The following is a 57,671-nucleotide window of genomic DNA, read 5'->3' as shown; positions in this document are numbered from 1 at the left end:
CCCCCCCCCCCCCCCCCCCCCCCCCCCCCCCCCCCCCCCCCCCCCCCCCCCCCCCCCCCCCCCCCCCCAAACCCAACCACAAGAGTAACCCGCTATTTAGTCACACAACTGCCCAATGCAATTGTCTCAAACTCAAAAATAAAAAACCAAACCGCCAAAAAGCGATTCGATCATTTACGCTTGCTTTTAACCATAAGGTCACGCAACGACATATGAGTCAAGTTAAAAAAGAGATATATTTACTATTCTCTTATAATTATTTGTTTCTTTTTCATTTATTTTAATAATAAATGAAATCTTATCTACATTGAATGTCATTAATTATCGGTTTCAATATATAATATATAACAAATATCTATATAAATATGCAATATTAAATAAAATTAAAGTATAAATAAATAATACAAATTTTATAATAAGCAATAAAATCAAAATTATATGATTAATATTTTATTTTATAAAATTATTTATTGGAATTTATGTTTTGAATTCCTAATCAAAGCATGCGATATCGTGCGCGAAAATGTGAGCGTTTCAATGGCGCTCCACGGTTGCATCAAGCGGTCGAAATCTGGCATAGTTTTCAAGCTATTTTATCATATTGTTGCCTGTGTCCATCATGCATGGCCATGGGCTTCTAAAACAAGAAAGTACAATTTCATGAAGCTCTTCATCTCTGCCGATATCGAAGGTGTCGCCGGTGTTGTTACAAGCCAGCAATGTACCCCGGGAAATACCGAATATGAACGCGCCCGGCGCTTGATGACTGAAGAGGTGAATGCCGCCATTCTCGGTGCATTTGAGGCTGGTGCAAGCGAGGTGGTCGTCAATGATTCCCATGGCCCCATGGTCAATCTTTTGCCCGAACTTTTGCACCCTGAAGCCGAATTGATCCTTGGTAAACCCAAACCACAAAATATGGCTGCGGGCTTGAATGAGGGGTTTGACCTCCTCTTCCTAACCGGCCATCATGGCGGGGCAAGCCTGAACGGTGTTCTTGCCCATACCACCAACGGGAAAGCTTTCCGCGCCATCTATCTTGGCGATCACCGTCTGGGCGAGCCGGGTATCTATGGGGCCTATGCAGGCGAGCTGGGAATTTCCGTTGGTCTTGTTACCGGTGATGACTGCACAAAAGAGCAAAACCTACCGCTTTTTCCGCAAGCGGAATTTGCTGTGGTCAAACACGCCTTGGGTAATCGCGCGGCACGTTCGCTTTCACCGATAAAAGCGCGAGAGCTCATTCAAAAAGCAGCTTTTCAGGCAGTTAAACGCCGTAGCGAGATCAAGCCCTTTGTCCTCACCACACCTTTTCTGGCACAATTTGTTGTTTCGATACCTGCACTGGCAGATCAGGCTATGCATTTGCCGCCTGCCAAACGCATTGATGCCGTCACTGTAGGGTTTGAATGTGAAACAGTCCGGGATGCAATTGGCTGGATGTCTGCACTTTCCGCACTTTCATTCTCGGTTTTATAGGATAGCAAAACGCTTTCCCGTTTTACCTTACAACATGAACAGCGAGCGACAAAACTTGTCGCTTGCAATCATATTCGGGAGCCTCTTTACGACAGCAAACATGGCTGAAAGGCTAGGGTCAGGACCTATTAATTTGACTGATATGGCACAATAACAGCAAAAAGATGCGCGAAGGAAAGCGAAAGCCAAGTTGTATGCTTAGGTATGAGCTTTTCTATCATGCAGATTGAAGCTGTTTTTGTGTCCCTTCGGAATATGGTCAATTTTGCTGATAATTTTGTCGAAGCCCCTTGAAAATATTCATATTTCCTGCGGCTCTTCTCCTCGTTCTCAACAAAATTTTCTCATACCATTTCGTTCAAATAAATAGGTCCTGACCCTAGGACAATTCCCGAAAAGTTTGACGCCGTTTTTCATCGGGTCATGGTTTCACTCTAATTCTGTGTTTTTTCGTCTTTTTCCTCACCTAAAAGTCTATCAGCTTCTGTTGGCAATGCTCTGACGAACCCTTTTTACATCCTATCAGGATTGGAACTGTTTTTCCCTTAAGGTAAAACACACTATTCGCTTTTGAAAATAGATTTCGTTCTCTAGAGCAGAGTCACTTGAGTGAGGTCATGGGTCTGCTCTCATCCATTGTTTTTACGCGGTTCTTATCCTAAAACCGGTTTCCACTTTTTGGGAACCGCTCGACTAGAGTAAACCTTCTTTTTTTGGGGGCATGGATTTGCTCCAGATTTTTTATTTGTCGCATTGTCCAACGAAAAAGCCGATTCAACTTTTTCTGGAAATGCTCTAGTGCCAAGTTCTGCAACGGTGGTGCTGTTATCCGTTTGCGCTCAGACATCAGTCGTATGAGCCTGTTGCTTGCAACGTGTTATTTTCTTTTTTTTGAAGGATAGTCACAACACGAAATAGCGGTTTCCGGGGGAAAAAAGCCATAGATACCCCCTACCCCATGGGGTCATCTCTTTTGAGACAACACACCATGAAGCAGGGGCATCCATAGCCATGGGACAAAACCCATAAGTCCCGTATCAAAAGGGGGACAAAGCCAGAGCGCCTTTCGGCTAACCCGTCCTCTGTTTCTGACAGCACCGGAGGACTTTCGATACCCGCGCTTGCAGTTTAACGTCAGCAGGGAGTTGCACCCTGTCACTGCGGGGATAGGCCATAAAGCATTTTACGCATTTTGTCAATAAATTTACGTAAAAAGCGTAATTCAATAGATCGCCGTATGGATTTCGCCGTCCTGCCCCATCCATGCACGGTACATACCTTCACTATTGAAAGGCAGGCAAACCTCACCTTTCGCATTGACCGCGATCAAGCCGCCGGAGCCGCCTATCTGTCCCAGTTCGACTACGACAGCTTCAGCGGCCTGTTTCAAGCCCTGCCCGCCCCAGCGGATACGCGCATCAATCTCGTGCGCCGCGGCATAACGGATAAAGTACTCGCCATGGCCTGTTGCCGACACAGCGCAGCTTGCATCGTCCGCCCATGTTCCCGCACCAATAACCGGGCTATCTCCTACCCGCCCCGGTGTCTTGGCGGTCATGCCACCCGTTGAGGTTGCTGCTGCAACATGTCCAAAGCAATCGCATGCGACGGCACCCACAGTGCCATGACGGCGTGCAGGATCATCATCAGCACCGCCATTTCGGCGACGCTCCAACTCTTTGTCCAGTGCATCAAGGCGCCGTTGTGTTGCAAACCATTCTGCCGGCTTGATTTCCAAACCTGCAGCGGCGCAAAAGGCAGCTGCACCCGCACCGGTCAGCATGACGTGCTCTGTCTGCTCCATCACTGCACGCGCGGCCAAGACCGGATGGCGGGGGCCAAAGATACCGGCAACCGCGCCGGCCCGCCTGTCGAGCCCATCCATGATGGCGGCATCCATTTCCTGTGTGCGATCAGATGTATAAACAGCACCGCGGCCGGCATTGAAAAGGGGATCATCCTCCAAAGCCATCACTGAAGCGGTAACCGCATCAAGTGCTGTCCCGTTGGCAAGAAGAACGGCCTTGCCGGCTTCAAGTGCCTGAGCGAGTCCGTGGTGATAATCTTTTTCAATGTCAGCGGTCATGTCGCTGGCACGGATTGTCCCCGCACCACCATGAATGGCAATAACCGGTTTTGTGGTGACATGTTGCGGCATCGGGTATCCTTTCAGATAATTCTTTTTCATTTCAATTGACGATACGCTATCGCCTATAGCGAAATGCAGTGATCGGTTTTCGTGGTAAAACAGAGGGTTAATGCGTGTTGTCTGAATTCAATTCAATGCGACACGCATCAGGTGATTTTTAAGATTTCAACTTCGGATCCAAAGCATCGCGCAAACCGTCGCCAAAAACGTTGAAAGCCAGAACAGTCACGAAAATAGCAATGCCGGGAAAAAGCGTCAGGTGGTCTGCAACACCCATATAGCTGCGTCCTGCTGAAAGCATCGCCCCCCATTCAGAACTTGGGGGTTGAGCACCAAGACCGATGAATGACAGACTGGCAGCCGTTAAAATCGACGTTCCAATACGCATGGAAAAATAGACAATGACATTCGGCAACGTGCCGGGGAGCAAATGGCGCAGCATGATCCAGCGATCGGACACACCGATGGCGCGGGCAGCATCGACATAGACTGCCGTTTTCATGGAAAGCGTTGTACCGCGTGCCAAACGCGCGAATACGGGAATGGAAAACACCGCCACGGCATAGATGACATTGTCAATGCCCGGCCCCAATATAGCGATGACAGCGATTGCCAGAAGTATACCGGGAAACGCAAAAAGCACATCGCTGATGCGCATGATGAGCGAGTCCAGAAAACCGCCGTAATAGCCCGCAAGAATACCCAGAACCACACCAATCACCCCGCCAAGCGATACGGATAAGAAACCGACAGCAAGCGATATGCGGCCGCCATAGATGATGCGGGTAAAAATATCGCGCCCATATTCGTCTGTGCCAGCCCAATGTAGAGACGAAGGCCCCTGCAAAATCGCATTATAATCGGCACTGGTTGGATCAAGTGTTAAAAAGAACGGTGCAAAGACCGCCGAACCAATAAGCAGGAGAAGAAAAACAAGCGCTACAATGGCGGCTTTTTGACGGATAAACCGACGCAGAAATTCTCCAAGCGGCTTGCGTGTTGCCTCGGCGACAATCGTTTCATTTGAGGTAAGGTCGCTCATGAATAACGGATCTCCGGATTTGCGAAAGCATAAAGAACATCGACAAGAAGATTGATCAGAATGAACTCAAGCGAGAACAAAAGAATAAGCGCCTGTAAAACAGGATAATCACGGTATGATACCGAGTCGATGAGAAGTCTGCCTAATCCCGGCCATGAAAACACGGTTTCAACCACGATCGAGCCGCCCAACAAAAATCCGAATTGTAAGCCCACCATGGTGATCACCGGTATCAATGCATTACGCAAGGTATGTTTCCATGTCACCAGCCGCTCCGGCACACCTTTGGCGCGCGCGGTACGCACATAGTCCTCACGCGAGATTTCAATAAATGCCGAGCGGGAAAAGCGCGCCATCACTGCAGCAACCCCTACTCCCAATGTGAAAGATGGCATGATAAAATGCGTCCAGCTGCCATAGCCGCCGGTCGGCAACCAGCCAAGCCTGACTGAAAACAGGTTGATCAACAGCAAGCCAAGCCAGAACACCGGGAAAGAAATGCCTGACACCGCAACGATCATACCGGTATAATCCTGCCATCGGCCGCGTCGGACAGCGGAAAATACACCAATCAACAGTCCCAATATTGTGGACCATAGCATTGCAAAAAGCGTGAGCCATACGGTCGGCATGAAGCGTTCGCCGATTTCGGAAGATACCGGTTTGCGGCTTTTGAGCGATTCACCGAAATCCCCCTGCACCGCATTGGTGACAAAGGTCACATATTGCGTCCACACCGGTTTATCCAGCCCCAGTTGCGTGCGCATGGCCTCGACAGTTTCGGCGTCGGCATCAATGCCTGCTGCCAGTCGTGCCGGATCCCCCGGCAACAGCCTAACGAAACCGAACACAATCAGTGATATGACAAAAATCACCGGCAGAATGGATATCAGACGTTTGGTAATATAAGCAAACATGGATTAATCCTGAATGATTGAAGGGCAATGGCGGCATCTGCGCCATTGCCTGCACAGCGATGAGAGCAAATCTTCTTCGTGCTGAACTATCGATCTGCTCTAACTCTTTATTTTGTCGCAATTCTTATCCGAAAACCGTTTCACACTTTTCGGGAATTGCTCTAGTCAGAAAACTTCGCGTCTTCCAGGACAAAACCACCATCGGGAAGCATGTAGACACCGCTCAGCGTTTTGCGCTTGGCCGACAGATTGTCTTTTTGGCCCAAGAATATCCATGGTGCCTGTTCAAAAACAATCTTCTGAACTTTTGCATAGAGTGCACCACGTTTGGCATCATCGGCAGTCTTCAAACCATCCGACAAAGCCTGATCGACCTCATCATTCTTATAGTAAGCCACATTGAACATATTGGGGGGAAAACTGCTGCTGGCCAAAAGCGGACGAAGGCCATAATCGCCATCGCCGGTCGAAGCCGACCAGCCGCCAAATTGCATTTGCACGGTTGAATCTGCCGGCGTTTTTGCGCCCCATACACGGTCGGCCTCAACCCCTGCCTCAAGCGGTGTCACCGAAACCTTGACGTTGACCTTGGCAAGTTCCTGCTGCATGAATTGCAAACCGCGAATGACCATCGTGCTGTTTTTGCCAAACATCTCTGTTTCGAAACCGTTTGGATAACCGGCTTCCTTCAAAAGTTGTTTGGCTTTTTCGGGGTTGTATTCATATTGCCCGACATTGGTGTAGAATTTCAACAAGGGCGGTATGGCCGATGTGGCCGGCTGGCAAAAGCCGTTCAAAACCACTTTACAGAATGCTTCCTTGTTTACCGCATAGTTCAACGCCTGGCGGACACGCACATCGTCAAACGGCTTTTTCATATTATTCATGGCAATATAATATTCGATGATGGATGGCTCGGTCACGACATCCAAGGTCGGCATTTTTTGTGCAATTGCCACGAGTTCAGACGGAAAATCGGGTACATACTGGATTTCATTGGCCTGCAACATGGCAAAACGCGCGGCGCTTTCCGGAACCGAGCGGATAACGACTCCGTCGACAGCAGGCCTTCCCTTCCAATAATCGTCATTACGCGTCACTTCCAGTGTATCACCACTCCAGCTTTTGAAAACAAAAGCTCCGGTACCAACAGGATGACGATCAATGTCCTTGCCGTATTTTTCCAGCGCGGCAGGCGAGATCATCATGGTGCCGGGATGGGCAAGCGAAGATGCAAAAGCGCCATAGGGTTCTTTCAAAACGGCCTTCACCGTATAATCATCGACAATCTCAACGTGATCAAGCATTGATACCAATACACGTCGCGATAGTTTGTTATCGGGATTGGCAAGACGTTCCAGATTGATTTTTACGGCTTCCGCATTAAAATCCGTACCATCGTGGAATTTGACGCCCTTGCGCAGATAGAAGGTAAATTCTTTTGCGTCCGCCGATGCCTCAAAGCGTTCGGCCAGAAGCGGCTGCACTTTGAGATCTTTGTCAAACCCCAAAAGTCCCTGATAAACCAGACGCAAAGACGTCATGGTCAAAGTGTCGTTGATATTGGTCGGGTCAAGCTTGGTTAAATTGACCGGTACACCGACCGTCAGTGTTTCTGCCCATGACAAAGCCGGCACCAGCATTGACGCCGACACAATACCCGCAGTCAGAAATTTCTTCAGTTTCGTCATCGTTCCACTCCTTTTTTCATTGTATCAATTCCGGCAGGGCAATCGTGCTGCTCTGCCATTATTCATCTGCAAATTTTGCATGTTCCAATACAAAACCACCATCAGGCAGCATATAGACGCCGCTCAACTTTTTATTGCTGACCGAGATGTTCTGCTTTTGGCCCAAGAATATCCAAGGCGCCTGTTCAAAAACAATCTTTTGCACTTTGGCGTAGAGTTCTGCCCGCTTGGCGTCGTCGGCTGTTTTCAAACCATCGGACAGCGCCTGATCAACTTCATCATTCTTGAAATAGGCGGTGTTATACATATTGGGCGGAAAGCTGGCACTTGCCAAAAGCGGACGAAGGCCATAATCGCCATCACCGGTGGAGGCTGACCAACCGCTATAAAGCATCTGGACGGTTGATTCTTCCGGCGTTTTGGCACCCCAAACGCGATCAGCTTCGACACCTGCCTCTAGTGGTGTTACCGTGACCTTGACATTAACCTTGGCCAATTCCTGCTGTAGAAACTGCATGCCACGAATGACAGTCGTACTATTGCGTGAGAATATCTCCGTTTCAAAGCCGTTTGGATATCCGGCTTCGGTCAAAAGCTGTTTGGCTTTTTCAGGATTATATTCATATTGCCCGACATTGGTGTAGAATTTCAGTAAAGGTGGAATGGGCGATGTTGCCACCTCGCAGAAACCATTCAATACAACCTTGCAATAGGCTTCCTTGTTGACGGCATAATTCAAAGCCTGACGCACACGGATGTCATCAAAAGGTTTCTTCATATTATTCAACGATGTATAATATTCATAGATAGATGGCGTAATAACCACATCGAGTGTTGGTATTTTCTGCGCTACCTGAACAAGCTCTGAAGGAAAATCCGGTACATATTGCAGCTCTCCCGCTTGCAACATGGCGAAGCGTGCACCGCTTTCAGGAACGGAGCGGATGACAATACCTTCAACAGCCGGCTTTTCGCCCCAATAGGCATCATTCCGTTTGACTTCCAGCGTATCGCCGCTCCAGCGCGTAAACACAAAGGGGCCTGTCCCCACCGGATGACGATCAATATCTTTGCCATATTTCTCAATCGCGGCAGGAGAAATCATCATCGTACCGGGATGCGCCAAGGAAGATGCAAAAGCACCATAAGGCTCTTTCAGGACCGCTTTAACTGTATAATCATCGATGACCTCGACATGATCGAGCATCGAGATAAGCACGCGGCGTGATAGTTTGTTATCCGGATTGGCCAAGCGTTCAAGATTATATTTTACCGCGGCTGCGTTGAAATCGCTTCCATCGTGAAATTTGACGCCCTTGCGCAGAAAAAAGGTAAACTCTTTGGCATCCGCAGATGCCTCGAACCGTTCCGCCAGCAGCGGCTGCACTTTGAGATCCTTATCAAAGCCCAAAAGCCCCTGATAGATGGTGCGCAGTGACGTCATTGTCAGCGTGTCGTTGATATTGGTCGGATCAAGCTTGGTCAGGTTGAATTCTACACCGACAGTCAAAGGCTTCGCATTTGCCCATAGCGGCATCAGAGCCGCCGCTGAGACCAGTCCCGCAGCCAAAAATTTTCTTAAACGCATGGTCTTCCCTCTCTTCAAGTTAATTAAAAATGCCGACCTTGTGGCGCGCGACGTAGTGGTCGGCTCCAACTGCGACAAGTGGTTCCACGACGGGCTCATCTCCTGGCACACGCACCGGACTGGGCACTTCACCCTCTATCAACGGCCGCTCCTTGAAACGTCTTTCAGGGTCTGCAATTGGCACAGCCGACAACAAACGCTTGGTATAAGGGTGTTGCGGATTGTTGAAGACAGATTGTCGGTCGCCAATCTCGACAATCTGGCCGAGATACATGACCGCGACACGATGGCTGATGCGTTCAACAACGGCCATATCATGGCTTATGAACAGATAGGACAGACCACGCTTTCGCTGCAAATCCATCAACAGATTGACGATTTGTGCCTGAATGGAAACATCCAGCGCCGCCACCGCTTCATCCGCGATCAACAATTCAGGCGCACATGCCAAGGCGCGCGCTATACAAAGGCGCTGACGCTGACCGCCGGAAAACTCATGAGGATAGCGGCGGGCAACGTTGCCGGGCATACCGACATCATGCAAAAGCTCACGAACCCGTTCATCGACCTTGTTTTCTGGAACGACTTTGTGGGTGATAAGTGGTTCTGCAATTGAAAATCCTACGGTCAAGCGCGGATCAAGGGATGCAAAGGGGTCTTGAAAAACATATTGGATTTTTTGGCGAATTTTCTGGCGCGCCTGCCGGTCCATTTGCAAAATATCCTGCCCATGCAAGCAAACCTTGCCGCCAAGCGGTGTCGCCAATTGCATGATGGTACGACCGACAGTCGATTTTCCGCATCCGCTTTCCCCGACCAATGCAAGGGTCTCTCCGGCCTTGAGCGCGAAACTGACCTGTTCGGCAGCGTGGACACGACCCGTTACCTTACCAAAGAAATTCTTTTTCACGTCATAGCGGGTCACAAGCTTATCGACGGCCAGCACCGGCGCACCTTCTTCAACGGTGTCCTGTTCTTCGGTTTTCTGGCTTTCCTCTCCGACGGCTTTTATCTCGAAGGGACGCGGCAATTTTTCGCCGGACAATGCCCCCAATTGCGGCACGGCCGCCAAGAGCGCCTGCGTGTAAGGCTGTTGCGGGTTTTTGAAAATATCGACCGCCTGACCTTCTTCGATCTTGTCGCCACGGCGCATCACCAAGACGCGGTCGGCAATCTCCGCCACGACACCCATATCGTGGGTGATGAAAACCACCCCCATATTCATCTCGTCCTGCAACATGCGTATCAAGCGCAAAATCTGTGCCTGTATCGTTACATCAAGCGCGGTCGTGGGTTCATCGGCGATCAAAAGCTGTGGGCGACACGCCAAAGCCATGGCAATCATCACCCGTTGCCGCATACCGCCAGAAAGTTGATGCGGATGACGATCCAGCAAACCCTTGGCATCGGGAATACGGACTTTTTCAAGCATCGCCAATGCTTCTGCCCTTACTTCCCTTCGGCTCCCCCCTTGGTGCAGCCTTATGGCTTCACCAATCTGGTCACCAATGGTGAAAACCGGATTAAGCGATGTCATCGGTTCCTGAAAAATCATCGCGATATCTTTGCCGCGAATGCTGTTCATTTCGGGCAGCGACAATTTTGTCAAATCGGTTATACCGGCCGGGCGGTTGAGCAGAACCTGACCATCGGCAATTTTGCCACCACCAAATTCAATCAACCGCATGATCGCAAGCGAGGTCACGGACTTTCCCGAACCACTTTCACCCACGATTGCTAGCGTTTCGCCTGCCCCTACTGTAAAATCAAGCGAATTGACCGCACGGAATGCGCCATCTTCGGTTTTGAAATCGACACTCAGGCCGGAGACCTGTAAAAGTGGTACAACCATATCAATGTCCCATTATTTTTATCATATGACGTCCGTTCCCGACGTTATTGTTCCGCGATAGAGGTGAGGCATAACATTCTGCGTATATCCCGTTTCATCAACAAAACCGGCTTTTTGGGAAAGAAGATAGGACGCGATCACTTCAAAGACTGCGACAATACCACATGTTGATGAATGGAGCACAGGGTGCTCTGTCGGTGCGTAGAAAGTCATGTCTGCCAAAGCTGCCAAAGGCGACGATGGTGCATCTGTGACGGCGACGACGCGGCTTCCAGCTTTCTTGAATTTCTCGGCAAGATCAAGCGTAAATTGGGTATAGCGGGGGACTGCTATTGCCAGCAAAGTATCATTTTCATTCAGATATTGGGTTCTACGGATCATCGTCTCCATACCGCCCTGCCCGTCCAGAATGATTTGGCTTGCACAAAAGGGAAAAAGAAGATGAGCAGAGATATTTGCATAAAAGGCGCTCATGCCGAAACCGGCAAAAAAGCATCGCCGCGACGAGCGGATAAGCGTTGCTGTCTCCTCCAGAAGATCGCTGTTTATGAAGCGTTTGCTGGCTTCAATATTGCCGATGACAGCGTCAAGTGTTCCATCTATCGAAATATGCGAAGCGTTGCCGGTTTCAAACTTTCCGAGGTTTTTTATCGGCGCCAAGAGATGCTGCAAGCCCTCAACGGCAAAACTTCGAAAATCACTATATCCCTCAAACCCCAGACTGCGGACAAAACGGTTGACAGTAGCAACCGAAACATGGGTCGCTGCGGCCAGTTCTTCTATTCCCATTGTGGCTGCGTAAATCGGGTTTTGCAGAATATAATCAGCAATCTGACAATTGGTTCGCGTCAAGCTTTTTCGATGCGCAAGCAGGATGGTTGTCAGTGATGATTTTTCCATCTATCTCCCCTTATTGATAAAAAACATATCAGTATTTTTTTAAAAAGAAATGTTTTTTTTCATCGCGCACGACATCGCTTCCAAAAAAAAGCCTATCAATGACGACACTGGCACCGCGAGCGTGTAAAAAACAGTTCCAATGGTCAGCGCACATGCTAGTGTCAGGTTTGATGGCTGTGGTTTGATCAGGCATAACGGGGAGGCAGAGTTATGAAAGCGATATATTACACGCAATTTGGTGCGCGACCGGAGATAAAAACTGTGCCGGATCCCGAACCCACACCCGATGGTGTTGTGATTGCGGTAAAAGCCACCGGCGTTTGCCGTAGCGATTGGCATGGCTGGATGGGGCATGATCCCGATATCAAACTCCCCCATGTTCCCGGACACGAATTTGCCGGCTCCGTTGTTGCCACCGGCAGGAACGTTCATCGGTTCCGCAAAGGCGAGCGTGTTACGGTACCCTTTGTTTCGGGTTGTGGCCATTGCAGCGAATGCCAATCCGGCAACCAGCAGGTTTGCCCCAACCAATTTCAACCGGGCTTCACCCATTGGGGATCATTCGCAGAATTTGTTGCTATCGATTATGCGGAAACCAACCTCGTTCATCTGCCTGACACCATTGAGTACACCACCGCAGCCAGTCTAGGCTGTCGGTTTGCAACCTCCTTCCGTGCGGTTGTGGATCAGGCGCGTGTCAAGCCGGGCGAATGGGTGGCAATCCATGGCTGTGGCGGCGTGGGCCTTTCTGCCATCATGATTGCGGCAGCCATGGGTGCATTGCCTATTGCCATAGATCTTGAAGATGACAAACTGGATTTTGCCCGCCAGTGTGGTGCCGTGGCCACAATCAACGGTCGCAAAACGCAAGATATCAGCCAAGCCGTAGGTGAAATAACCAAAGGTGGCGCACATGTATCGATTGACGCACTTGGCAACCCGACAACCTGTTTCAATTCGATCAAAAATCTCCGCCGCCGCGGCCGTCATGTGCAAGTGGGTTTGATGTTGGGTGAGCATTCCACACCGAAAATCCCCATGGCTCAGGTGATCGGTCATGAGCTGGAAATCTATGGCAGCCACGGCATGCAGGCATGGCGTTACGATGCGATGTTCGCCATGATTGAAGCGGGAAAGATTCATCCGGAAAAGCTCATCGGTGATAAAATTACTCTGGAACAGGGCATCGATGCCCTCGTCACCATGGATTCCGCCAAAACACTGGGCATGAGTGTGATTGACCGTTTTTGAAATCCATCGGATAACGGCAAGGTAGATGCCAGACAGTGATTGTGATCGGTTGGACACGGTACGATGCGATACCGCCCTCATGCGTGTCGCATTTTATCAAGTCCAGACGACACGCATTCAATCGTCATTTTATCGGGTATTTTAGAGCGGTTCCCGATTGCTGTGAATCATCAATCGGATAAGATACCGCGACAAATCAAAAGCTTGAGACGCGCCTGCCGGATAGCATCAGGTCGAAAAGCGCTCTAAACAGTCCTGCGGATACGGCTTGCAGTTTTCGCTATATGCTTCCATTCATAAGCGTATAAAGAGAGTCATAATGAGAAGCTTTCATCGTCTTGGCATCAACACCTGAAACGGCATCCGCCATCCATAATGAGCGTAGAATACTTTCTTCGGTCGCTTCAATGACAGCTTCAAACAGGGGCGATAGCTGTTCATCGGGGAAATGTGGCTTGTCGCCCAGGACATTTTGTTTTTCCAGAACCTCCCGCATGGCCTGTGCTGTGGTAAAGGCCAACGCATAATCACCTGAACCATGGCTCAGCGCGGCACCAGTACGCGCAAGCCCGCCAATGGCGCGGTTTGCAAGCCGTTTGAGCTGGCGTGCGCATAAAGGTGCATCGGTTGCAATGATCATGATGATCGAACCATCTTTATCGGCAACGCTGGTCAACCGATCCACTTCCCGGTTGGCTATGCGCAGATGCCCACCGAAATTCGACTGTACCAAAACACCGATTGTATAATTCCCGACAACGGTATCGACTTGGCGCGATGCTGTTCCAATACCGCCTTTCAGACCGAAAGCCACAGTGCCCGTTCCCGCGCCGACACCACCTTCGGCAAAAGCGCCGGTTTTCGCCGTCTGCAAAGCAATCCGCATCTCGTCAACGCTTGGACGTGCGCAACGAATATTGTTCAGGCGGGAGTCATTGGTTTCCCCGACAACAGCATTGATCGACGTGACCAAAGCGTTTCCCTCATCGTTGATAGTCCAACGGTTCAGCGCTTCTATTGCGCGCCCGGTTGCCAAAGTATTGGTCAGCAGGATGGGCGTTTCTATCACACCAAGCTCTTCAATCTGGGTAGAACCGACAAATTTCCCATATCCGTTGAAGACGCTGAAACCTGCTGGCACTTTGTTTTGATAGATATTATCACCATGCGGCAGGATGGCGGTAGCACCGGTACGAACATCCTTGCCTTCAATCAACGTCACATGCCCGACCTTGACGCCTTTAACGTCGGTTAGGGCATTGAGCGGGCCGGTCTTGTAGAGACGCGTAACATATTTTTCAGGCATAGCGTGCCGCATGATTTTAATCCCATATTCAATAGTCACGTATGAGAGCGTCGATCTGATTAGATCAGATTGACACTCTCATCCATTGTTCACACCGCGTTTTTATCCGATAGTAATGGGATAGGGCAACGATCCTGTGAAGCGTTTTCCCCGTGGATGCACTCCACACTTTTCGAAAAACGCTCCAAAATGCAAAACAAAACGGTGATTGTAAAACGGCAAAAGAGTTCGGGATGCGCACTATATCCGCAATCTTGGCGACATCCGTATGCAGTTGTCTGATTATGCATGGATAAGCTTCAACGCCATATCGTCGTAGACACCTTCAACTGCATCATCAGGCTTGCGGTCGCACACCAGATAATCAATGTCCTTCAAGGCAGCTACCGTAAATGTACCCTGTTTTTTGAATTTTGAATGATCGGCCAAAACTATGGTCTTTTCCGAATGTGTGATCATCGCCCGGGCGATTTCGGCCTCCTGCAAATCAAAATCACTGACGGTTCCATTGCTGACAGCGCCGACAGTCAACACAGCATAACGGGCATGGAATTTTCCGATCTGCTCGATCGTCAACATACCGACATTCTCATTATTGTCTCGATTGTAGCAGCCGCCCAACATAAACACCTCGTGGTGGGGATTGGCACTGACGATCTTGGCAATCGTATTGGAATTGGTGATGATGGTCAGTTTTGGCAAATCGGCCAGAACTTCGGCAAAAACAGTGGTGGTACTGCCGGTATCGATAAACAAAGTATCGCCGGGTTTGAAAATAGCGGCGGCCAAAGTGCAAAGCTTTCGCTTTTCCTGCACATTTTCACCCATACGGGCGGCAAAAGATCCCTCAATACCCGACTGATAGGGTGACAATTCTGCACGCGCACCACCGTGGAATTTCTTCACCAATCCCTGCTGGTCAAGATCAGACAGATCCCGCCGGATCGTTTCTTTCGAGACACCCAGCTTCTCAGCAAGATCATCAACACTGACTTCACCAGCTGCCCGAACGAGCACAACGATCTTTTCGTGTCTGTGATTACGTGCCAAGATCAATTTCCTTTATGTTACCCTTTCGCCATACCCCCAGACACACATGCTGACAAGTCCGATGGCAAATGGCAACCACGTTTCTTACATGTGTTTTACTCATGAAGCCCATTTTTCAACCCGACAAGACTTTACTTAACAAAAAAAAATATATACCGTTCAGTCATAAATTGACCGAATGGTAATTTCGGTACGGAGGTTTTTCAGATTATGTCGGCATATGACTTTGAAACGCGCGCCCATGCGGTGGACGTTGTTATTATAGGCGGCGGGGTTGTCGGATGCGCTGTCGCCCGCAAAATGACGCTTGCCGGAATGCGCACGGTTTTGATGGAAAAAGGCGCCGATATCCTTTCCGGCGCTTCAAAGGCCAATAGTGCGATCCTGCATACCGGCTTTGACGCGCCACCCGGAAGCCTTGAATTGGAATTGGTCAAGGCGGGTCGGCAGGAATATCTTGAAATCAAGGAAAGCCTGGATCTTTCGATCGTCAAAACCGGTGCATTGGTTTGCGCGTGGAACCAGCATGAAGCCGATAAATTGCCCGACATCTATAAAAAAGGCATTGAAAACGGCGTCAATGAGCTTGAACTGCTGGACGCAAAATCTGCCCGTGCGCTGCAACCCCACCTGTCAGAAAAACTTTGCGGCGCACTGCATGTCATCGGTGAAAACATTATTGACCCTTGGACAGCGCCGCTGGCTTATCTGACACAGGCTGTCAAAGCAGGTGCTAAATTTCTGCGCAACACCGAATTGCTCAATGGCACATACGACCAAGGGCTATGGAAGTTGGAAACCAACCAAGGCACCTATTATGCGCGTGCGGTAATCAACGCCGCCGGCCTTTACGGCGATATTGTCGATGAACGACTGGGGTTTGCCCGCGAATTTACGATCAAGCCGCGCAAGGGCCAGTTCATCGTTCTCGACAAAGCTGCGGCACAATTTGTAACCAGCGTTATTTTGCCGGTACCAACGGAAATTACCAAAGGTATTGTGGTTTGTCCCACTGCTTTCGGCAATGTGCTTGTCGGGCCGACAGCGGAAGAACAGGACGACCGCAACCGCGCAACTGTGGTGCATGACACATTGGAGATGCTCAAGCATAAGGGTGCCGAGATTGTACCGCAGCTTGCCAATATCGACATAACCGCGGTTTATGCCGGCTTGCGGCCTGGCAGCGATGACAAGGCCTATCGTGTTTTTGCGCGCCCCGAAAAGCCTTGCATTACCTTGGGCGGAATCCGCTCGACAGGATTAAGCGCATCACTGGGTTTGGCGCAGCACGCATTGAAATTGCTGACAGGCTTTGGCGGCTTTGAACAAAAACCCGTCGATGCGCCGACATTGAAAATGCCGAACCTGACAGAAGTTTATGAACGGGATTGGCAACGTGACAACCACGGTGAAATTGTCTGCCATTGTGAAATGGTGACCAAACGTGAAATAGAAGCCACCTTCAACACACCGGTACCACCGGGCGACTTTGGCGGCTTGAAGCGTCGCACCCGCGCCTGCATGGGGCGTTGCCAGAGTTTTTATTGCAATGCGCAAGTGGCCGACATTATCGGCGACCGCTTTGCCGCATCCTTGACCGTTTCTACCGGGGGCAAATCATGAGTGAAACAGCACAAAAAACAGTTGTTGGCGATGTTATCATCATCGGCGGCGGCCCGGCAGGAGTAGCGGCAGCTTTGGAGTTGCGCAAACGCGGCATTGAACATGTTATCCTGCTGGAACGTGAAAAAGAACTTGGTGGCGCGACACGCCATTGCAGCCATTCACCCTTTGGAATGCACGAGTTTAAACGCGTCTATTTCGGCGCGCAATATGGCAAAAAGCTTCAGCAGGAAGTTGACAAAAGTGGCATCGATGTGCGGTTTGGTCATTCCGTTGTTTCGCTGGGCGATGACGCAACCCTGAAGGTAAGCTCCCATAAGGGATTAGAGGATTTTGCGGCAAAACGCATTATCGTGGCGACGGGAAACCGCGAAACCCCGCGTTCGGCGCGCATGGTGACCGGTGACCGGCCAATCGGCATCCTTAACACCGGCGCTTTGCAATCCTATGTGGCTTTCTACCATGAAATGCCGTTTAAAAAGCCGCTGATTGTGGGAACAGAACTTGTTTCCTTCTCGGCTGTCCTTACCTGTATCAGCCATGGTGCGCGCCCGGTAGCAATGTTGGAGCGGTCGGCCTCTACGACAGCATGGGCGGCCTGCGGAGCATTTCCAAGGCTCGTTGGTGTGCCACTTTATCATCAGGCAGAAATTATCGACATCAAAGGCAAGCCGCGCGTGGAAACGGTGACGGTCGATATTGCCGGCGAGAAAAAACAATTCGATTGTGACGGCGTTTTATTCACTGGCGAATTCCGACCGGAATCATCCTTGTTTTTGCGCTCGCCCATGGGGATTGCGCAAGGCAGCCAAGGGCCCGTAACCGATCAGGATGGGCGCTGTCTCAACCCGCTTTATTTTGCAGCGGGCAATGTCCTGCGCGGTGTGGAAACTGGCGGCTGGGCCTTTCGGGAAGGCCGACAGATCGGGGCAAATGTTGCCGCAGACCTGAAATATGCGCCAAAAAATGCAGACCTTGTCAAAGTTGAATTCAGCGACCCGATCAAACTGGTCGTGCCTTCGGTTTTACGCCGCAATGTTGCTATGCAAGCGGACAATGCATTCCAATTGCGCTTTACCCGCCGCATAAAAGGCAGGCTTTCGCTGCTTGTCGATGGAAAATCCATGTGGAATAAAAGCGGCCAATGGCTGCCGGAGCGCAGAATCTTGTTGCCAATCGTGCCCGATGCCCTCAAGGCTTCGCGCATTCAATTGATTTTCGAGGAGGACGAAAAGTGAGGATAGCATCAATAGATCAAGGAACGACTTCCACCCGCTGTCTGGTGGTGGATGATGGCGGAGATTGGCACGTTGCCGGTGCTATCCGCCACAAACAGTATCTGCCGCAGCCGGGCTTTGTGGAACATGATGCTGAAGAGCTTCTAGCCAACATATGCAGCGTTTTGGAAAAAGCCGGCAAGGTCGATGCCATTGCATTGGCCAATCAGGGCGAAAGCTGCCTTGCATGGGATAGCCAGACCAAAGAGCCTTTAAGCCCGGTCATTGTCTGGCAGGACTCGCGAACATCGTCCTCTCTGGCGCGTCACGGACAAGATGCGATTGATGAATCGCTGCGTATTTGCGGCCTGCCGCTTGATCCTTATTTTTCGGCCAGCAAACTGGCATGGCTCATGCTGAATAACGATCGCGTTGCCGCTGCCTACAAAGCCGGCCGCTTAAGGCTCGGCACCACCGATGCCTTTTTCCTCGACAGGCTTTGCAACAATTTCGCAACCGATTGCGCCACCGCTTCACGCACCGGCTTGCTGGATCTGAAAACCCTTACATGGAGCGATGAATTATGCCGGTTCCATGGTGTTCCGATGGAATGTCTGCCTGCCATATGTTCTGTCGATGCAGGTTTTGGAACAATCAAATGCACCCCTTTGGCTGTTTCTATTGTTGACCAGCAGGCCGCACTCTACGGCCATAATTGTCGCAAGCCGGGAGATTGCAAAATAACCTTCGGCACCGGTGCATTCCTTCTCGCACTCACCGGCCATGAACGGCCGCAAACAGGAAAACTCCTGCCCACAGTGGCATGGCGCAAACGTGGCGAAGAAGCTCTGTTTGCCGTTGAAGGCGGTGTCTACGATGCTGGAGCGGCAATCGAATGGGCGCAGAAACTTGGCTTGTTCAGCGACACAAGCGAGCTTGACGGCTTTACCGGCCCTTCCGCAATCTCGCGCGGGCTTGGCTTTGTTCCCGCATTGTCCGGCCTTGCCGCTCCTTTTTGGGATCGTCAGGCCGGTGCGTTGTTCATCGGCATGGATCATGCCAGCGATAAACGCGACATGATACGTGCCATTTTGGAAGGAATTGCACTTTTAACGACAAAACTAGTTGAAGATACATCTAAAGTTGTGCCATTAAGCGACACAATATCAATCGATGGCGGCCTGTCGCAAAATGTCTACTTTGCACAGTTTCTCGCCTCGGCAAGCAACAGGACAATCGTCGTGCCCCCCATGCATGAATTAACAGCCTTCGGCCTGGCAGACCTCTGCGGCGTCACGATTTCCGATATTCGCGAAGAACCGGCCATTTATCGACCGGACGGGTCGGTCAGCATGGCAGACCATGCGCTGTTCAATTCTGCCATTGAACGCGCTGGCCATTGGCACAGCACGAAATAATAACACCGTTGAAATGGATAAGGGAACAAGACATGCAGGAAAAGAAGACCGAGAGCGCAGCCTCCCATCATGCAAGCGAGCATGATCACCTCAAACGCGACATTACGCCGTTTCAATCCTTTGCAGTAGCCTTTGGCTTTGTATCTATCGCCACAGGTATCTTCACCGCTTATGCCTCGATGCTGGCAAGTGCGGGGCCTGCCGGTATCTGGACATGGCCGGTGGTTGTTATCGGCCAATTGATGGTTGCCTTTATTCTGGGGTCGCTGGCGGCCCGAATTCCGGTTACCGGCTATGTTTATCAATGGGCTTCGCGTATTACCAATCCTGTTTTCGGCTGGGTTGCGGGCTGGATCAGCTTTATGTTTCTCGCCATTGTTTTATGTGCGGTAGACTATACGATTGCATCTGCCATTCTTCCCGTTCTCTTCAGCTATACCGGTACGCCGGTCAATGCTTGGGCAATCACCGCAGTGGTCATTATTCTGCAAGCGATTATGATTGCGTTCTCGACCCGCTTCACACAGCGCTTCAACGCCGTTGCCGTAACAATCCAGCTGGTGGGTATGATCGGCCTCATCATCCTCTTGTTTGCCGTCGGTTATGGCAAGAACGAGCTGGACTTTTCCATGCTGTTCAATAAGGGCGCGCTTGCCGAAGAAGGCTATTTCTCTTTTGGCGGCTTGACGCAGGTCGGCCCATGGATGATGGCAACATTGCTTGGTGCTTTCACTATTGTCGGCTTTGAATCCGCAGCAAATCTTGCTGAAGAAACCCGTGAACCTGCACGCGTTGTACCGAAAGCCATGTGGCAGGCTGTTCTCAGCCTCGGCATTATCGGCATGCTGTTTCTGATTGCCGTCACAGCTCTGCTTGGCAACCCGGCAGCCCTAGCCGGTTCTGATACACCGATCGCCGACGTTATTTCGCGGGTTCTCGGGCCGGTACTTGGAAAAGGCTTGCTGGTGCTGGTCGTTATTTCAATCTTCTCATGTGGCTTGGTCATCTTGCTCAGCGGTACGCGTCTTGTATGGGCAATGTCCCGCGACGAGCGTTTTCCCGGTTGGCAGATCTTTCACAAGATCAATCCTGTGCTGCATACGCCGCTCAATGCCACAATCTTTGTCGCCTTGCTGGGACAGATCATTCTGGCCATCTTCTCACAACAGACTGATGCTCTGTTTGCCTTGTTTTCGGCTGCCACATTGCTCCCTGCAATCATTTACGCCATCTCGGTCGGCATGTACGCTTTAAAGCGCAAGTCGATGCCGGAAAGCCAAGGTTTCACCTTGGGTAAATGGGAAACACCGGTTCTGGTTCTGGCCATCATCTGGCTGGTATTCGAACTGGCAATCTTCCGTGATGCCTCCTTTGCCAAACCTTGGGCCTATGTCGGTATCATGTTTGTCATCGGAATGATCTATCTTGCCTATCTGTTGATGACACGCGGTGCCAAAGGCCTGAAAATGCCTGAAATGATCGCCATTGATGCCATCCTTGACGAAGACAAGGGCGATACGATCGACACGCATTAAGCGTAAAAAAATTAGGCAACCTTTATGAATTTTTCATCGTGAAGGTTGCCGTCAACTATTTTTAAAATCGGCTTTGCGCTTTTCGACAAAGGCTGCCATGCCTTCTTTCTGATCGTGAAGGGCAAAAGCCGAATGGAACAGTCGGCGCTCAAACCTCAGCCCTTCCTGCATTGTCAACTCGTCGGCATGCAAAATGGCCTCCTTGACCATCATGGACACCGGAAGTGACATATCGGCGATAATGGCTGCTGTTTTCATTGCTTCATCCAAGAGCGTTTCAGCTGGAATAATCCGCGAAACCAGACCCGACCGTTCTGCTTCGGCAGCATCCATCAAACGGCCCGTCAGGCACATTTCCATGGCTTTCGCGCGGCCGACAAGTCTGGTTAAACGCTGTGATCCCCCCATACCGGGAATAACGCCGAGCTTGATCTCCGGTTGACCGAATTTTGCGGTTTCGTCGGCCAAAATGAAATCACACATCATCGCAAGCTCACAACCACCGCCCAAAGCATAACCCGATACGGCAGCCACCGTCGGCGTACGGATGGCGCTAAAACGTTGCCATTCAGCAAACCAATCGCTCATATACATCTCGATGAAGCTCTGGTTCTGCATTTCCTTGATATCAGCACCGGCAGCAAACGCTTTTTGCGAACCGGTGACAACAATGCAGCCAATGTCGATATTGCGATCAAATTCGTATGCAGCTGCAATAAGTTCCTGTGTCAGCTGCCGGTTGATCGCATTAAGCGCTTGCGGCCGGTTTAACTGGATAAGCCCGATTTTGCCGCGGGTTTCAACGAGAATTGTCTCATAACGCATTCGATTTTCCTTTCAGCCTATCCGGCTACCCCGTCACGCATACCATTGCGGAAAAATTTTATAATGGCAGAAAAATCTTCATGGCCAAAACCAAGTTTTTCAAACAGGTTGAAGAGCTGTGCCGCTTCAGCCCCCATCGGGGTTGCCGCTCCCGTGGCAAGCGCCGCCTGTTGTGCAAGCCGCAAGTCTTTGAGCATGAGCGACGTGGCAAATCCCGGCTGATAGTCTTTATTGGCAGGTGATGATGGAACCGGCCCCGGCACGGGACAATTTGTGGTGAGCGACCAGCATTGACCCGATGACGTCGAGGCAACATCGTAAAGCGCCTGATGCGAAAGACCGAGCTTTTCACCCAAGGCAAACGCCTCGCAGACACCTGCCATACTGATACCCAGAATCATATTATTACAGATTTTTGCGGCCTGCCCCGCACCGTCACCACCGCAATGGACAATGCGTTTTCCCATTGCTGCCAAAAGCGCTTGGCCTTTTTGAAAGGCCTGTTCTTCACCGCCCACCATAAAGGTTAGCGACGCATTGATTGCACCGATTGTACCGCCGGAAACCGGGGCATCAAGGCTCAAACAACCTTGTTTTTGTGCGCATTGATGCACATGGAGCGATGTATCAACATCGATTGTCGAGCAATCGATCAGTAACGTATCAGGCGTTATCACCGGCAGAATTTCCTGCCAGACAGCCAATACGTGTTGGCCAGCCGGCAACATGGTTATGACACATGATGCCCCGCTCACGGCATCCCGGTTGGATGGCGCTATTTCCACGCCATTTTTTTGTGCGTCGCAGCAGGACTGCTGCGAGAGATCCATGCCCTTGACATGATAGCCCGCTTTAGCCAGATTGGCAGCCATTGGCCCGCCCATATGCCCCAAACCGATAAATGCGATTGTTTCAGCCATAATCCTATCCTCCCTATAGATCGCGTGCGATAACCAGCCGCTGAATCTCGCTTGTGCCTTCATAAATCTGCGTTATGCGCACATCGCGGTAAATACGCTCAACCGGAAAATCTTTAAGGTATCCATAGCCGCCATGGATTTGGATAGCGTGGGAACACACCTTCTCGGCCATCTCGGAGGCGAACAATTTCGCCATCGAAGCCTGTGTCAGGCAAGGCAAACCCGCATCACGCAATTCAGCAGCGTGTAGCACCAAAAGCCGTGCCGCTTCGATTTGTGTTTTCATATCGGCCAGCATAAAATGAACCGCCTGATTTTTTATGATCGCTTCACCGAAAGCCTGCCTGTCCTGCGCATAGGCAAGGGCTGCTTCATAAGCAGCGCGCGCCATACCGACAGCTTGCGCGGCAATGCCGATACGCCCGCCTTCAAGATTAGATAGAGCGATCCGGTAGCCTTCACCCTCCTGCCCCAGCAGGTTTTCTGCCGGAATACGCATATTGGAAAAAGCCAATTGACAGGTGTCCGACGCATGCAGGCCCAATTTGTCTTCAACCCTCACAACTTCATAGCCCGGCGTTTCTGTCGGCACGATAAAGGCGGAAATGCCTTTTTTGCCCGCATTGCGATCGGTCACCGCAAAGACGATGATTATCTGGCCATTTTTCCCCGATGTGATGAATTGTTTGGCACCGTTGATTACATAGTCATTGCCTTGCTTCTCGGCGCGGCATTGCAGTGCCGATGCATCCGATCCTGCCTGTGGCTCCGTCAGTGCAAAGCCGCCAATCCATTCGCCGCTGGCCAATTTGGGAAGGAAAGCCGCTTTCTGCTCTGGCGTGCCGTAACGGACAATGGGCACACAGCCGACAGAAGAATGAACGCTCATAATGGTTGAACAAGCACCATCCCCTGCGGCGATCTCCTCCAGCGCCAAAGCATAAGGCAAAACACCCATTTGCGAACCGCCATAGATTTCAGGAACCAACATGCCAAGGAAACCCAGTTCACCCAATTTTTGTAGCTGTGCGCGCGGAAACTGGTGGCTTCGGTCGCGCTCGGCTGCGCCCGGCAACAACTGTTCGCGTGCAAATTGCCTCGCAACATCGCGAATTGCCAAACTTGTTTCGTCTAGGATCATATCGCCCTCCCTTGGCTTTTCTCAACCCAATCCAAACGTCAATCTACATACGTTCAAACGCCATGGCAGTCGCTTCGCCCCCACCGATGCATAACACTGCCATGCCTCTTTTCAGCTGGTATTGCTGCATGGCGGAAAGCAGGGATACGATAATCCGCGCGCCCGAAGCGCCAATCGGGTGTCCCAGTGCACAAGCCCCACCATGAACATTGACTTTATCATGTGGCAGATCGAGCACTTTCATTGCAGCCATAACGACAACGGCGAAGGCCTCGTTAATTTCAAAAAGGTCAACGCTTTCAAGCGGCCACCCCGACAATTGCGACAGCTGTTTCAGCGCGCCAATCGGTGCCGTTGGAAACAATGCCGGCCCATCGGCAAAGGTGGTGGTTGCACAAATGCGGGCAAGCGGTTGCATGCCGCGTTTTTCTGCCACCGATAATCGTGTCATCACCAATGCTGCTGCACCATCGGAAATCGAAGAGGAATTGGCCGCCGTGACCGTGCCATTGTCACGGAATGCCGGCTTCAACAGCGGTATCTTGTTGGGCTGCGCTTTAGGGGGCTGTTCGTCCGTGGTGACCGTTTGGGTTTCATTACGGATTTTGACATCAACCGGTGCTATTTCATTGGCAAACCGGCCTGCTTTTATGGCAGCATCGGCCCGCTCCAGCGAAGCAATGGCGTAAACATCCTGCGCCTGCCGGGTGAATGCAAATTGTTCTGCGCAATCTTCTGCATAAGTGCCCATGAGCCGCCCATGGTCATAGGCATCCTCCAACCCGTCAAGAAACATATGGTCAATCAACCGACCATGGCCCATGCGATAACCGCCACGGGCTTTGTCAAGAAGGTAGGGGGCTTTACTCATATTTTCCATGCCGCCCGCCACCATGAACGTATTGCTGCCCGCTACCAGCATATCATGGGCAAGCATTGCGGCTTTCATGCCAGAACCACACATCTTATTGACCGTGGTTGCACCGCACGACATTGGCAGTCCACCTGCAAAGCCGGCCTGACGTGCTGGTGCCTGCCCCTGACCGGCAGACAGGACACAGCCGAAAATGTTTTCATCAATCTCTGACGCTTTTACCTCGGCGCGCTCTAACGCTGCCGCTATGGCAACGCCACCCAGTTTGCTGGCAGCCATATCTCTAAAGGCACCTTGGAATGCCCCCATGGGTGTGCGGGCTGAACCGACAATCACAACAGGGTCTTTACTGGTCATCATATATTTCCTTGCCACACGTCTTGTCTCGTTCAAAGCGGGGGTTCCTGATAAGGACGCGATGGCTCATTTGGGTGCCATGCGCAGGGCGCCATCAAGCCGGATTGTTTCGCCATTCAACATCATGTTTTCGCAAATATGACGGACCAACGCGGCATATTCTTGCGGTTTACCCAAACGCGATGGAAAGGGGACGCTTGCACCCAGACTGTCTCTTACGGCCTCAGGCATGCCGGCCATCATCGGCGTTTCAAATATGCCCGGTGCAATGGCAACACACCTTATGCCGAAACGTGCCATCTCGCGTGCTATTGGCAGGGCCATACCCGCAACACCGGCTTTGGATGCCGCATAGGCGACTTGGCCAATCTGCCCATCAAAGGCCGAAATGGAAGAGGTCATGATAATAACACCGCGTTCACCATCAACGCCCGGTTCCTGCCTACTCATCACATCGGCACAAAGCCGCGTCATATTGAATGTGCCGATAAGATTGGTGGTGATTATTTTCGAAAAACGTTCCAGATCATGTGGCCCTTCGCGGCCAACGAGCTTTTCCGCCGGTGCAATACCGGCGCAATTGACAAGCACATCCAGCCTTCCAAATGCACGCTTTGCGCCGTCTACCGCATTGAGGCCGTCATGCTCATTTGTTACATCGGTTTTGATGAAAACCGCCCGTCCCTGGCTTTGCGCAATAAGGTCTTCTTCACCTTTTTTAAGGTCGGCCAGAACCACTTTTCCTCCCGCTGCAACCACCATTCGGCTGACCGCCGCTCCCAGCCCTGAACCAGCACCCGTGACGAGAAAAACACTGTCTTGCAACTTCATGCCGAAGCTCCTTTTTCCAATGCGCTTTGCCGCAACAAAAACCGCTGAATTTTGCCGCTTGGTGTTTTGGGCAGCTCTGAAACAAAGTCGATCAAGCGCGGATAGGCATGGGCTGAAAGGCGTTTGCGGACGTATTTTTGCAAGTCATCAAACAAAGCGTCCGAGGGCTTGAAGCCGTCGTTGAGAACAATGAAGGCTTTGACAATTTCGGTGCGCTCCGGATCCGGTATGCCCACGACCGCAGATTCCCGAACCGCAGCATGTTCCAGCAATGCGCTTTCAACCTCGAACGGGCCTATCCTATAGCCGGACGACGTAATGATATCATCATCGCGGCCGACAAAGCTATATTGGCCGGTTGCTTCCAATAACACCGTATCACCGGTGCGGTAGTAACCGTTGGCGATCGCCGGCGTTTCACGGTTGTGATAGCCTAAAAACCAGAACAATGGCGAGCGGCCAATATCAATGGCCAAAATACCTTGCTGGCCAGGCGGTAGCTCACGGTCATTCTCGTCCAGAACCGCAACGCGGTAACCAGGCATGGCAAAACCGGCAGACCCCGGCAAAAAATCATGGGCAAGCCGATGATGATTATTGACAAACATGCCAAGCTCCGTCTGTCCATAATGGTCATAGATCGGCACATGCAAATGCTCGTCAAACCAGCGAATGACTTCGGGATTAAGCGGTTCGCCCGCGCTTGATACCACACGCAAACGCCCTTTGATTGGCTCTGCCGCTTCAGCCCCCGCCGCAATCAGCAAACGGTAGGCTGTGGGCGCGCCGGCAAGATTGTTGATATCGTATCGGCGGATCATGTCATAGGTCGATCGGGCATTGAAATGCCCATCATAGAAAAGTGTCGTCGCCCCATGGGACAGCGGACCGGTTACCGCGTAATACAGACCGTAGGCCCAACCGGGATCAGCGATATTCCAAAATCGGTCATCTTGGCGCAAATCGATCGCATCACGCATATAAACGTAAAAAGCGTAGAGCGCGAAAAGCGGCACCGCAACGCCTTTGGACAACCCCGTTGTGCCGGATGTCGCCATCATCATGAAGAGATCGGAACCCTTGCGCAAGACCGGTTCAAAATCGGTCGATTGCCGCGCCATCACACGGCGCAGATCAATATCATCTGTATTGTCGATCGTCGTTCCTTCACCTGCATAAACAGCGATAGCAGGACAGTTTTCAACGTCGTTAAGCTTGGGGCGGTTTGCCGGATCGGTGACAATCAGCTTTGCCTGACTAATCGTCAAACGTTGCTGGATGGATTTTGACCCGAAAGCCGTAAACACTGGTTGATAGACACAGCCTGCGCGCCATGTGCCCAATATCACCATCAAAAGTTCAGGCCGCCGCGGTAACATACCCGAGACGACATCACCCGGCCGCAGGCCTAACGATGTCAATACGTTGGCAAACCGGGCAGATTCATCGCGCAGCTCTTCGAAACTATAGCGCGCTTTGTTGCCTCTTTCGTCTTCGAAAATCAGTGCCGTCTTGTGGCTGCCGACATGGCGGTCACAACATTCGATACAGGCATTGATGCCGCGTTCCATATCGCCATCAAAACAATCCGCTAGCGTATCGAGAGAGAAATTTTCCCAAATCTCGGCATAGTCGGCTTCTTCAGACCGCAAAAGCGCTCCACTTTGGCTCATATTATCCTCCCATTCAACCAAGCCCGTAAGCTTGGTGCCGTCTTTATGCTGCGGCTTTTTGATATATTTTTTTTGCCGCTTTTAATTTTCTTCCCTTGCTCAGTTATCGCAAAAGTGTAGCGCATATTTTCTGGCAATCTATAGTCAAAAAAGCTATAATGAATGAGCAGTTTTGCCATATTTTGACTGAAGCTTATGGAGGAAGTATGGAAGAGCGCGGCCTTATCTCAGAGAAATTTGTCTCAGATGCTTTGGCCTGTTTGCAAGCGCAAAATATCGCCCCTTTGGCAATATTGGCAAAAGTCGGATTTGATGCAATTCCAAATCAGCCGGTGAATGCCGAACAATATGGCGCCTTGTGGCTGGCTATGGCAGAAGCCATGAATGACGAGTTTTTCGGTCTTGGTGCGCGCGCCATGCGGCCCGGCAGCTTCACCCTTCTTGGGCATACAGTCTTACATACGCACCATCTTGAACACGCTATCCGACGCGCATTACGGTTTTTGAAAATCATCCTCGATTATCCATGTGGCACATTGCACCGCGAAAACGGCTTGGCCACAATCACATTGGATGACGGCGGCCCACCGCGCTCCGCTTTTGCCTATCGGGCATTCTGGATTCTTCTTCATGGCATCAGCTGTTTTTTGATTGGTCGGCGTATTCCAATCCAGTCGGTGGCCTTCCGGTGCAAACAGCCCGACCATGAAAGCGGCTATGCACTTTTTTTCGGCGCGAAAGTTAATTTCAGCCAGCGCTGCAGTGCCTTGCATTTTTCCGAGCATTATCTAGATCTTCCCATCAAGCGAAGCGAAAAAGCGTTGAAGGATTTTCTCAAAGCTGCCCCTGCCAATATTCTGATGCGCTATCGCCACGATAGCGGTGTGGAAATGGCGGTTCGCAAAAAACTCAGCTATAGAGATTGTGCCAATTGGCCGGATTTTAACACGCTCGCCCGCGAGATGCGCATAGCCCCGTCAACATTGCGCCGTATGTTAATGAACGAAGGCACAAATTATCACGACATCAAAAATTCGCTGCGTCGTGATCGTGCCATACAGCTGCTGGAAACAGGCTTGAGCGTTGCAGATATTTCCGCAAAACTCGGTTTTGCCGAGCCGAGCACCTTTTATCGCGCCTTTGCAAAATGGACAGGCCTGACACCTGCCAAATACCGAATGGATATCAAACAAGCAGGCTGAGCTGCCTTATCTATCAAAGCAGATATTCTTAGAGCGTTTTGCGAAAAGCCCATCTCGCTTTTTGGAAAACGCTCTAGAGCAAGTCTTCTTGATATTGAACCATTGATTTGCTCTAACTCTCTGTTTTACCGCAATTCTTATCCGATAGGAGCAGGATAAAGAATTGATCCAGTGAATCAATTCTCCTGCGGATGCGTTTCACACTTTTCGGGAATTGCTCTAGATATGCACAGCCTTGCCCAAAGCCGCCAATGCGGCTTCATGCAGCGCCTCGGACATGGTGGGATGGGCGTGGATTGTTCCCGCTATATCTTCCAGACATGCACCCATCTCCAAAGCCAAAGCAAAACCGGCGGAAAGCTCTGACACCCCGCTGCCGACGGCCTGAATACCCAAAACCAGATGGTCATCGGCGCGTGCCACAATGCGGATGAAGCCTTCGTCTGCATGCTTGGTCAGTGCTCTTCCATTGGCGCGGAATGGAAAGCTACCCACTAAGACCTGTCCGCGTTCCTGAGCCTGATGGGGCAATAGGCCGACAGCGACAATTTCGGGATCGGTAAAACATACTGCCGGAATAGCGGCAGGGGCGAAACGTCGTTTTTTCCCACCGATAATTTCGGCAACAATAGCCCCTTGCGCCATTGCCCGATGGGCTAACATTGGTTCACCCGTCACATCGCCAATGGCGTAGATTCCAGACATGGACGTGCGGCACTGGTCATCAATACGAATAAAGGAACCTTCCATATCCAGCACCAATTCCTCACGCCCCCAACCATCAAGTTGCGATTTACGCCCGATCGTGACCAGTATCTTTTCCGCTGCAATCAAAAGCGGTTGCCCGGTTGCGTCGCTCACCTGCAAATGCTTTCCATCGGGCGACAATGCTTTTGCTTTTGTCGTCGTTAAAATCTTCATGCCCAGTTCCGCGGCATTTTTTGCAACAGGCTGCGTAAGTTCTTTATCATAGACAGGCAGAAACGCCTCTCCTGCTTCAACAACTGTCACACTCGCCCCCATCTTTGCAAAAGCCATGCCCAATTCCATGCCGATATAACCACCACCGACCACCGCAAGCGACTGCGGGATGTCTTCGAGCGAAAGAATATCGGTCGAAGATAAAACCGGCCCGCCGAAAGGCAGATTGGGCAATGATGCTGGAACGGAACCTGTGGCGATGACAATATTTTCCGCTGTCACGCGGTGCAGTCCGGTTTCACTTTCAATCTCAACATGACGACCATCGCAAAACCGCGCATGACCAAAAATGGTGCGCACACCGGCTTTTTTCAACAAGCCTGCAACTCCTGCAGAAAGACGGCTGACAATCCCGTTTTTCCACGCCATGGTTTTACGCAGATCCAATTGCGGTTTTGCAACGGAAATGCCGAAATTTTGCGGTTGCTCGCAAAGCATGGAAATATTGTGATGAATTTCGGCTGCCTCAATCAGTGCCTTTGATGGAATACAGCCGACTTTCAAGCAGGTGCCGCCCCATTCAGCCGCATCAACAATCATCGTATCGACACCCGCCTTGGCAGCGTTGATCGCGCAGACATAGCCACCCGGGCCGCCGCCAATAACGAGTAATTTGCATGACAGTTCATTCATGATTCTACCCCTCGACGAACAACATTGCCGGTGTTTCAAGTAATGCTTTTATACGCTGCACAAAAACGGCCGCATCATAGCCATCGATTACGCGATGATCGAAGGCCGATGAAAGGTTCATCATCTTGCGGGCGATGAATTGCTGGCCATTCCAAACGGGGCGCATGGCCAGCTTATTGACGCCGATAATGGCAACTTCCGGATAATTGATAATCGGTGTCGACATGATACCGCCTAGCGACCCGAGCGAGGAAAGCGTGATCGTCGATCCGGTCAATTCCGTGCGGGTGGCGGTACCTGCTTTTGCTGCCTGTGACAATCTCGCAATTTCACCGGCGCACCCCCACAAGGTTCTGGCTTCGACATGTTGCACAACAGGCACCATCAGACCTGCAGGGGTTTGGGTGGCTATTCCGATATGAACGGCGTGTGAGACACGAAGGACGCCTGCCCCGTCATCAAAATGCGCATTGATCTGTGGTTGTCCGTCAATGGCCTTGACCATGGCCTGCATGATAAAGGGTAAAAGTGTCAGTTTCGGTTCGCTTCCATCGACACTTTTCTCATTCAGCGCCGAGCGCAGCGTCTCAACCTCCGTCATGTCGATTTCTTCACAATAGGTTATATGCGGAATATGGGCTTTTGATTGCTGCATCTTTTCTGCAATCAACCGCCTTAGACCGACCACCTTTATTTCCTTGCTATCATGTCTTCTGGACAAGCCCTGATGCGATGCGGGATGTTGCTGCGTTGCAAGATATGTATCGATATCAGCGTGAACCACACGACCGGCAGGCCCGCTGCCTTGTATGCGGCGCAAATCAATTCCGGCCTCGCTCGCTCGCAGTCTGACCGCCGGAGAAGCCCGTGGGCGGGAGCGCTCTTTCACCGGTTCATGCATGCGATAAGCAGACCCTGACGTCTCATCCTGCCCAAGCCTTTCATCGTGCTCGAGCTTTTCATTGTGTTTTGGCGTTTTTGTTTCAGCGTCCCGTATTGGCCGCGTTTCCAATGTCCCTTGCCCATCTTCTTCATCGGCTGTATCGACCAACGCATCCCGATGCGTTGCGGCTTGCGCTATGGCGTCATGCTGATCGGTTTCCAAGCGTACCAAAGCCGCACCGGTTGCCACTTTTTCTCCAATTTCAGCCCCTAACCATAAGACCGTTCCCGCCACAGGCGATGGTATTTCCACCGTTGCCTTGTCGGTCATGACAGCGCCGACAATCGCATCCTCGGCAATGAAATCTCCGGGTTTGACATTCCACTCGACAAGTTCCGCTTCTGCAACCCCTTCGCCGACATCGGGCAATTTGATAATAAATTCGGCCATTTCACACAACCTCCATGACATCGCGCATTGCCTGTCCAACGCGGCCCGGCCCGGGGAAATAATCCCATTCCTGCGCATGCGGATAGGGTGTATCCCAGCCGGTGACACGGATGATCGGGGCTTCCAGATCAAAGAAACAATGCTCCTCGACCAATGCGACGAGTTCGGCACCAAAACCCGATGTCATGGTTGCCTCATGCACCACAATGCATCGGCCGGTTTTTTGCACAGAGCGAATAATAGCTGGCAGATCGACCGGTACGAGCGTACGAATGTCGATGATCTCGGCATCAATGCCGGTTTCGTCAGCCGCGGCCAATGCCACGTGAACCATCGTGCCATAGGTCAGAACCGTTAGCGCGGAACCTTCCCTTCGCACGGCGGCTGTGCCAAGTGGAATAGTGTAGTGGCCATCCGGCGTTTCCGCCCAAACATTGCGCGCCCATGGTGTCACCGGCTTTTCATGATGACCGTCAAATGGACCATTATAAAGCCTTTTTGGCTCCAGAAAAACAACCGGATCCGGATCTTCAATTGCCGCAATCAGCAGTCCTTTCGCATCATGCGGCGTGGAAGGCACAACCACTTTGAGGCCTGCAACATGGGTAAACAACGCTTCCGGACTCTGGCTATGGGTCTGGCCGCCAAATATACCGCCGCCTGTGGGCATACGGATGACAAGCGGGCAGGTAAAATCGCCGTTGGACCGATAGCGAATACGTGCGGCCTCTTGTGATATCTGGTCATAGGCAGGATAAAAATAATCCGCAAACTGGATTTCAATACATGGCCGCAATCCGTAGGCTGCCATGCCGATAGCCGCACCGACAATGCCGGATTCACTGATCGGTGTATCAAAGCATCGCTGTTTGCCATATTTTTTTTGCAAGCCCTGTGTGCAGCGGAAAACACCGCCGAAATAGCCGACATCTTCGCCAAAAACGACAACCTTGTTGTCTCGTTCCATCGCAACATCCATGGCCGAGCGGATGGCTTCTATCATTGTCGAACGTGCCATGATCATACCCCCATTTTCTGTCGTTGCTGCCTGAGATGGGACGGCATTTCGGCATAGACTCCCTCAAACATATCTCGCGCTGTAGGATGGCGACCCGAATGTAGCGTGCCAAAGGCTTCTGCTTCTTTTTGCGCCGCGATAACTGTGTCCAGTATTTCGGCTTCCGCCTGCTTATGGCGCTCTTCGCTCCATACGCCTGCAACAATCAGATGCTGTTTCAGCCGTTCGACCGGATCACCCAATGGCCAGACCGTTGACTCATCTTTGGGCCTGTATCCGGTGGGATCATCGGATGTGGAATGCGCGCCTGAGCGATAGGTTACATGCTCGATCAAGGTTGGCCCGTGGTTGCATCGTGCCCTTTCAACCGCCCATTTTGCAACAGCATAAACGGCCAGATAATCGTTGCCATCCACCCGCAACGCTGGAATGCCAAAACCAAGCCCGCGCGCCGCAAACGTCGCGGAGTTACCCCGTGCCATGCCTTGAAACGTCGAGATGGCCCATTGATTATTGACGACGTTGAGCACCACCGGTGCCTGATAGGTCGAAGCAAACACCATTGCCGAATGGAAATCGGATTCTGCTGTCGCGCCGTCTCCCACCCAAGCCGTTGCAATGCGCGTATCACCGGAAAGTGCTGATGCCATGGCCCAGCCAACACCTTGTGCTAGCTGGGTCGCCAGATTGCCCGACAGGGTAAAAAAACCAAATTCCCGCGATGAATACATGACCGGCATCTGACGGCCTTTCAACGGATCGGCAGCATTGGAAAAAATCTGGTTCATCATGCTGACAATCGGATAACCGCCGGCAATCAGCATACCAGCCTGACGGTAGGTGGTGAAGTTCATATCGCCTTGGTGCAGTGCCATGCGAAATGCGCAGCTTACCGCTTCTTCACCCAGATGCTGCATGTAAAATGATGTTTTACCTTGCCGTTGTGCGGTAAACATACGTTGGTCGAAGATGCGCAATGTCATCATATGGCGCAAACCATCCAGCAGGCTTTGATGGCTCAATCCATCGACAGCCCATTCGCCCACCGCATGTCCTGATCTATCCAGAACGCGGATAATCGAAAATGCGAGTTTGCGGATCAAATGCGGCTCGACATCAATCGGCGGGCGCGGTACGGAACCGGCCTTGGGTATTTCCATTGACGAAAAATCCGGCAGATCACCGGGGCGCATTTTGGGTTCCGGTATCTGTAGCAAAAGCGGTCTATAAGCTTCCATCGTCAACCTCCTCCTGTTGATTTTGAAAGACAGCCTATTGCAATGGAAAAAAACTATTCTGGCAAGCCAATAAATAAAGCCGGCCGTTAAAAGGCGAAATACGCCATATTATTTCATGGCAAGACTATTTTTGCTTTTTTTATAACAAAAACGCATCACTTTACTTTCCTAATGCAATACATTGCCCCCTAAAATCGGGGGACTAAAACAGTATCGATCACATCATCATTAGGGTCAGGACCTATTCATTTGAACGAAATGGTATGAGGAAATTTTGTTGAGAACGAGGGGAAGAGCCAAAGGCAATATGAATATCTTCAAGGGGCTTCGACTTGAATTTCAGCAAAATTGACCATATCCCGAAGGCACACAAAAACAGCTTCGATCTGCATGTGAGAAAAGCTCATAGCTAACTATACCACTTGCCTTTCGCTTTCCTTCGCGCATCTCTTTGCTGTTTAGAGCGGTTCCCGATTGATGTAAATCGTCAATCGGATAAGATACCGCGACAAATCAAAAGCTTGAGACGCGCCGGCCTGATAGCATCAGGTCGAAAAGCGCTCTATTTTGCCATATCATTCAAATGAATAAGTCCTGACCCTAGCGTTATTGATCTAAGGCTTTACGGTTGCGCCTGTATTGTGGCGATAATGGCGCCGACTTTTTGAGTTGTATCCTCCAGACATTGGATAGAAAGACAGCCGTTTATCGGTGCAACAATCGCGGTTTCCATTTTCATGGCTTCCATAATGGCAATTTTTTCGCCCTTCTCAACCTTGGCACCATCTTCAACAAGCCAAGTTCTAATAGTGCCAGGTATCGGTGCACAAACATCACCTGCATTTTGTTGTCTTTGCTCGTCGGATGGAAATTGGCTTGCGGCTGCAGAAAAGCCACCCAATTGCCGCAGAAATGCACTGGGTAGCCCCAGTTCAACGCGTTTCCCATCAAGCTCGATCATAAACCGGCTAACGCTTTCCTCTTTCATTTCGCCACGGGCTGCCATTGCCATGGGCTCGGCAAAGTCGGTCTCGATCCAGCGGGTGTGAATTTTAAATCCGTCATGTCCGATAAAATCAGGGTGTTTAACGGCAAGACGGTGGAACGGCAAAACCGAAGCGACACCTTCAATCTCGAATTCTGCCAAAGCACGAACGGCGCGGGCCAGCGCTTGCGCGCGTGTTTGACCGGTTACAATAAGCTTTGCCATCATCGAGTCAAACATCGGGGCCACGGCGTCTCCCGCCGTCACGCCACTATCAAGACGCACACCTAGACCCGATGGGGGATTGAAACGGGTTATTTCACCGGGCGAAGGCAAAAAACCGCGTCCGACATCTTCTGCATTAATGCGAAACTCAATCGCATGGCCCATCGGTTCCGGTGTTTCGGTGATGCTTAAGGCCAAGCCATCGGCAATACGCAATTGCTCCACAACCAGATCAATTCCCGTCGTCTCTTCTGTAACCGGATGCTCAACCTGCAAGCGTGTATTGACTTCAAGAAAGGATACAACGCCGTTTTTACCCAGCAGAAATTCCACCGTTCCGGCACCGCAATATTTTGCCTCACGGCATATATCGGCTGCAGCATTATGGATACGCTTGCGCTCATCATCCGTTAAAAAAGGTGCTGGTGCTTCCTCGATCAGTTTCTGATTTCGCCGCTGCATCGAGCAATCGCGTGTTCCGACAACCACAACATGACCATGTGTATCGGCGATAATTTGCGCTTCGACGTGGCGCGGACGATCAAGAAATTGCTCGACATAGCATTCACCGCGGCCAAAGGCGGTCTCCGCCTCCCGAACGGCCGAATGATATAACTCGTCGACATCCTGTGCCTTCCATACGACTTTCATTCCGCGCCCGCCGCCGCCATGCGCAGCTTTAATCGCAACAGGGTAGCCATGGGTAGCAGCAAAAGCAGCAACCTCGTCACTGCTCTCGACCATGCCTTTACTCCCGGCCACCAATGGCGCTCCTACGCGCTGCGCTATCAAACGGGCCTGCACCTTGTCGCCCAAGAGATCGATAACCTTTGGCGATGGGCCAATCCAGATTAGGCCGGCGTCGATAACACGGCGGGCAAACTCCGAACTTTCCGATAAAAAGCCATAACCGGGATGCACCGCATCCGCATGGCACCTTTTGGCAATCGCAAGAATTTTATCAATGTTAAGATATGTTTCTTGTGGCGTATATCCATCAAGGGCATAAGCTTCGTCGGCATGTTTGACAAACAAGGCGGCATTGTCGGCATCAGCGTAGACAGCGACAGACGCTACGCCATAATCCCGTGCGGCACGGATGACACGCAGGGCAATCTCACCGCGATTGGCAATCAATATTTTTTTCATTTTTCACCTCTTTGCGGATAAATCAGATCTATCTTATGTTGGGCCGCAGATCTGCTTTAACTCTTTTTTTTACCGCAATTCCCGAAAACCGCTTCACACTTTCCGGGAATTGCGGCTGATCACAAATTAAGACTGTTTTTTGCAAAACGATTCAGCGGGTTGAAACGGATGAAGCAGCCAACAGGAATTTGCGCTGCCAGATCAAGATGGTGCCGCGCCACATTGCCTATGACCGGGTAGCCACCCGTCAATGGCCGATCACGCAGAAAAAGTACCGGCTGCCCATTTGCAGGGACCTGGATCGCACCGGTGACGGTTCCTTCACTTGGCAATTCATCCGTAATGGCACGTCCCAAAGGCCTCTCACCTTTAAGCCGCATGCCGACACGGCTTGTCTGCGCACTCACACACCAAGGCTGCTCACGCAGCAAACGGATAGCTTCATCCGTAAACCAGTTCGTACGCGGCCCTAAAACAATATCAAGCACAACCGTATCGCCTGCTGCGGGCATCAAAAATGCATCTGAAGACTCGAGCTCCACCGGTGCACAATGCTTGTCTCTACGGATATATAAAAGGCTTGACTGAACGACCGGTTCAGGCCCCAGATTGGCCAATGTATCGCGCGAGGCACTGCCGAGAACCATTGGCACATCAAAACCACCTCTGACCGCCATATAGCAGCGAAATCCAACACTGGCCGAACCAATGGTAAGTCGGTCGCCTTTTTCAACGGCTACAGGTTTGTTCTTTGCCACATCAAGACGGACACCTGAATCCGTCTCAATCGTCATTGGGCAGGACGCACCGGTAAATGCTACAACAGCCGCGTCAAGCGCCTTTAACGTTATTTGGCCAAAGGTTATTTCCAAGATACAGGATTGACTATCATTTCCAACCAGACGATTGGCATTTGCCATGGCAGATTGGTCAAGTGCTCCAGAAGGCGATAGTCCTTGTGCGGCTTGCAAAGGCCTCCCCTGATCCTCAATAAAGGCTGGCATTAAAGTCGATAAAACTTCGAACCCTGCAATGCGGTATTGCTCTTTCGTCGATTTCACAACAGGCGCCTGTTTCAGTTTTTGCAACTGCGTCCCGCTTACACGGACCGGATTCTGCCGTGTAGCAGCATCGACAAACTTAACCCGCATACCCGGTTGCAGCAATGCAGGGGGCTGGCGTTCCAGATCAAACATTTTGACATCCGTTACACCGAGCAACTGCCACCCACCGGGGCTTGCCTGAGGATAGATACCGCTGAATTTTCCTGCCAGAGCGACAGAACCGGCGGGTATAACAGTCCGCGGACTTTGTCGCCGCGGGACATCAAAAATCGGATCACCGCCACTTAGATAAGCAAATCCGGGAGCAAACCCTGTAAAGGCAACGGTGTAATCGCTCTCGGTATGGCGACGGACAACGTCCTCGCGTGTCAGCTTCAAGAGGCGGGCAACATCGTCTAGATCTTCACCATTATAAACGACAGGTATCTCAACACACTGTTCACCGACCTCGCGCTGTTTATTCGGCTCCATTGCAGATATAGCAGATTGCAATATGCGAGAATTGGTCAGGCTCGGTTCAAAAGCAATAAGCAGCGTTCTTGCAGCCGGCACAATTTCAACAACCCCGGCAAGTCTTGCGTTGCTAAGCGCATCAAACAAAGCCAAAGTTTTGGCAAGATCAGTCAATTCAATTAAAAAGCTGACATCATTTACGGGCAGAAAAAGCATTGATAAACCCGTTTCAACAATCAATGAATGAGCGCAAAGCAATTCCGGCATCGGCGAGATGTTGCTTGACAGAACGCGCCATCGCTACAGCTTCAGGATTATCGCCATGAAGACATATGGATTGCGCCTCGATGTTAACCAAAGAGCCATCTATGGCCGTGATTGTTCCGGTCTTCACCAGTTGCACCATGCGTTCACCAACCTGACCGCTATCGTGCAATACCGCGCCGTCCTGCTTTCTTGGAACAAGCGTGCCATCGGATTGGTAGGCACGATCGGCAAAAGCTTCTGCAACAACCTTTAGTCCGCATTGTTGCGCAAATTCGACCAAAGGAGAGCCTGCCAAAGCCATAAGCACCAGGTCGGGATCAATCGCTTTTATACCATCAATCACGGCTTCCGCCTGCCGCATATCATGGGCAATGGTATTATATAATGCACCATGCGGTTTGACATAGGAAACACGCATATTGGCCGCTTTGGCGAGCCCTTGCAAGGCGCCGATTTGATAGATGACATCACCTTTCAATTCTGGCGACGATGGATCCATATTGCGACGACCAAATCCAACCAGATCCCGATAGCCGATATGGGCACCAATATGAACATGATTCAAACGTGCCGCTTCCAAGGTTTGCAGAATACCCACCGGATCACCAGCATGAAAACCACAGGCGACATTGGCACTTGTGACAATTGACAACATTTGGCTGTCATCACCCATTTTCCAAAGCCCGAAGCTCTCTCCAAGATCGCTGTTTAAATCGATCGACGGCATCGACGTCCCTCCCCTTAACCTCGTAAAACCGGCTACTATCATTGATAACCGATCATGATTGTTGAACAATTTATAATGGATTGTAGAGCATTACAATATGTTTTATACTTCCCCGACGATTTCCAAAGCATGGCCAGCAGCGTCTATGGCAGCGATATCGCGTCACGCGCATGCCAGTGGGTAAAATTTTACAATGAAAGAAAAACGCCAAACAATAGAGCAAAAAATTCGGGATGAAGGCATGGTCCCTTCTCTGTCGGATCAGGTAGCAGCCGCTATTCGGTCCGATATATTGGAGGGCCATTACCACCCCGGCGACCATCTTTCCGAAGTGGCTTTATGCAGCAAACTTGATGTATCACGCAACACGCTGCGTGAGGCATTTCGGAGTCTGACCAAAGACAATCTTTTGCAATATCATGCCAATCGTGGCGTCTTTGTTACCGTGCCTGATCTCGCCTCAATTATGGATGTCTACAATGTCCGGCGCATCATTGAAGTCGGCGCCATCGCCCAATCACGCCCAACGCATCCCGCACTTTTATATATCGAGAAAGCGGTGGATGATGGTGAGAGATTTTCCGCTCTTGAACAGTGGCAAGATGTCGGCACCGCCGACATTCATTTTCACCATGGACTTGTTTTATTGGCCGATAGCCAGCGCTTGTCAAAACAGTTTTCGCAACTGGTTGTCGAGCTCAGGCTGATTTTCGGCTTAATCAACGACAGCCGTTATCTTCACACGTCTTTTATTGCAACCAATCGGTCTATTCTGCAACTGTTACAAACAGATAAAGTGAGGGAGGCGGCTGAACTATTAAAACGATATCTGATGGATTCAGAACGCATGATCCTTGCAGCCTACGCAAAGCGTAAAGTATAAGAGCAGAGGCCGAAGGACCCGTTTTCTTTCCAGCTCAGCCCATCGCTTTATCGTATGGCGATGACCTTTTGCAGGGCATTGTTGCCGGTTTCACCCTTATCGATATAGATGAAATATTTCTGGCCATCCGAACGTTGCATAATGATATTGATGCCTTGAAACTGTTGCATCAGCTCATCTATGCTATTCACTTGCACATTATCAATCAACAGCGCAGCACCAAAGTAATTATCATCAAATTTCGAGATAATGAAATTCTGCTTGCTGGCTTTATCGCTTGTTTCAAGATCAATGTGCTCAATATCGGCTATAACCTTTTCTCGATCCGATCCGGTATATTTGAACCGCAATTCCATCATATAAGTTGCGTTTAAATTCTTATCATGATTGCGCTTGATAATAATTCCAGCCACAAGCGATTGTCCGGCAAACAAAGTGTCAGATTTCGCCGCATATTCACGAATGCCAGCAGCATTGGTTGTCAATGGCAGAACCGACCAATTGACTTGTGCTGAGGCCAGTTTGTGCCATTTTTTATCCGCACCCCAATCATACAACATGGCTGTGGATAGTGCGGGCGCAGCAGATTTCGCTGTATCAGTCGTTTGTTCCGCATTCGCTGTGGTCGCAGATGCGGCTTCTGTCAGCGATGATGTATAGGGCGTATCATCGCTCAAAAGCGCGTTGAGGTCATCCGTAGCAGATGTTTTTTCAAACTCTGTTTTGGATTCCGATTTGCGCGGTTCAGAAGTTTTGTTCATGAACGCATCGTCACGTGCAATGTGGGTTTGCTGCGCACTGACCTCAGAGCCATCCGCCAACAAACGGAAGTCACTCTTACTGGTTATCACTTTACCTTTAGCCACATCGCTCGGCTGAAGCGGTTTCTTTCCGTCGGTCGTTTGTATCGCATTATCCGCAATCTTCGTTGCCGGGGTATCCCGCTGATCGGTACCGAAAAGCATACTGAAAATAAAATAGGCGACAATGCAAAGAAAGAGAATAATCGTTCCATTGACGACATAAGCGATTTTTTCGATGTTGAAGAAACTCCGAACCTTTTTGTCATCTCGTAAGCGTTGCCTGCCATGACGATTGTCAGCATTCGTAGCGACAGAAATCGTTTGTTCCGTTTGGGCCTCTTTGTTAGGCCGGCGGTCATCGTTCGCTGGATAACACTGATTATCGATACTTTCGGCTGGAAAGCGTTCAGCTGTTTCGTTTACCTCGTTTTGTATCTCGATCCGCACGGTCTGTGGGTTAAGCTTGGAACCTTCTTCTTTATTAGACGCCTGTTTGACATCGCTGTGCGGTTGTTTCAGAAATTCCGGTAAAGCACCCTCGTCACTCCCTCGCGTCTTTTCCTCCGCCGGTAGCGCATCCAAGGATGCTATTTGGTCAAAAGGGGACGGCTCCCGATCCTCCGTATCCTCTGCGACCGGCGGCTGTTCTTCTGTCTTTTTAACCTCGCTCTGTGCTGATCGGCTGTCTTCCCGATTCCGGTTCAAGTTTTGTGGATATGGATTTGAACGGTAAGCCGAGGGCGCACCAAAGGCTGCATACATATTATCCGTTTGTAACGAGAAATTCGGGATAGCGCTGTCGCTATCGATGCTGAAATCCTCCACGGGGCGTTTCGGTTTTTGCTCCTGATAGGCACCGTCCGGGTTGGTCTGCAGTATCTCGTTCCGTTCGATCTGCGTTTTTTCAACAGTGTGACCAGTTTTTTCGTTTAATGGTCTATTCACAGAAGACAAACTCTGAGGCTGGGCTTTGACCTCGCTTTGCTGAACGTTTTTTTGCGCGGCAACTTCCACTGTGTTTTCAAAACGTCGGCTGGTCTGCATTTTTAGTTGTTGCAAGGCTGCCGAAAATTGTTCGCCACTTTCGTCTTTCGAGCCATTTCTCATGCTTTTGTCCGGTGTAGCTGAAACCGGTTTTACAAAGCTTTCCGCGCGGATGGCGGGTGTACTATCACTGGAATTTTGCTGTGAATGGCTTACAACCTCTGCCGTATTTTTCTGCTGCCCGAAATTAGCCTTTGGAAGGCCATCCATCTCGTCCCTCACCCTTTGATGAACAGGGTTTGCATGGGTTGCCGGACTGGACAAAGTTGGATGGTTGGTTTTGATGTGCCTTTCGGCGACCGCATCTAATTGATCAAAATTATCTTCAATATCAAGTTCATCTTCGACATCGGCGAAAGATTTATCCAATGGCGCTATCGCACCGGATTTTTTCAACTCGCTCATAATCGTTTCAGAAATATAATAGGTCTCGATATCCATAATTGCTTTTTCAAGCATAGCCCGATGCTGTTTAACAACCGGCTCTGCCGCTTCGACCTCCAGCAATTTCATGTCGATGGCCAGGCGTGCCTTAATATAGATATGGCGCCTGAAGGACGCAGTCGGATTTTGCCGATGCGCTATCGCTTTCTTGAGTAAGGCGACATATTTGGTCATGATGATCTGCAATATCCTTTGGCTGTTAAATCGGGGTGACCCAGCCTGTTATTGGGGGGGTACAGGCTGGGTCTGAAAGGCTATGTTGTAGTGTGCGGCTGGGGTCATTAGCCGCTGTCCCATAGCCTTTCATCTTTGAACGAAAATACGCCGCATGCGATACGTGCTGCGGCCTTATTTTCGAGTTATCGTTCACGCAGGGCCTCACCAGCTCTATTCAAAGGTTTCATGAGATAGGCCAAAACCGTTTTCTCACCTGTGCGAATTTCTGTCATCGCTACCATGCCGGGCATGATGGGATGTTTTTTTCCATCTTTTGTCGTCAGATAGCTGTTTTCGGTCAAAACGTAGGCGCGATAATAATTGATTTTTTTATCGACATCGTCCTGTATCGAGTCAGGTGAAACCGTGACCACTTTGGCCGATAGTGAACCGTAAATAGCTGAATCATAGGCTGTGATTTTTACATTTGCTTCCTGATCCGGATGGATAAATGCGATATCGCGCGGGCTTAAGCGTGCTTCGATCAACAATTGATCGCCAAGTGGCACAATCTCCATCAAAACACCACCGGGTGCAACAATACCGCCAATCGTTGTTACGCGGATATCCTTGACGATGCCTCGCGCAGGAGACCGAATAACAGTCCGGCTTAAAAGATCGTTCAAGCCTTCCTTGGTCTTGAGCAATGGTTCCAGATCGGCCATCGTTTTGGCATAGTCGGCCCGCAAAGCAACGTAATATTCACTCCGCGTTGCCGCCAGACGAGATGTCAACTCGGCAGCATTCTGCCGCAAGCGCAATACCTCCACTTCACTTGCAGCGCCTGTCTTCAGCAATGGTTGGGCGATCTGAACTTCATTTTCAGCAAGTTTTTGCTGTTCCGTTAAGTTCATAACATTGCTTTGAAAAGCTTGGCGATTGGTAAAAAACAGTTCGCGTTCACGTTCTATCACATCTTTGGAATCTTTGATTTCATCGGGAAAAGTTACATCATCACGATTGTTAATCTCAGCATCAAGGCGGGCTGCACGAGCTTGCAGCGCAATGATCTTTGCCAAGGTTTCCTCGACATTGGCGCGCGCTTTGGCAGGATCAAGGGAAGCAAGTTTCTGCCCTTCCTCGACAATATCACCTTCACGAACATCCAATTCGGCAAGGATCCCTCCTTCCAAATTCTGAATAATTTGTCCCCGAGACGCAGGCGTTACCTTGCCTTCACCGATGGCAACCTCGTTCAGTTCAGCGAAATAGGCCCACACAATAAACACACCGATTGCTAAAATCATAATCCACAACATGACGCGTGTTTTGTTTGCGATGTTACGGACTTTTACCAGACTATCGACATCCATCGATTTTAAACCTTTCTTGGTGCAGGACGGCGCTGTGAACCATTCTCTGTCTGTTCTGGCGTTTGTGCCGTGGTGGTGTTTGCCAGCAATGCATCCTTGGGGCCGTCCCGCACGATGCGACCGTTTTCAATAACGATGATACGGTCAACGAGAGACAAAACCGGATAACGATGTGTGGCTACAATGAGAGTACGATCGCCCAGCCAATTTCCCATCCGTTCTAAAACCGCCAATTCTGAAGCTTCATCCAATGATGCTGTCGGCTCATCCAAAATAAGCGTATTGGGAGATCTCAGATACATCCGGCTTAAAAGTATTGCCTGTTTTTGACCGCCAGACAAACCAACGCCACTTTCACGAAGCTTGAGATCTAAGCCATGCGGTTGATTCAATACCAGCTGGTCCGCGCAGGTCATCTTTAAGGCTTCGAGCAATTGCTCATCATTGGCCAACGGATTTCCGATAAGTAGATTTTCCCGCAGCGTCCCATAGAAGAGGCTGCTTTCTTGCAAAACGGCGCCAACGTCACGGCGGATATCGGCGATATCAATCATCTTCAACGGGGTACCATCCAGCTGCACCTGACCTTGAACCGGTGCAGTCAACCCTGCAAGCATACGCAAAAAGGTAGATTTTCCTGCGCCAACACGACCCAAAACGGCTATCTTCTCTCCCGCCTTGATACGCAACTTGGGAATGATAAGTGCTGGCTTTTCTTCAGGCCCGTATGCATAGAGAACGTTGTCGAATTCATATTTACCGATGATATTCGGTTTATGGTAATATTCCGACTTTGCATCGTGATCGACTGGTAGCGTCAGCAAACCATCCAGCGCTTTCTTGCCCACACGTGCATTTTGCAATTTACTCAAAACAGCGGGCACCTGAGCCAACGGCGCAATTGTCCGGCTGGTAAGGATGGAACATGCAAGCACTGCACCAAAAGAAAGCTGGCTATCCAAGATGCCATAAACACCCGCAATTACGACCCCCACATAGGCAAGCTGCTGAATCATTTGTGAAAAGTTCATCAATAAAGAAGCGATACGACGCTGTTTCAGGCTGATGTCGCCGCTAACCTTGTTCACTTCATTCCACAGGCGGCGAAAACGCGGTTCGGCCTGCAGCAGTTTAATATCTTCAGCGCGATAGATAGATTCCATCAAAATGGCATTACGCAATGTAGACTCGTCCATGCCTTGGTTGGATAGCTTGGCAAGAGGAATCTGGGCGATGATACCGGGCAAAACAATAAGCGGAATTGCCGCGACAGGCACCCAGACAAGAGGCCCGCCCAGTGACCAGATGATAAAAAGAAAAGCGACAACAAACGGCAAATCGATCAAGACACCAAGTGTACTCGACGTCAGCAGTTCGCGCATTTGATCCAGATCGCGTAATTGCGAAATCAAAGTGCCAGGCGATCGCGGACGTGCGTCATTGCGAATATTCAATGTACGCGCGTAGAACATGGCCGATAATTTCAAGTCGGCCTGTTTTCCGAAATGGTCTGTCACGGCGACACGCGCAGTCTTCATGCATAATTCTAAAATTAGTGCGATGGCTACGCCGGATGCTAAAACCCACAGAGTGTTGATTGCTCTTCCTGGAACCACACGGTCCCATACCTGCATTGCAAAAAGCGAGGTCCCGATCGCCAGTAAATTGCCAAATAAAGCGCCGAGACAAAGCTGTCCGATGATCGTCCAGTTCGAAGTAAAAATACCGCGCAGCCAAGACTCGGGTTTCTCTTCGAGATAACGGTCCAAACGATCTTCACGCACAGACTGGCGACGGTTTAAAAGCAGCACGCGTATCTTTGATGTATCAGCCAGATCCTTAAGCGATACCTGTCGTTCGAAAACAGAACCTTCGACGCTGAAATGAACCGTCAGTGTATCTCTGGAAACCTTTGTGACAAGACCCACCGTGTCCTTTAACTCGGTGATACAAGGCAGCATTGCACTAGAGATTGTTTCAAGATCAATTGTGATGAATTGCGCATCAAGACCGGATGCATAAGCAATATCAACAATAGTATCATCTTGCTGATGACCGGCCGACCAAGTGGCTGCATTGCGCACAAGTTCTGGCGAGGCAGATGTGCTGAGCTCTCGCGATGCCAATAGGATGATATCAACCCATGCTTCAATCGGAAGCGAGGGTTTTGCATTTTGTTCGTCAACGGACATTTTTGTTTCCATTTTATTGTGCGCCCTCACGGATACGTGCAACGAATTGTCCAACAGCAGAATATGCTTTCACGCGCGCATTGAGCCTGTCGGATTGGGCGACAATAAAGTCACTTTCGGCCATGAAGGTATCCCGCTCTGCTCCCACAACGTCAGTCAAAGGCCGTTTGTTTAGTGTATATTGTTGCCAATAAAGATCGCGCGATGATAGCGAAAGGGTCATCATTTCCCGCGCGTTGCTCATACGTGCTTCGGCACCTGAACCTTCGGTTTCGGCTGAACCCAAGGTGGTTCTCGTCGTCATTAAATCATTGTCACGTGCCTGCTTTGCCGCACGCAATTCTGCTTGTGATGCTTCGATTTGATATTTTTCTTTTTTGCCGACAGAAAAACTGCCGCTTAATTGCAACCCGACAAATGTACTGTCATTCGTGACATTCCGATTACCTGTTGCCTTCGATTGGCTGACGCCTAGACTGACTGACGGAAAGCGGTCAGCTTTGGCAAGCTTCAACCGTTGTTCGGCAGCATGCACTTCGGCGGTTGCTGCCAATACAGAGGGGGTATTATCAACATTATCCGTGCTGCGGCGCAAACGGTTGATGAAATTGGTTGTATCAGCCAAACTTGCCACGCGCTGGGGACGTATTCCTGTCATCTCAGCAAAACGACCAGCCGCCACATCATACTTGGTTTGGGCTGCCAAAAGGTCTGACTTGGCACGTTGCATGGCAACATCTGCCTGATTGAGATCAGCCACATCGGAAAGACCAGCTTTCACACGTTGTGAAATTTTGTCCCGTGTATCGGTCAAGGCTTTCACTTCTCTATTGGCAGCCTTGATTGTCTCCTGTGCACCGGAAAGCTCGATGAATATGGAAGCCATGGTATAAGCTACCTGTTCCATCGTATCGTTAAGCAAATGTTGCTGCTTATCATATGTAGCCTTTGCGGCACCGACACGGCTTGAAGTCCGTCCGAAATCATAAATCAGCTGATTGGCCCCCACGGTACCGCTCACGGTCGTATTATTATCGTTAGACGTGTTACTGGTGCTGCCATAACGACTATAACCAGGATTTAACCCATATTGTATTGTGGGATACCAAGCTGATTTTTCCACTGCAACTTGCGCATTGCTTTGCGCAACAACTGCGGTTGCACGGCCGATATCAGGATGGCGGGCGAGCGCAACACCGATAGCGTTTTGCAGCGAGATCCCCTCGATCGCAACATTTTTTCTCTCGCCGCGCAGTTGCACATCTTCAACTTTTCCACCCGCATCTGTCGCAGATGCTGTATGTGCTGGCACGTGGCGTACAATACGCGGTTGAGGCGTGGTACATCCGCTGACAAAAGCATACGGCAAAAGAACGAGCGCCATCGACCGGCTAAGGCCGATAAATCCGAGTACGTCCGAAAGCCTTCTGCGCAAATAAGTATTATTACCCGCCATATTGAACATTACCTGCGTCAGCCCAAACGTTGATGGTGATCAGTTTCACGCGGTTCACCCGCCATCATTTGACGGACGAGTGCAGCATCCTGAAAATCATTCATGTGATTTCGCGCGTTCAATCCGGTATTTTGCAACTGAGCCATGTAGGGCGCAATGCGCTCTCGCATCGCGGTGGGAAGGCCGAGAAGTTCAGAGGCACCCGCACGTGGAGTGATCACTCCGAGAGGAGCACCAACCAAAAGCCAGTTCACCATATGGAAAATAGGTGCCCAACCATTACCAACGTAATTTTCAATGTCCATCATGCGCGGCAAACGGTGGTCAAAACAGGCGCGAAGCTCCTGATAGCGGTCAGAACGAGGAAGATTGGCAACATCTTTCCAGAACCGCGTATCTTGGCGGCCGCCATCATAATGCATGCGCAGAAAATCGCGAATGCCTGCCCAACTTTCATTGTTGGATCGATTGAAGGATTCAATCGTATTATTCCCAATGACGCCGCGACCATCAATCAGGATTTTTTCAACATTGCGCAATTCTTCGAGCATTTGGCCGATCGACGTTGCTTCCAGCGGCTCGACAAATCCCGAAGCCAAGCCCAGAGCCACAACATTATTGCGCCAGACGGTTTCGAAATTCCCAGGATCGAAACGGATCAATTGCTGAGGCTCAATTGCGTGCCCCACATATTGTTCTGCTTCTTTTTTTGCCTGATCTTCACTGATATGTTTACTGGAGAAAACATATCCAGCTCCCACACGTTCCTGTAAAGGAATTTGCCACATCCAACCAGAATTCATAGCGACAGCACGTGTCAACAATGCCGGATTTTTACCTGGATGCGGCATGTGGAACGGTATCGCACGATCCAAGATCAGTTGATCACTGAAAGACCGCCATTTCTCTTTGTAAGTTTCACCAATACCAATGCGTCGTAGACCGGAAGCGTCAACAACAAAATCAACAGGTATTTCCTCACCTTCGGCTTTCAGGGCATAGGTCAAACCTTCCGGTGTCAAAAGCAGTTTGTCCACTTTAACCTGCCGATTGGATACACCGCGCTTACAAGCCAATGTCTTCAGGTAGTTGGCAACTTTATAGCTGTCAAAATGATAAGATGGCGCAAGACCGCTTCGCTTCGTCGCCAAAACTGCGCGTGCTTCAAGTTGCGAAGCATTGTCTGCGATCAAAGAAAATCCTGGGAAGAAGCTATGAAGATCTGCACCGGCCGAAACGCGTGCAGCCAAAAGCGGCATAATACCGAAAGCAATAAATTCCAGCTCGTTAACCTGTTCACCCACCATTGGAAAGAGATGATAATATTCATCTTGCTTTCCGCCATCGCGCCACCCTTCATAAGCAAATCCAAGTTTGAAAGCCGCTCCGGTCTCACGGACAAACTCGTCAATCTCGATATTGTTTCGGTGAAGCGCCTGAACAAGATTGAGCAACCCACCTTCACCAACGCCGATAATGCCTTTATTTGGATCTTCCAAAACAAGAATTTCTACCGCGGAACTAAATATACGGCGAAGCGTTAAGGCAGCGAACCACCCCGCAGTGCCGCCACCAATAATTGCTATGCGTTTTGCCTGTCTTAAATCGATCAATGTACCCATCTCCTATGCGGAATCAAAGATGGACGTGAGTCATCACGTCCATCCATTGGCTCAGTTTTCAGACTACGATCTGGTGATTTGCCAGTAGCTCTTCCAAACTTGTATTGGTGCCAACCAGCGTTATGAGTTCTTGTGAACCGAAGGCACCACCAGCCCCATCTCTGTCAATACTCAAAATCGTATTGCCGTCCTGGTGTGTCACCGACAGATATTGGCTTATATTATCGCCAGCATCGATCGTTGGTGTACCATTGATGTAATGAGCCGGACCATCCGCATCGGCGGTATAGCCGATGAGCAACTTCGACACATCAATACGGTCTGCCCCTGGAGTAGCTTCGTAAGTACCAATCGTAAAGCCGTTAACGGTATCATGACCATTGCCGCCTGTTCCATCATTGGCATCGATTAACTCATACAGAAGTGTATCTTTGCCGCCAGCGCTTCCATGTGTCAAATTAAAGGTATCATTACCACCACGTCCATTGAAGATGTTATCACCGGAATTATCGGTAAATGTATCCGCATAATTCGTGCCGTAAATTCCTTCAATATTCGAGAACTTGGCCGTGTTGTAACCGGTGTTTTGATAGCCCGTCAGACTCAGATCAACTGTAATGCCATTTGTCGCATTGCGATAATCGACAATATCTTCACCACCGGTATCACTCCAGGATTTTTCTCCAGATATTGTGACAGTACCGCCGCCACCTTCATAAGCATCTGTTCCAAGGCCTGCAATGAAGGTATCATTGTAACCAGTCCCAACAATACCATTACCATGGTTGGCGTTGTTGTTCGCTGTATCAGACTCTGCTGTCAGAACATAGGCATGGTTGGCTTCACCAGCTTTCAAGCCTGTCCAAGCGGAATTGACATTCTCAATGACGTTGCCACCAAGACTTGCCAAACCACCAACATCCGCAGACTGACCATTCACATTGCGCAGCAAAGCAAGAGAGTAAGTTTCGTTCGGATCAAGTCCATAGAAATCTACGATTGCCGTACTGTCATTCGTTTGGTTACCTGACTGAGGATTTAGCACCTGTGTTGCAACCAGTTCCCCCTTGGAGTTGTAAAGCTGAACTGTGTTTCCATAAAGCGCATTGATCCCTTCCTTATCCAAGATCTTGAAATGAAGCGCTGTACCATAAGCAACAGTATTCTCGTTCTTGATAAATTTCGTGTTTCCTTTCTGGGTAAAGACCAATAGATCTTTAGCACCGTCATAATCCACATCAATAGAAACAGCACCCGTTACGGAATCGTTGTTCACATTGCCAGTTATGTAATCGCCTTGCCAAACCGTTCCGATTGTATTGTTACCACCTAAAAGGTTGGTTGTAGTAAAGCTGGTAGCTGACGATGTACTGGTGTTGGTATAGAGATTGATGGCTCCCACATTGCCTTGGGCAGTCATTCCTCCTTGATAACCGAGACCAGGCAGCTCAATGATATCCATCTTGCCATCATGGTTCCAGTCGACCGCCAAAGACGCACCACCTTGTAGAGTGTCCCCCATCCAATGCATACCCGTGGCAGCACCTACACCCGTTGCTTGACCGGCTGTTTGGTTATACATCAATTTTCCAGTCCCATCATTAAAGTAGATGCGACTTTCATATTGACTGTGACCAGATACAGCATAACCACGACCGATGAACAAATCCATATAACCGTCGCCATTAAAATCGGCCCAAGTCATAGAAACGCCGTTACCAAACATAGCATCCGCTTCGTTTCTTTGGAAAAAGTCTGCTAGTACTTGTGTTGTGTTCCAGCTTCCATCGCCATTATTAGAAGCGACTACTAAACGATAAGTGTTATAAGGAGCTGTACTGGTTGATCCTGCACCACCTATTTTACTATAACTTTCCGTAGCGTGATAAACGATATCAATCGTACCATCGTTATTAAGATCAACACCAGATAATTCCATGTCGGGCATAGCATTGCCCCAGTTTGTTGATGCGGGCGAATTGCTTGCTATTTCTGCCGGTTGTCCTGTTTGCCCATATAATGGGTTTGGAATGTTATTTCTCGACTGATCAATCGTAAATTGCCAATCTTTTAACATGCCAGAGAACGTACCATCAATGTTCATAAGGAAAGCGCTTGAAACACCACCTCTAGATTGAGGATCATATGGTGTTTGATCCCCGTAGGCTAAGTCTACATAACCATCACCAGTTTTATCGAACGCAACCACACCACCAAACCAAACGTAAACATTAGCATCAGTGTTTGCGTTAGCTCTAACTTCACCGGTTGTACCATTACTACCGATACGTGGATCATAACCAACCGTTCTAGGTGTGAAGGTACCATCACCATTATAAATAAACGCCTGCTGACCATTATTAAAAGTACTGTCAGTACCAAAGAAGTCCATATAACCATCACGATTATAGTCCATCCAAGATCCATTTTGAACCAAGTTGGTATTACTGTAGACACCTGAATTAGCAGTTACTTGGCTAGCAACCTTTTGGACATCAAACGAACCTACTGAACCATTATCCGTACCATTTTGACGCATAATTGCCTGATTAGAGAAGATTAACCAGTTGCCATGTTCGTCATAGGTAACGCCTGTGGCTTTTTCACTTGGATTCGCACCACCCGAACCAACATTCACAGTTGGTGTTGGATCGATGGTCAGCTCATTTGGTGTGTTGTCACGGGTGATTTCACCTGCCGAATTTTTCAAGACAGCGACAACGTCATAAGTACCAACAGCCAAGGCTTGGCTATCTGGTATTTGCACGTACCAAGTGTTGTTGCGTGGGTCGACGACAACAGCACCATTCTGTGAAGAATAGGTCACATTATTGATCGTCACTTCAACATATTCACCCGGACGGATATCAAAGCCTGTCGAACCGGACACAATCGGTGTTGTATCAGTCGTTTGAAGTTCATTGACATTCACGACCAATTCAACATGCAGATTGGCCTGATTGGAGGACGCACCGACATTGCCGGCAATATCCTCAATCTTAGCAACAAATCCATTGTCAGACATGTGCTTGAGGTCAGGTAGATCATAAGTCCACTTCCAACTGCCGTCAGAAGCTTGCGCAACGGTTGCCGTGCCAAGACGAACACCATTATTGTAGATAACAATAATTTCGTCAGTCTGCAGCGCTTTATTCAAGCTACCGTTCAAAGTAGGATTACGATCATCTGTGGTCGGGTGCTGCGTGAAGCCAAAGGCATCACCCTGTTCAGCACCAACATGGTCGGCATAACTGTCAATTGTAACAGCTGCATCAGACACGCTGTTATCAACAACAACCAATGGATTGCTTGAACTTGGGCCAGCATTTCCAGCGGCGTCTCGAACAACCGTTTCAACCACATAGCTGCCATCAGCAAGCGGCGTGCCATTGCTATTGTCAACAATGTACTCACCAGTGGTGGTGTCTTTTACCGCCTTAACCCAACCATTAGCATCTGGTGTGACACCTTGCTTGGTCACGCGAAGCCAGACCGTGTCTCCTTCTTCAACGCCATTCACCGCAATGGTATATTTAAGTGTCCCATCTTGGGTGATGAAGTCATCCGCCAGAACACCGGTATCGTCGGTAATTTTGCTTAAGGTTGCCGTACCAATTGGATCAACTGTATCGACCGTTAATGTAAACGGATCGGATACGGTGCCTGCATTCCCTGCCTGATCGGTGATCTTAACCGTATAGGTATAAGTGCCATCACTAAGGCCGGAATTGGCCGCATCATCACCAACTTGGTAAGACCAGTTGCCATTATTGTCGACCACAGCATAGCCTGGCAATGCCACACCATCCTGATAGACCACAAGGACATCACCAGCATGCAATCCTGCGACTGTTCCCTTGAGCAAAGGTGCACGGTCATTGGTTGTTGTACCGCTGCCATAATCAGCCATATTTGGATCAATATTATCCAGATATACCGTGATCTTGACCTCGTTACCATCAGTTGGGCCACTTGTATCAATGACAATGGTTGTTGCAGGCGGTGTTGTGGTATTCGGGTTGCCTGCAGCATCACGTACAATGGTTTCTACCGTATAGGTACCATCATTAAGCGGGTTATAGTTCGGGCTTTTTGGATCGTCACAATCGACAACATATTTGCCTGTTGCTGTATCCAATGTTGCCTGCACCCATGCACCAGCTTGACCACCTTGTGGCGTAATCCGCATCCAGACGGTTTCGCCTGCGGCTTCATTCACATTGGTAGCATTGATCGTGAAGACCAAAGCCTTATCGCTGGTCACGAAGTCCGTCGAAGATGAACCTGTGTCATCGGTAATTGCTTCAAGTGTTGCAGAACCGACAGGGCCAGTCAAATCAACGGTTAAGCCAAAGTCATTGGAACCACTGCCATCGACACCGACATTGTTAACAACCACAGCCTTGAAGCTATAGTCACCCTCGCCCAACTCTTGATCTGATGTCAGCTGGTATTCCCAAGTCTTTCCATCTTGGCCAATTGTAGCAATACCCAAGTCTCTCGTCCCATTGGCATCGGTAATACGAATAACAATAGTATCACCTGCCTGAAGGCCTTCGACCGTACCAGATAGTTTTGGCATCGTATCGTCGGTTGTTTGACCTGATTGCGTGATGAAGCCCTGGAATGCACCCTGATCGTCTTCAAAACCATTGATATGAACAACAGCTTCAATATTACCACCTGTTTGGATGGTTATATCCTTTGATGTAGACGTTGTAGAGTTACCTGCGGCATCACGAATAATGGTTTCTACAGTGTATTGACCAGCAGCCAATACCTGTTCGGTTGCAGCCGCATTATGGTCGACCTGATAAGTCCCATCGCTCTGCAACGTTGCCTGTATCCACTCGCCTGCGGAACCGTCCTTTGGAGTGATGCGGATCCATACAGTATCGCCACTCTGCAACGTACCAGTGACTTTGACGGTATAAATCAAGGTCTGGTCACTGGTGTTAAAGTCGCCAGCAACACCAGTATCATCACTGATAGCAATCAATTCAGCTGATACACCTTGAGGTGGTGTTGTATCAACAGTAAGCGTAAAGTCAGCTGTATCACCAATATTGCCGCCCTTGTCTTCAACCGTCGCGGTGAACGTATAATCACCTTCCGAAAGTGCCTGTTTATCAGAGACTTGCAAGGACCATTCACCACCAGAACCTGCCGTCACATAGTCAAAGTCAATAACTTTGCCATCAGGACCTACCGCCGTAATGTGGATACGGTCGCCTTCTTCAGCTCCCGTCAGTGTTCCTTTAAGTTCAGGTGTTTTATCATCGGTTTTTTGGCCTGATTGATTAACAAAACCAGTATATACACCAACATTATCTTCAAAACCGTCAATCGTTACTGTTGCGCTGGAAGGCTGGGTATCGATGGTGACGGTCTGCTTACCAGCTGTACCATTATTACCGGCACCGTCTTTGACAACCGTTTCAATCTGATAGTTGCCATCGCTCAGTTCCTGACCTGCGGCTGTCCGGTTGACCTGATAGGTACCATCCGACTGCAATGTGGCCTGAACCCACTCACCCGGTGTTCCAAGTTTGCCATCACTGTTGATGCGTGTGATACGCATCCACACTGTATCACCCTGTTGAACGCCATTGGCCTCAATCTTGTAAACCAAGGTCGTGTCATTGGTGACAAAGTCTCCGGCAACACCATTGTCGTCGCTAACCGACAACAAGCTTGCTGTACCATCAGGCTTGGTCAGATCAACATTGACTGTAAAATCTGTACCAGCACTCACATTGCCGGCCTTATCGGTGGCTGTGACCGTCACGTCATGAAGACCAGGCTGAAGTTCAGACACCGTAACCGACCATGTCCCATCAGACTTCACTGTCGTGGTGCCAATCACATTGCCATTCTCATCATGAATGGTGATCGTCGAGCCAGGCTCGCCATCCTTGCCGTTGAATGTCGGGGTCTTGTCATCGGTTGCCTGACCACTCGTCAATGGTGGCAATGGTGGTGACTGGAAGTCACCAACATCATCTGTCACATCAAACTTCGGCGCATCAGGGGCTACCGTATCAACATTCACACTGGCTGTGGCAGTATCGGTCTGGCCGGTGCCATCTGTTGCCTTGATCGTGAAGTCAACCTTCCCTTCTGGAAGGTTGGTTGTCGGTGTAATACGCCATTCACCCGTCACACTATCAGCAACAGCTGTGCCAACCGTGATCGTCTGACCACTCGCATTCACATACGTCACAACAACATTTGCACCAGGCTTGGCATCACCAACAAGAACACCCTTGGCGTCGTTGGTCAAACCACCCGTATTGATATGCTCCGGTGTGCCGACATTGTCTTCATAATGACTGAAGCTGACCTTCACACCGCTGGTGTCAACCGTGAAGGTCAAATCATCACTGGCATCACTCTTGTTGCCAGCAAGATCAACAACTTCATAATAGATCTTGTGTTCACCATCCGAAAGTTTCGAAGAGTCAACACTCCACTTGCCATCGGCACCAACCGTTGCTGTTGCAATCGGAACATTCGGCGTCGCGCTGTTACGGTCATAAATGTAAACCGTTGCTCCAGCTTCAGAAGCTGGCTGCTGACCGGAGAAGGTCGGATTGGCATCATCGGTTGGCGCACTGCCATCAATATTGCCAGGAACATTCACGTCATCTGTCGCTATGATCTTGCCGCTCACAACTGGTTTAACCGTATCAAGCGTAATATGGTAACCACCCGTCGGCGCACTTTCCTGTCCGGCAGCATCAACAATCGTTGCTGTGAAGCTATAATCACCCTGAGCCGTCAAACCGGTCTTGAGTTCATAACTCCAATTTTGATTGCTGTCGACTTTCGTCGTATCAACCAGAACCTTCTGTCCGTCCGGACCAACCATGTAAATGTTGATCGTGGCTCCAATAACACTGCCCGTACCCTCCAGGATCGGCGTTGCATCATTCGTCAGACCATCCTTTTGAACAAGCACCTTCGTCGTGCTGCCATCAGGGTTCACATTGTCATAAATGAAGTCAAGTGTTGGAGGTTCCGGCTTCTCGGTCACAACCGTGAAGTTCCATGGGGTCGTTGCAGGACCTTCATTGCCGGCAAAGTCTACAGGCTTGGCTGTGAAGATATAGTCGCCAGCACCCAATGGTGGCTTCGGTGTGAAGCTCCACGAACCATTCTCATTCACAACACCCTTGCCAAGCAACGTCGTATTGCCGTCCTTGTCGGTGTTGTAAACATTGATATAGGCAACTTCCTTCGGATCAACCGCTCCTTCTGTCAGATCCTGATAGGTCGGGGTCGTATCATCCGTCGTCGTACCACGGTCAATCACAAGATCCTTAACAGGACCATAATCATCCCAAAGCTGGATGGTGTCTTCTGTCAATGCTCCTGGAGGTGTAACGTCATAGTCAATCACAAAGTTAGAGCTGTTGCCAGCATTGCCACCCTTGTCCTCAACTGTCGCGGTAAACGTATAGTGACCTTCCGTCGTAAACTTCTGGTTTTCAGACACCTGAAGGTTCCAGGATCCATTGCCTGCAGCAATCACATAGCCAAAGTCAATAACCTTGCCATCAGGACCTACCGCCGTAATGTGGATACGGTCACCTTCTTCAGCCCCCGTCAATGTTCCATGAAGCTTCGGTGTCGAATCATCACTCTTTTGACCCGATACCGTGTAATCATGCTGCTCCAAACCAACATTATCTTCAAAACCGTCAATCGTTACTGTGGCACTGGAAGGTTTAAGATCAATAATGATCTGCTGATCGTTTGATTTTGAGGCATTGCCAGCACTATCGCGCACGATGGTTTCGATGGTGTATGTGCCATCGGCAAGAGCAAATTGTGGCTGGTTGCGGTCAACCGCATAACTTCCATCAGACTGCAATGTAGCCTGCAGCCATTCACTGGATGTACCGTCAGACTTGACAATACGCATCCATACCGTGTCGCCGCTTTCAAGCGTGCCCGTCACATTGATCTTATAGACAAGCGTATTGTCGCTTGTCAGGAAGTCTGTCGGATCAGAACCACGATCTTCACTGATAGCAACAAGCGAGGCCGTTGCAGACGGTCCCTGCGTATCAACAACAACCGTGAAGTCTGTGCCGCCACTTTCATTGCCGGCAGGATCGGTTGCGGTAATCGTCAGATCATGATCACCCTCGCCCAATGGACGGGTGGTAATTGTCCAGTTGCCATCCTTGTCGACAACCGTCTCGCCAACAACCGTGCCATCCTTGTCCTTGATCTGGATCGTCGAGCCTGGCTCGCCATCCTTACCATTAAACGTTGGGGTCTGGTCATCGGTCGGCTGGCCCGAGATGATCTCGCCCTGCTTCTCGCCAACATCATCAATGACCTTGTCAATCACCGGCGCTTTCGGCGCGGTCAGATCAATCGTCATATCAAAGCCGGTCGAGGCATCATTGCCCGCCGCATTCTTCGCGGTTGCTGTAAACTGGTAGCTGCCTTCATCAAGCGCTGTTTGCGGCGTCAATGTCCACTCACCTGCAGCATTGGCAACAGCCGTACCAATCACCTTGCCATTCTGGTCGGTAATGGTCACTGTCGCATTCGGATTGGCTTTACCAACAAAGGTCGGCGTCCGGTCATTGGTCACACCACCACTGGTGATATTGCCCAAAACTGGATCCTGATCGTCAATTACCTTGGTGATCGTGATCTCAACCTTTGAACTGTCAATGGTGAAGTCAAGCGAGTCACTTGGATCACTCTCATTGCCAGCCGGATCCGTCACTGTCGTGGTGATCGAATGGTCACCATCTTCCAATT

Annotated in this window: 36 protein-coding genes; 8 read left to right on the top strand and 28 right to left on the bottom strand. The window is 50.1% G+C overall.

Annotated elements, in window-relative coordinates:
- Positions 1 to 660 precede the first annotated feature (660 nt).
- A complete protein-coding gene (locus tag ACYSNS_RS13600; RefSeq protein ID WP_461722863.1) occupies positions 661 to 1,479 on the top strand; it encodes a M55 family metallopeptidase in 819 nt (272 codons plus the stop codon).
- Between the two features lie 1,222 nt (positions 1,480 to 2,701).
- On the opposite strand, the gene ACYSNS_RS13595 is transcribed toward ACYSNS_RS13600, so the two are convergent.
- The 7 genes from ACYSNS_RS13595 to ACYSNS_RS13565 all read right to left on the bottom strand — a co-directional run bounded on the left by ACYSNS_RS13595 (position 2,702) and on the right by ACYSNS_RS13565 (position 11,618).
- The gene (locus ACYSNS_RS13595; RefSeq protein WP_461723715.1) at positions 2,702 to 3,637 is read right to left on the bottom strand and encodes an isoaspartyl peptidase/L-asparaginase family protein; all 936 of its coding nucleotides are present in this window, start codon (positions 3,635 to 3,637) and stop codon (positions 2,702 to 2,704) included.
- 148 nt (positions 3,638 to 3,785) lie between these two features.
- The gene (locus ACYSNS_RS13590; protein WP_461723714.1) at positions 3,786 to 4,670 is read right to left on the bottom strand and encodes an ABC transporter permease subunit; all 885 of its coding nucleotides are present in this window, start codon (positions 4,668 to 4,670) and stop codon (positions 3,786 to 3,788) included.
- A complete protein-coding gene (gene gsiC / locus ACYSNS_RS13585; protein ID WP_461723713.1) occupies positions 4,667 to 5,587 on the bottom strand; it encodes a glutathione ABC transporter permease GsiC in 921 nt (306 codons plus the stop codon). Before gsiC ends, ACYSNS_RS13590 begins: the two co-directional genes overlap by 4 nt.
- A 161-nt stretch (positions 5,588 to 5,748) precedes the next feature.
- The gene (locus ACYSNS_RS13580; RefSeq protein WP_461723712.1) at positions 5,749 to 7,278 is read right to left on the bottom strand and encodes a glutathione ABC transporter substrate-binding protein; all 1,530 of its coding nucleotides are present in this window, start codon (positions 7,276 to 7,278) and stop codon (positions 5,749 to 5,751) included.
- A gap of 58 nt (positions 7,279 to 7,336) precedes the next feature.
- Positions 7,337 to 8,866 (bottom strand): glutathione ABC transporter substrate-binding protein, encoded by a 1,530-nt coding sequence (locus ACYSNS_RS13575; RefSeq protein ID WP_461723711.1) that lies wholly within the window; start codon positions 8,864 to 8,866, stop codon positions 7,337 to 7,339.
- Between the two features lie 19 nt (positions 8,867 to 8,885).
- On the bottom strand, positions 8,886 to 10,718 hold the full coding sequence (locus ACYSNS_RS13570; protein WP_461723710.1) for an ABC transporter ATP-binding protein: 1,833 nt from the start codon (positions 10,716 to 10,718) through the stop codon (positions 8,886 to 8,888).
- A gap of 21 nt (positions 10,719 to 10,739) precedes the next feature.
- A complete protein-coding gene (locus ACYSNS_RS13565; protein WP_461723709.1) occupies positions 10,740 to 11,618 on the bottom strand; it encodes a MurR/RpiR family transcriptional regulator in 879 nt (292 codons plus the stop codon).
- Positions 11,619 to 11,828: 210 nt separating this feature from the next.
- Here ACYSNS_RS13565 and ACYSNS_RS13560 point away from each other — a divergent pair, with 210 nt between their 5' ends.
- On the top strand, positions 11,829 to 12,869 hold the full coding sequence (locus ACYSNS_RS13560) for a zinc-dependent alcohol dehydrogenase family protein (RefSeq protein ID WP_461723708.1): 1,041 nt from the start codon (positions 11,829 to 11,831) through the stop codon (positions 12,867 to 12,869).
- 280 nt (positions 12,870 to 13,149) lie between these two features.
- Here the strand turns inward: ACYSNS_RS13560 and ACYSNS_RS13555 are convergent, their stop codons facing one another.
- Together ACYSNS_RS13555 and ACYSNS_RS13550 are read right to left on the bottom strand one after the other, a co-directional pair.
- On the bottom strand, positions 13,150 to 14,187 hold the full coding sequence (locus tag ACYSNS_RS13555) for a P1 family peptidase (RefSeq protein WP_461723707.1): 1,038 nt from the start codon (positions 14,185 to 14,187) through the stop codon (positions 13,150 to 13,152).
- A gap of 270 nt (positions 14,188 to 14,457) precedes the next feature.
- Entirely contained in the window at positions 14,458 to 15,225 is a 768-nt protein-coding gene (locus ACYSNS_RS13550) for a DeoR/GlpR family DNA-binding transcription regulator (protein ID WP_461723706.1), read from the bottom strand.
- Between the two features lie 210 nt (positions 15,226 to 15,435).
- Here ACYSNS_RS13550 and ACYSNS_RS13545 point away from each other — a divergent pair, with 210 nt between their 5' ends.
- The 4 genes from ACYSNS_RS13545 to ACYSNS_RS13530 are packed head-to-tail and all read left to right on the top strand — an operon-like array spanning position 15,436 to position 21,018.
- Positions 15,436 to 16,848: an FAD-dependent oxidoreductase gene (locus ACYSNS_RS13545; protein ID WP_461723705.1), complete on the top strand. Its 1,413-nt coding sequence runs from the start codon at positions 15,436 to 15,438 to the stop codon at positions 16,846 to 16,848.
- Positions 16,845 to 18,086, top strand: coding sequence for an FAD-dependent oxidoreductase (locus ACYSNS_RS13540; protein WP_461723704.1), 1,242 nt, complete (start codon positions 16,845 to 16,847; stop codon positions 18,084 to 18,086). Before ACYSNS_RS13545 ends, ACYSNS_RS13540 begins: the two co-directional genes overlap by 4 nt.
- Complete coding sequence (locus tag ACYSNS_RS13535; RefSeq protein WP_461723703.1) at positions 18,083 to 19,483, top strand: FGGY family carbohydrate kinase; 1,401 nt, start codon at positions 18,083 to 18,085, stop codon at positions 19,481 to 19,483. Before ACYSNS_RS13540 ends, ACYSNS_RS13535 begins: the two co-directional genes overlap by 4 nt.
- A gap of 32 nt (positions 19,484 to 19,515) precedes the next feature.
- Positions 19,516 to 21,018: an amino acid permease gene (locus tag ACYSNS_RS13530; protein ID WP_461723702.1), complete on the top strand. Its 1,503-nt coding sequence runs from the start codon at positions 19,516 to 19,518 to the stop codon at positions 21,016 to 21,018.
- 51 nt (positions 21,019 to 21,069) lie between these two features.
- On the opposite strand, the gene ACYSNS_RS13525 is transcribed toward ACYSNS_RS13530, so the two are convergent.
- The 6 genes from ACYSNS_RS13525 to ACYSNS_RS13500 all read right to left on the bottom strand — a co-directional run bounded on the left by ACYSNS_RS13525 (position 21,070) and on the right by ACYSNS_RS13500 (position 27,639).
- On the bottom strand, positions 21,070 to 21,843 hold the full coding sequence (locus ACYSNS_RS13525) for an enoyl-CoA hydratase (RefSeq protein ID WP_461723701.1): 774 nt from the start codon (positions 21,841 to 21,843) through the stop codon (positions 21,070 to 21,072).
- Between the two features lie 17 nt (positions 21,844 to 21,860).
- Positions 21,861 to 22,763: a 3-hydroxyisobutyrate dehydrogenase gene (mmsB, locus tag ACYSNS_RS13520; protein ID WP_461723700.1), complete on the bottom strand. Its 903-nt coding sequence runs from the start codon at positions 22,761 to 22,763 to the stop codon at positions 21,861 to 21,863.
- A gap of 13 nt (positions 22,764 to 22,776) precedes the next feature.
- On the bottom strand, positions 22,777 to 23,904 hold the full coding sequence (locus ACYSNS_RS13515; protein ID WP_461723699.1) for an acyl-CoA dehydrogenase family protein: 1,128 nt from the start codon (positions 23,902 to 23,904) through the stop codon (positions 22,777 to 22,779).
- Between the two features lie 43 nt (positions 23,905 to 23,947).
- Positions 23,948 to 25,135 (bottom strand): acetyl-CoA C-acyltransferase, encoded by a 1,188-nt coding sequence (locus ACYSNS_RS13510; RefSeq protein ID WP_461723716.1) that lies wholly within the window; start codon positions 25,133 to 25,135, stop codon positions 23,948 to 23,950.
- A 66-nt stretch (positions 25,136 to 25,201) separates the two neighbouring features.
- The gene (locus tag ACYSNS_RS13505; protein ID WP_461723698.1) at positions 25,202 to 25,966 is read right to left on the bottom strand and encodes a 3-hydroxyacyl-CoA dehydrogenase; all 765 of its coding nucleotides are present in this window, start codon (positions 25,964 to 25,966) and stop codon (positions 25,202 to 25,204) included.
- Positions 25,963 to 27,639: an AMP-binding protein gene (locus ACYSNS_RS13500; RefSeq protein WP_461723697.1), complete on the bottom strand. Its 1,677-nt coding sequence runs from the start codon at positions 27,637 to 27,639 to the stop codon at positions 25,963 to 25,965. The genes ACYSNS_RS13505 and ACYSNS_RS13500 overlap by 4 nt, the downstream gene beginning before the upstream one ends.
- A 206-nt stretch (positions 27,640 to 27,845) precedes the next feature.
- On the opposite strand from ACYSNS_RS13500, the gene ACYSNS_RS13495 reads away from it, so the two are divergent.
- The gene (locus ACYSNS_RS13495; RefSeq protein WP_461723696.1) at positions 27,846 to 28,841 is read left to right on the top strand and encodes an AraC family transcriptional regulator; all 996 of its coding nucleotides are present in this window, start codon (positions 27,846 to 27,848) and stop codon (positions 28,839 to 28,841) included.
- Between the two features lie 219 nt (positions 28,842 to 29,060).
- Here the strand turns inward: ACYSNS_RS13495 and lpdA are convergent, their stop codons facing one another.
- The 7 genes from lpdA to ACYSNS_RS13460 all read right to left on the bottom strand — a co-directional run bounded on the left by lpdA (position 29,061) and on the right by ACYSNS_RS13460 (position 38,914).
- Positions 29,061 to 30,455, bottom strand: coding sequence for a dihydrolipoyl dehydrogenase (gene lpdA / locus ACYSNS_RS13490; protein WP_461723695.1), 1,395 nt, complete (start codon positions 30,453 to 30,455; stop codon positions 29,061 to 29,063).
- Positions 30,456 to 30,459: 4 nt separating this feature from the next.
- Positions 30,460 to 31,788, bottom strand: coding sequence for a dihydrolipoamide acetyltransferase family protein (locus tag ACYSNS_RS13485; RefSeq protein ID WP_461723694.1), 1,329 nt, complete (start codon positions 31,786 to 31,788; stop codon positions 30,460 to 30,462).
- 1 nt (position 31,789) lies between these two features.
- Complete coding sequence (locus ACYSNS_RS13480) at positions 31,790 to 32,806, bottom strand: alpha-ketoacid dehydrogenase subunit beta (RefSeq protein WP_461723693.1); 1,017 nt, start codon at positions 32,804 to 32,806, stop codon at positions 31,790 to 31,792.
- Between the two features lie 2 nt (positions 32,807 to 32,808).
- On the bottom strand, positions 32,809 to 34,044 hold the full coding sequence (locus ACYSNS_RS13475) for a thiamine pyrophosphate-dependent enzyme (protein WP_461723692.1): 1,236 nt from the start codon (positions 34,042 to 34,044) through the stop codon (positions 32,809 to 32,811).
- A gap of 622 nt (positions 34,045 to 34,666) precedes the next feature.
- Positions 34,667 to 36,403, bottom strand: a complete 1,737-nt coding sequence (locus ACYSNS_RS13470; RefSeq protein ID WP_461723691.1) for an acetyl/propionyl/methylcrotonyl-CoA carboxylase subunit alpha — start codon at positions 36,401 to 36,403, stop codon at positions 34,667 to 34,669.
- Between the two features lie 119 nt (positions 36,404 to 36,522).
- A complete protein-coding gene (gene pxpB, locus ACYSNS_RS13465) occupies positions 36,523 to 38,136 on the bottom strand; it encodes a 5-oxoprolinase subunit PxpB (protein WP_461723690.1) in 1,614 nt (537 codons plus the stop codon).
- 13 nt (positions 38,137 to 38,149) lie between these two features.
- Positions 38,150 to 38,914 carry a LamB/YcsF family protein gene (locus ACYSNS_RS13460; protein ID WP_461723689.1) on the bottom strand — a complete coding sequence of 255 codons (765 nt, stop codon included), beginning with the start codon at positions 38,912 to 38,914 and terminating at the stop codon, positions 38,150 to 38,152.
- Between the two features lie 193 nt (positions 38,915 to 39,107).
- Between ACYSNS_RS13460 and ACYSNS_RS13455 the strand changes: the two genes are divergently transcribed.
- Positions 39,108 to 39,797, top strand: a complete 690-nt coding sequence (locus ACYSNS_RS13455) for a GntR family transcriptional regulator (protein ID WP_461723688.1) — start codon at positions 39,108 to 39,110, stop codon at positions 39,795 to 39,797.
- A 47-nt stretch (positions 39,798 to 39,844) separates the two neighbouring features.
- On the opposite strand, the gene ACYSNS_RS13450 is transcribed toward ACYSNS_RS13455, so the two are convergent.
- The 6 genes from ACYSNS_RS13450 to ACYSNS_RS13425 all read right to left on the bottom strand — a co-directional run bounded on the left by ACYSNS_RS13450 (position 39,845) and on the right by ACYSNS_RS13425 (position 57,636).
- Entirely contained in the window at positions 39,845 to 42,262 is a 2,418-nt protein-coding gene (locus tag ACYSNS_RS13450) for a hypothetical protein (protein ID WP_461723687.1), read from the bottom strand.
- A 185-nt stretch (positions 42,263 to 42,447) separates the two neighbouring features.
- Positions 42,448 to 43,617 (bottom strand): HlyD family efflux transporter periplasmic adaptor subunit, encoded by a 1,170-nt coding sequence (locus ACYSNS_RS13445; protein WP_461723686.1) that lies wholly within the window; start codon positions 43,615 to 43,617, stop codon positions 42,448 to 42,450.
- Positions 43,618 to 43,622: 5 nt separating this feature from the next.
- A complete protein-coding gene (locus ACYSNS_RS13440; RefSeq protein ID WP_461723685.1) occupies positions 43,623 to 45,809 on the bottom strand; it encodes a type I secretion system permease/ATPase in 2,187 nt (728 codons plus the stop codon).
- A gap of 13 nt (positions 45,810 to 45,822) precedes the next feature.
- Positions 45,823 to 47,265, bottom strand: a complete 1,443-nt coding sequence (locus ACYSNS_RS13435) for a TolC family protein (protein ID WP_461723684.1) — start codon at positions 47,263 to 47,265, stop codon at positions 45,823 to 45,825.
- A gap of 17 nt (positions 47,266 to 47,282) precedes the next feature.
- Positions 47,283 to 48,887 carry a tryptophan halogenase family protein gene (locus tag ACYSNS_RS13430; RefSeq protein ID WP_461723683.1) on the bottom strand — a complete coding sequence of 535 codons (1,605 nt, stop codon included), beginning with the start codon at positions 48,885 to 48,887 and terminating at the stop codon, positions 47,283 to 47,285.
- A gap of 58 nt (positions 48,888 to 48,945) precedes the next feature.
- Complete coding sequence (locus tag ACYSNS_RS13425; protein ID WP_461723682.1) at positions 48,946 to 57,636, bottom strand: Ig-like domain-containing protein; 8,691 nt, start codon at positions 57,634 to 57,636, stop codon at positions 48,946 to 48,948.
- Between the last annotated feature and the right edge of the window lie 35 nt (positions 57,637 to 57,671).

This window comes from Bartonella sp. LJL80 (assembly GCF_054871565.1).
The sequence above is the reverse complement of the archived record's forward strand: the minus strand, read 5'-3'. Positions and strand labels throughout refer to the sequence as shown.

Bases quoted from the DNA above. Each gene is read 5' to 3' on its own strand.
- ACYSNS_RS13600 (WP_461722863.1), top strand. From the start codon at position 661: ATGAAGCTCTTCATCTCTGCCGATATCGAAGGTGTCGCCGGTGTTGTT.
- ACYSNS_RS13595 (WP_461723715.1), bottom strand. From the start codon at position 3,637: ATGCCGCAACATGTCACCACAAAACCGGTTATTGCCATTCATGGTGGT.
- ACYSNS_RS13590 (WP_461723714.1), bottom strand. From the start codon at position 4,670: ATGAGCGACCTTACCTCAAATGAAACGATTGTCGCCGAGGCAACACGC.
- gsiC (WP_461723713.1), bottom strand. From the start codon at position 5,587: ATGTTTGCTTATATTACCAAACGTCTGATATCCATTCTGCCGGTGATT.
- ACYSNS_RS13580 (WP_461723712.1), bottom strand. From the start codon at position 7,278: ATGACGAAACTGAAGAAATTTCTGACTGCGGGTATTGTGTCGGCGTCA.
- ACYSNS_RS13575 (WP_461723711.1), bottom strand. From the start codon at position 8,866: ATGCGTTTAAGAAAATTTTTGGCTGCGGGACTGGTCTCAGCGGCGGCT.
- ACYSNS_RS13570 (WP_461723710.1), bottom strand. From the start codon at position 10,718: ATGGTTGTACCACTTTTACAGGTCTCCGGCCTGAGTGTCGATTTCAAA.
- ACYSNS_RS13565 (WP_461723709.1), bottom strand. From the start codon at position 11,618: ATGGAAAAATCATCACTGACAACCATCCTGCTTGCGCATCGAAAAAGC.
- ACYSNS_RS13560 (WP_461723708.1), top strand. From the start codon at position 11,829: ATGAAAGCGATATATTACACGCAATTTGGTGCGCGACCGGAGATAAAA.
- ACYSNS_RS13555 (WP_461723707.1), bottom strand. From the start codon at position 14,187: ATGCGGCACGCTATGCCTGAAAAATATGTTACGCGTCTCTACAAGACC.
- ACYSNS_RS13545 (WP_461723705.1), top strand. From the start codon at position 15,436: ATGTCGGCATATGACTTTGAAACGCGCGCCCATGCGGTGGACGTTGTT.
- ACYSNS_RS13540 (WP_461723704.1), top strand. From the start codon at position 16,845: ATGAGTGAAACAGCACAAAAAACAGTTGTTGGCGATGTTATCATCATC.
- ACYSNS_RS13530 (WP_461723702.1), top strand. From the start codon at position 19,516: ATGCAGGAAAAGAAGACCGAGAGCGCAGCCTCCCATCATGCAAGCGAG.
- ACYSNS_RS13525 (WP_461723701.1), bottom strand. From the start codon at position 21,843: ATGCGTTATGAGACAATTCTCGTTGAAACCCGCGGCAAAATCGGGCTT.
- mmsB (WP_461723700.1), bottom strand. From the start codon at position 22,763: ATGGCTGAAACAATCGCATTTATCGGTTTGGGGCATATGGGCGGGCCA.
- ACYSNS_RS13515 (WP_461723699.1), bottom strand. From the start codon at position 23,904: ATGATCCTAGACGAAACAAGTTTGGCAATTCGCGATGTTGCGAGGCAA.
- ACYSNS_RS13510 (WP_461723716.1), bottom strand. From the start codon at position 25,135: ATGACCAGTAAAGACCCTGTTGTGATTGTCGGTTCAGCCCGCACACCC.
- ACYSNS_RS13505 (WP_461723698.1), bottom strand. From the start codon at position 25,966: ATGAAGTTGCAAGACAGTGTTTTTCTCGTCACGGGTGCTGGTTCAGGG.
- ACYSNS_RS13500 (WP_461723697.1), bottom strand. From the start codon at position 27,639: ATGAGCCAAAGTGGAGCGCTTTTGCGGTCTGAAGAAGCCGACTATGCC.
- ACYSNS_RS13495 (WP_461723696.1), top strand. From the start codon at position 27,846: ATGGAAGAGCGCGGCCTTATCTCAGAGAAATTTGTCTCAGATGCTTTG.
- lpdA (WP_461723695.1), bottom strand. From the start codon at position 30,455: ATGAATGAACTGTCATGCAAATTACTCGTTATTGGCGGCGGCCCGGGT.
- ACYSNS_RS13485 (WP_461723694.1), bottom strand. From the start codon at position 31,788: ATGGCCGAATTTATTATCAAATTGCCCGATGTCGGCGAAGGGGTTGCA.
- ACYSNS_RS13480 (WP_461723693.1), bottom strand. From the start codon at position 32,806: ATGGCACGTTCGACAATGATAGAAGCCATCCGCTCGGCCATGGATGTT.
- ACYSNS_RS13475 (WP_461723692.1), bottom strand. From the start codon at position 34,044: ATGGAAGCTTATAGACCGCTTTTGCTACAGATACCGGAACCCAAAATG.
- ACYSNS_RS13470 (WP_461723691.1), bottom strand. From the start codon at position 36,403: ATGAAAAAAATATTGATTGCCAATCGCGGTGAGATTGCCCTGCGTGTC.
- pxpB (WP_461723690.1), bottom strand. From the start codon at position 38,136: ATGCTTTTTCTGCCCGTAAATGATGTCAGCTTTTTAATTGAATTGACT.
- ACYSNS_RS13460 (WP_461723689.1), bottom strand. From the start codon at position 38,914: ATGCCGTCGATCGATTTAAACAGCGATCTTGGAGAGAGCTTCGGGCTT.
- ACYSNS_RS13455 (WP_461723688.1), top strand. From the start codon at position 39,108: ATGAAAGAAAAACGCCAAACAATAGAGCAAAAAATTCGGGATGAAGGC.
- ACYSNS_RS13450 (WP_461723687.1), bottom strand. From the start codon at position 42,262: ATGACCAAATATGTCGCCTTACTCAAGAAAGCGATAGCGCATCGGCAA.
- ACYSNS_RS13445 (WP_461723686.1), bottom strand. From the start codon at position 43,617: ATGGATGTCGATAGTCTGGTAAAAGTCCGTAACATCGCAAACAAAACA.
- ACYSNS_RS13440 (WP_461723685.1), bottom strand. From the start codon at position 45,809: ATGTCCGTTGACGAACAAAATGCAAAACCCTCGCTTCCGATTGAAGCA.
- ACYSNS_RS13435 (WP_461723684.1), bottom strand. From the start codon at position 47,265: ATGGCGGGTAATAATACTTATTTGCGCAGAAGGCTTTCGGACGTACTC.
- ACYSNS_RS13430 (WP_461723683.1), bottom strand. From the start codon at position 48,887: ATGGGTACATTGATCGATTTAAGACAGGCAAAACGCATAGCAATTATT.